This is a genomic window from Mycolicibacterium houstonense (assembly GCF_900078665.2).
In the GTDB taxonomy this organism is placed as follows: Bacteria; Actinomycetota; Actinomycetes; order Mycobacteriales; family Mycobacteriaceae; genus Mycobacterium; species Mycobacterium houstonense.
The window spans coordinates 2,951,494-2,996,936 of record NZ_LT546207.1; the positions used below are offsets into that span (position 1 = coordinate 2,951,494).

39 protein-coding genes and 6 pseudogenes are annotated in these 45,443 nt (G+C 66.9%); 25 read left to right on the plus strand and 20 right to left on the minus strand.

The genetic code is table 11. From position 1 onward, the window contains the following. A partial coding sequence (locus BN4332_RS14880) for a sigma 54-interacting transcriptional regulator (protein WP_066899258.1) occupies positions 1–1,120 on the minus strand: 1,120 nt, incomplete at its 3' end. Positions 1,121–1,268: 148 nt separating this feature from the next. Here BN4332_RS14880 and BN4332_RS14885 point away from each other — a divergent pair. The 3 genes from BN4332_RS14885 (at position 1,269) to BN4332_RS14895 (ending at position 5,384) form a co-directional block, all read left to right on the plus strand. Next, positions 1,269–3,152 (plus strand): LpqN/LpqT family lipoprotein, encoded by a 1,884-nt coding sequence (locus tag BN4332_RS14885; RefSeq protein WP_066899186.1) that lies wholly within the window; start codon positions 1,269–1,271, stop codon positions 3,150–3,152. 37 nt (positions 3,153–3,189) lie between these two features. Then, positions 3,190–4,203: an alpha/beta hydrolase gene (locus tag BN4332_RS14890; RefSeq protein WP_066899189.1), complete on the plus strand. Its 1,014-nt coding sequence runs from the start codon at positions 3,190–3,192 to the stop codon at positions 4,201–4,203. Between the two features lie 320 nt (positions 4,204–4,523). Next, positions 4,524–5,384 (plus strand): type IV toxin-antitoxin system AbiEi family antitoxin, encoded by an 861-nt coding sequence (locus BN4332_RS14895; RefSeq protein WP_066899191.1) that lies wholly within the window; start codon positions 4,524–4,526, stop codon positions 5,382–5,384. Between the two features lie 50 nt (positions 5,385–5,434). Here the strand turns inward: BN4332_RS14895 and purH are convergent, their stop codons facing one another. From purH to sfnG, 5 genes and pseudogenes are all read right to left on the minus strand, one after another. Then, the gene (gene purH, locus BN4332_RS14900; protein WP_066899193.1) at positions 5,435–6,997 is read right to left on the minus strand and encodes a bifunctional phosphoribosylaminoimidazolecarboxamide formyltransferase/IMP cyclohydrolase; all 1,563 of its coding nucleotides are present in this window, start codon (positions 6,995–6,997) and stop codon (positions 5,435–5,437) included. Next, complete coding sequence (gene purN, locus BN4332_RS14905; protein ID WP_066899195.1) at positions 6,994–7,623, minus strand: phosphoribosylglycinamide formyltransferase; 630 nt, start codon at positions 7,621–7,623, stop codon at positions 6,994–6,996. The genes purH and purN overlap by 4 nt, the downstream gene beginning before the upstream one ends. A gap of 10 nt (positions 7,624–7,633) precedes the next feature. After that, positions 7,634–8,808 (minus strand): annotated as a pseudogene (locus tag BN4332_RS14910) (cell division protein PerM). 60 nt (positions 8,809–8,868) lie between these two features. Further along, positions 8,869–9,726, minus strand: a complete 858-nt coding sequence (locus BN4332_RS14915) for a DUF5336 domain-containing protein (RefSeq protein ID WP_066899197.1) — start codon at positions 9,724–9,726, stop codon at positions 8,869–8,871. Between the two features lie 132 nt (positions 9,727–9,858). Then, positions 9,859–10,989, minus strand: a complete 1,131-nt coding sequence (gene sfnG / locus BN4332_RS14920) for a dimethylsulfone monooxygenase SfnG (protein WP_066899199.1) — start codon at positions 10,987–10,989, stop codon at positions 9,859–9,861. Positions 10,990–11,119: 130 nt separating this feature from the next. Between sfnG and BN4332_RS14925 the strand changes: the two genes are divergently transcribed. Further along, entirely contained in the window at positions 11,120–11,968 is an 849-nt protein-coding gene (locus BN4332_RS14925) for an LLM class F420-dependent oxidoreductase (RefSeq protein ID WP_066899201.1), read from the plus strand. 142 nt (positions 11,969–12,110) lie between these two features. Here BN4332_RS14925 and BN4332_RS14930 read toward each other — a convergent pair whose 3' ends face one another. Continuing rightward, positions 12,111–13,637, minus strand: a complete 1,527-nt coding sequence (locus BN4332_RS14930; protein ID WP_066899203.1) for an acetyl-CoA acetyltransferase — start codon at positions 13,635–13,637, stop codon at positions 12,111–12,113. Positions 13,638–13,890: 253 nt separating this feature from the next. Between BN4332_RS14930 and BN4332_RS14935 the strand changes: the two genes are divergently transcribed. Both BN4332_RS14935 and BN4332_RS14940 read left to right on the plus strand, forming a co-directional pair. Then, entirely contained in the window at positions 13,891–14,505 is a 615-nt protein-coding gene (locus BN4332_RS14935; RefSeq protein WP_066899205.1) for a TetR/AcrR family transcriptional regulator, read from the plus strand. Positions 14,506–14,547: 42 nt separating this feature from the next. Continuing rightward, positions 14,548–16,416 carry a S9 family peptidase gene (locus BN4332_RS14940; protein ID WP_066899207.1) on the plus strand — a complete coding sequence of 623 codons (1,869 nt, stop codon included), beginning with the start codon at positions 14,548–14,550 and terminating at the stop codon, positions 16,414–16,416. A 54-nt stretch (positions 16,417–16,470) separates the two neighbouring features. Here BN4332_RS14940 and sucD read toward each other — a convergent pair whose 3' ends face one another. Together sucD and sucC are read right to left on the minus strand one after the other, a co-directional pair. After that, positions 16,471–17,373, minus strand: a complete 903-nt coding sequence (gene sucD / locus BN4332_RS14945) for a succinate--CoA ligase subunit alpha (RefSeq protein ID WP_066899211.1) — start codon at positions 17,371–17,373, stop codon at positions 16,471–16,473. A gap of 14 nt (positions 17,374–17,387) precedes the next feature. Further along, positions 17,388–18,551 carry an ADP-forming succinate--CoA ligase subunit beta gene (gene sucC / locus BN4332_RS14950; RefSeq protein ID WP_066899213.1) on the minus strand — a complete coding sequence of 388 codons (1,164 nt, stop codon included), beginning with the start codon at positions 18,549–18,551 and terminating at the stop codon, positions 17,388–17,390. 282 nt (positions 18,552–18,833) lie between these two features. Between sucC and BN4332_RS14955 the strand changes: the two genes are divergently transcribed. Further along, positions 18,834–19,886 (plus strand): M23 family metallopeptidase, encoded by a 1,053-nt coding sequence (locus tag BN4332_RS14955; protein WP_066899215.1) that lies wholly within the window; start codon positions 18,834–18,836, stop codon positions 19,884–19,886. A 10-nt stretch (positions 19,887–19,896) separates the two neighbouring features. Continuing rightward, positions 19,897–20,580: a hypothetical protein gene (locus tag BN4332_RS14960; protein WP_066899217.1), complete on the plus strand. Its 684-nt coding sequence runs from the start codon at positions 19,897–19,899 to the stop codon at positions 20,578–20,580. A gap of 4 nt (positions 20,581–20,584) precedes the next feature. On the opposite strand, the pseudogene BN4332_RS14965 reads toward BN4332_RS14960, so the two are convergent. Beyond that, positions 20,585–20,779, minus strand: a pseudogene (locus tag BN4332_RS14965) (cytochrome P450); the annotation flags it as partial. A 204-nt stretch (positions 20,780–20,983) separates the two neighbouring features. Between BN4332_RS14965 and BN4332_RS14970 the strand changes: the two are divergent. From BN4332_RS14970 to BN4332_RS14990, 6 genes and pseudogenes are all read left to right on the plus strand, one after another. After that, complete coding sequence (locus tag BN4332_RS14970) at positions 20,984–21,943, plus strand: ABC transporter substrate-binding protein (protein ID WP_066899221.1); 960 nt, start codon at positions 20,984–20,986, stop codon at positions 21,941–21,943. Further along, the gene (locus BN4332_RS14975; RefSeq protein WP_096866910.1) at positions 21,922–22,806 is read left to right on the plus strand and encodes an ABC transporter permease; all 885 of its coding nucleotides are present in this window, start codon (positions 21,922–21,924) and stop codon (positions 22,804–22,806) included. Before BN4332_RS14970 ends, BN4332_RS14975 begins: the two co-directional genes overlap by 22 nt. Next, positions 22,803–23,531, plus strand: coding sequence for an ABC transporter ATP-binding protein (locus BN4332_RS14980; protein WP_066899223.1), 729 nt, complete (start codon positions 22,803–22,805; stop codon positions 23,529–23,531). The genes BN4332_RS14975 and BN4332_RS14980 overlap by 4 nt, the downstream gene beginning before the upstream one ends. Then, positions 23,524–24,653, plus strand: a pseudogene (locus BN4332_RS14985) (FAD-dependent oxidoreductase). The gene BN4332_RS14980 and the pseudogene BN4332_RS14985 overlap by 8 nt, the downstream one beginning before the upstream one ends. Positions 24,654–24,703: 50 nt before the next feature. Next, positions 24,704–24,754: pseudogene (locus BN4332_RS35075) on the plus strand (4Fe-4S dicluster domain-containing protein); the annotation flags it as partial. A gap of 30 nt (positions 24,755–24,784) precedes the next feature. Further along, on the plus strand, positions 24,785–25,057 hold the full coding sequence (locus BN4332_RS14990; RefSeq protein WP_338066803.1) for a hypothetical protein: 273 nt from the start codon (positions 24,785–24,787) through the stop codon (positions 25,055–25,057). Between the two features lie 28 nt (positions 25,058–25,085). Here BN4332_RS14990 and BN4332_RS14995 read toward each other — a convergent pair whose 3' ends face one another. Beyond that, positions 25,086–25,727 (minus strand): TetR/AcrR family transcriptional regulator, encoded by a 642-nt coding sequence (locus BN4332_RS14995; RefSeq protein ID WP_066899226.1) that lies wholly within the window; start codon positions 25,725–25,727, stop codon positions 25,086–25,088. 146 nt (positions 25,728–25,873) lie between these two features. On the opposite strand from BN4332_RS14995, the gene BN4332_RS15000 reads away from it, so the two are divergent. The 5 genes from BN4332_RS15000 to BN4332_RS15025 all read left to right on the plus strand — a co-directional run bounded on the left by BN4332_RS15000 (position 25,874) and on the right by BN4332_RS15025 (position 29,301). After that, positions 25,874–26,488 carry a hemerythrin domain-containing protein gene (locus tag BN4332_RS15000; protein ID WP_264077299.1) on the plus strand — a complete coding sequence of 205 codons (615 nt, stop codon included), beginning with the start codon at positions 25,874–25,876 and terminating at the stop codon, positions 26,486–26,488. Between the two features lie 9 nt (positions 26,489–26,497). Then, positions 26,498–26,983 (plus strand): hypothetical protein, encoded by a 486-nt coding sequence (locus BN4332_RS15005; RefSeq protein WP_200820304.1) that lies wholly within the window; start codon positions 26,498–26,500, stop codon positions 26,981–26,983. An 8-nt stretch (positions 26,984–26,991) separates the two neighbouring features. Then, a complete protein-coding gene (locus BN4332_RS15010; protein WP_066899228.1) occupies positions 26,992–28,227 on the plus strand; it encodes an LLM class flavin-dependent oxidoreductase in 1,236 nt (411 codons plus the stop codon). Between the two features lie 30 nt (positions 28,228–28,257). Next, positions 28,258–28,725: a pyridoxamine 5'-phosphate oxidase family protein gene (locus BN4332_RS15015; RefSeq protein ID WP_066899230.1), complete on the plus strand. Its 468-nt coding sequence runs from the start codon at positions 28,258–28,260 to the stop codon at positions 28,723–28,725. 225 nt (positions 28,726–28,950) lie between these two features. Further along, complete coding sequence (locus BN4332_RS15025; RefSeq protein WP_160110867.1) at positions 28,951–29,301, plus strand: hypothetical protein; 351 nt, start codon at positions 28,951–28,953, stop codon at positions 29,299–29,301. Here the strand turns inward: BN4332_RS15025 and pcrA are convergent. Then, complete coding sequence (gene pcrA, locus BN4332_RS15030; protein ID WP_066899237.1) at positions 29,298–31,625, minus strand: DNA helicase PcrA; 2,328 nt, start codon at positions 31,623–31,625, stop codon at positions 29,298–29,300. The genes BN4332_RS15025 and pcrA overlap by 4 nt on opposite strands. 185 nt (positions 31,626–31,810) lie before the next feature. Between pcrA and BN4332_RS15040 the strand changes: the two genes are divergently transcribed. The 3 genes and pseudogenes from BN4332_RS15040 to BN4332_RS15050 all read left to right on the plus strand — a co-directional run bounded on the left by BN4332_RS15040 (position 31,811) and on the right by BN4332_RS15050 (position 33,535). Next, positions 31,811–32,122 carry a chorismate mutase gene (locus BN4332_RS15040; protein WP_084459280.1) on the plus strand — a complete coding sequence of 104 codons (312 nt, stop codon included), beginning with the start codon at positions 31,811–31,813 and terminating at the stop codon, positions 32,120–32,122. A gap of 232 nt (positions 32,123–32,354) precedes the next feature. Further along, a pseudogene (locus BN4332_RS15045) lies at positions 32,355–32,621 on the plus strand (DUF6973 domain-containing protein); the annotation flags it as partial. Beyond that, on the plus strand, positions 32,618–33,535 hold the full coding sequence (locus BN4332_RS15050; protein WP_160110868.1) for a hypothetical protein: 918 nt from the start codon (positions 32,618–32,620) through the stop codon (positions 33,533–33,535). The pseudogene BN4332_RS15045 and the gene BN4332_RS15050, both read left to right, overlap by 4 nt. A 5-nt stretch (positions 33,536–33,540) precedes the next feature. Here BN4332_RS15050 and BN4332_RS15055 read toward each other — a convergent pair whose 3' ends face one another. Together BN4332_RS15055 and BN4332_RS15060 are read right to left on the minus strand one after the other, a co-directional pair. Further along, the gene (locus tag BN4332_RS15055; protein ID WP_066899243.1) at positions 33,541–34,701 is read right to left on the minus strand and encodes an SGNH/GDSL hydrolase family protein; all 1,161 of its coding nucleotides are present in this window, start codon (positions 34,699–34,701) and stop codon (positions 33,541–33,543) included. A gap of 80 nt (positions 34,702–34,781) precedes the next feature. Beyond that, positions 34,782–36,230, minus strand: coding sequence for an NAD-dependent succinate-semialdehyde dehydrogenase (locus BN4332_RS15060; protein ID WP_066899245.1), 1,449 nt, complete (start codon positions 36,228–36,230; stop codon positions 34,782–34,784). A gap of 50 nt (positions 36,231–36,280) precedes the next feature. Between BN4332_RS15060 and pgi the strand changes: the two genes are divergently transcribed. Then, positions 36,281–37,930, plus strand: coding sequence for a glucose-6-phosphate isomerase (gene pgi, locus BN4332_RS15065; RefSeq protein ID WP_066899247.1), 1,650 nt, complete (start codon positions 36,281–36,283; stop codon positions 37,928–37,930). Positions 37,931–37,933: 3 nt separating this feature from the next. On the opposite strand, the gene BN4332_RS34385 is transcribed toward pgi, so the two are convergent. The 3 genes from BN4332_RS34385 to BN4332_RS15080 form a co-directional block, all read right to left on the minus strand. Next, a complete protein-coding gene (locus tag BN4332_RS34385) occupies positions 37,934–38,323 on the minus strand; it encodes a hypothetical protein (protein WP_074133076.1) in 390 nt (129 codons plus the stop codon). 317 nt (positions 38,324–38,640) lie between these two features. Then, positions 38,641–39,390 (minus strand): SDR family oxidoreductase, encoded by a 750-nt coding sequence (locus tag BN4332_RS15075; protein WP_066899249.1) that lies wholly within the window; start codon positions 39,388–39,390, stop codon positions 38,641–38,643. Between the two features lie 47 nt (positions 39,391–39,437). After that, positions 39,438–40,292 carry an Fpg/Nei family DNA glycosylase gene (locus BN4332_RS15080; protein ID WP_066899251.1) on the minus strand — a complete coding sequence of 285 codons (855 nt, stop codon included), beginning with the start codon at positions 40,290–40,292 and terminating at the stop codon, positions 39,438–39,440. Positions 40,293–40,332: 40 nt separating this feature from the next. On the opposite strand from BN4332_RS15080, the pseudogene BN4332_RS15085 reads away from it, so the two are divergent. Further along, positions 40,333–42,099, plus strand: a pseudogene (locus tag BN4332_RS15085) (FUSC family protein); the annotation flags it as partial. Here BN4332_RS15085 and BN4332_RS15090 read toward each other — a convergent pair. Then, positions 42,073–42,456, minus strand: coding sequence for a phage holin family protein (locus BN4332_RS15090; RefSeq protein ID WP_074133077.1), 384 nt, complete (start codon positions 42,454–42,456; stop codon positions 42,073–42,075). The pseudogene BN4332_RS15085 and the gene BN4332_RS15090 overlap by 27 nt on opposite strands. A 6-nt stretch (positions 42,457–42,462) precedes the next feature. After that, the gene (gene cobF, locus BN4332_RS15095; RefSeq protein ID WP_066899253.1) at positions 42,463–43,221 is read right to left on the minus strand and encodes a precorrin-6A synthase (deacetylating); all 759 of its coding nucleotides are present in this window, start codon (positions 43,219–43,221) and stop codon (positions 42,463–42,465) included. A 121-nt stretch (positions 43,222–43,342) separates the two neighbouring features. On the opposite strand from cobF, the gene BN4332_RS15100 reads away from it, so the two are divergent. Then, positions 43,343–44,614, plus strand: a complete 1,272-nt coding sequence (locus tag BN4332_RS15100; protein ID WP_066899255.1) for a diiron oxygenase — start codon at positions 43,343–43,345, stop codon at positions 44,612–44,614. Here the strand turns inward: BN4332_RS15100 and BN4332_RS15105 are convergent. Next, the coding region (locus tag BN4332_RS15105) for an MFS transporter (RefSeq protein ID WP_066899256.1) at positions 44,598–45,443 on the minus strand (846 nt) is incomplete at its 5' end. The two genes, BN4332_RS15100 and BN4332_RS15105, sit on opposite strands and share 17 nt — an antisense overlap.

Sequence of the window (45,443 nt, forward strand, 5' to 3'; positions counted from 1 at the left end):
GCGCGGTGTCGGCGGTGGCGCGTCGCAGCAGGTGCTCCAGCACCGCCTGCTCCCGCCCTTCCTCGCCGGTCTCGAACTCCAACTTGCCGCGGAGCACGTCGATCACGGTGGCCAGGTCCACCACGCGAGCCACCGGATCGTCCTCGCCGAGGATCGCCGAGCGGTGCCGTGCCGAGGCGGCCACCGTCTCGGCCGCGGCGATCGCGAACCGTGCCGACACCCCGGAACGCTGGTCGATCGAACTCGACTCACGCAGATTGCGGGCGAACCGGGCCAGCACCGCGAGTAGGTAATCAGGCACCTCGGCGGCCAATTGGGCCTCCTGCCGGATCACGCCGACCTCGTCGTCGATCTCCAACGGGTAGTGGGTGCGGATCTCGGCGCCGAACCGGTCCTTGAGCGGCGTGATGATCCGGCCGCGGTTGGTGTAGTCCTCCGGGTTGGCGCTCGCGACGACGAGCACGTCCAACGGCAGCCGCAGGGTGTACCCGCGGACCTGAATGTCGCGCTCCTCCATCACATTGAGCATCGACACCTGAATGCGCTCGGCCAGATCGGGCAGCTCGTTGACCGCCACGATGCCGCGGTGCGCCCGCGGGATCAGCCCGTAGGCGATCGTTTCCGGGTCACCCAGGCTGCGCCCCTCGGCCACCTTGATCGGGTCGATGTCGCCGACGAGATCGGCCACGCTGGTGTCCGGTGTCGCCAGCTTCTCGGTGTAGCGCTCGCTGCGGTGGCGCCACTCGATCGGTAGGTCGTCCCCGGAATCGGCGGCCCGGCGGATCGACTCCGGCGTGATCGGGCTGTATGGGTGCTCGCCCAGTTCCGACCCGGCGATCACCGGCGTCCACTCGTCGAGCAGACCCGTCAGCGCGCGCAACAGCCGCGTCTTGCCCTGGCCACGCTCACCGAGCAGCACCACGTCGTGCCCGGCGATCAAGGCCCGTTCCAGCTGCGGGATCACCGTGTCGTCAAATCCCAGGATGCCCGGCCACACATCGCGACGGTCCGCGAGCGCGGCCAGCAGGTTCTCCCGAATTTCGGCTTTCACGCCCCGCTCACGATGGCCGGAGGCACGCAGCTCACCGACGGTGCGAGGCAGATCCTTGGGTTGGCTCACCACTCCACGCTACGACTGAACACGCGCACACACATCGCCACCCGCCAGACTCGAGTACTCGGGGCCGCTCGCGGCCGCGACCCGCCGCGCATGACCGCACCGCCCGACATAGTCGTTGTCCGAGCGCCGAGACCGGTAGTCTGCGCCCATGCCGTTGGCTAGCGGTCAGGAATTCGCAGGGTTCACCATCGTGAAGTTGGTGGGCACTGGTGGCATGGGCGAGGTCTATCTGGCGTCCCACCCACGGTTGCCCCGTGAGGACGCTCTCAAGGTGCTGCCCATCAGCGTCAGCTCGGACGACGAATTCCGGCAGCGGTTCATTCGCGAGGCCGACATGGCCGCCACGCTGTGGCACCCGCACATCGTCGGCGTGCACGACCGCGGCGAGTTCGAGGGCCGGTTGTGGATCTCGATGGATTACGTCGACGGGCATGACGCCGCGCGACTGCTCCACGACCAGTACCCGTCGGGCATGCCGGCCGAGGATGTCGTCGAGGTGGTCACCGCCGTCGGCGATGCGCTGGACTACGCGCATCAGCGCAAGCTGCTGCACCGCGACGTCAAACCGGCCAACATTCTGCTCACCAGCAAACAGGGCGCCAAGCGTCGCATCATGCTCACCGACTTCGGCATCGCGCGTCGCGCCGATGAGGTCAACGGGCTCACCTCGACCAACATCACCGTGGGCTCGATGTCGTACACGGCACCCGAGCAGTTGATGGGCCAGCCGCTCGACGGCCGCGCCGACCAGTACTCGCTGGCCGCCACCGCCTACCGTTTGTTCACCGGCGCCCCGCCGTTCGCGCACAGCAACCCGGCAGTGGTGATCAGCCACCATCTGAACTCCCCGCCACCGAAGCTCGCCGATACGAAACCCGAACTGGCCGTGTTCGATTCGGTGATGGCCAAGGCCCTGGCGAAGGACGCCAAGGACCGCTACGAAACCTGCCATGACTTCGCCGTCGCACTTGCCGAGGCGGCCACCAAGACGGTCCCGGTGGCACGCCCGCCCGCACCGGCCCACGAGCCGGCCCCGCCGACCACCCCGCTGATCATCCCGAAGACGGTGCCCCCGCCGCCGACGCCGCTGTCGCCGTCGAACCCGCGGCCCATGCCACCGTCGGAGCCGCCGGTGTTCACCTCGTCGTGGGCCGGCAACGAGACCTCATCCAGCAAACCTGTCGCGAGCCAAGGGCCGGTCGGCATGCAAGGCCTGAGCGGACCGCCTGCACCGGTGGGGCCGCCGGGGCCGGGCGGTCCGCCGCAGACGAACTTCCGGCCGCCTCCGCTGCCCCACACCCCGCTCCCCCAGAAGTCGAACAAGCGACGCAACCTCGTCATGGCCGCCGCCGCGCTGGGCGCGGTGATCTTGCTCGTCGGCGGCATCACCGTGGCCATGACCTCCGGCGGCGACGACAACGGCGGCGGCGGCGGCGGCGAGACCACGTCAGCGGTGGCCACCGACACCAGCCCCGCGTCGACGTCGGCCTCACCCAAGGCGGCCGGCACCCACGCCTTCACGATCGCCGACTACATCAAGCAGAACGGCATCGTCGAAACCCCGGTCCACCGTGGCGATCCGGGCTCTCCGACGTTCAACATGCCGACCCCGCCGGGCTGGATCGACGCCGGCACCCGCACCCCGGACTGGGCCTACTCGGCGATCGTCAACGATCCGGCGAACCCGACCGATCCACCGTCGGTCATCTCGCTGATCTCCAAGCTGGCCGGCAACGTCGACCCCAACAAGCTGCTCGAGTTCGCACCCAGCGAGCTGCAGAACCTGGCGGACTACAAGCCCGAGGGCGACGTGACGCGCGGAAACATCAGCGGGTTCCCCAGCGTGCATCTGGGCGGCACGTACGCCAAGGGCGATCAGCGTCGCGCGATCACCCAGACCACCGTGGTGATCCAGGCGCCGGGCAACGTCTACGTTTTGCAGATCAACGCCGACGCACCCGAACGCGACCGGGGCGCGCTGGCCGACGTCAACAAGGCAATCGAGGGCCAGGCCACCATCACGCTGCCCTGAGCGGGAGGTACTTCAGGTACCCAGTACCCTTGGTACCGTGAATTCGCTCGATTGGCGTAGCCAGCCGGCCACCGTGAACTTCGGCCCCGCATCTCTGCAGTCCAGGGCACTCGGCTGGACCACCGCGATCTTCGTCCGCCCCTTGCTGGGTCTGCTGACCCTGATCGGCCTGGGTATCAACCGCGTCTCCCCCGCGCTGCTGCAGCGGGCCCGCCTCGATGTCATCGACAAGCCGCTGCGGGTCATCAAGCCGCTGCCCGGCACCGAGGTGACACCCGTGGCGCTGGCCAACTGCCCGGCGGAATGGGTGATCGCCCCCGAGGCCCGCGACTCCGATCGGGTGATCGTGTACCTGCACGGGTCGGCACTCGTCACCCTCGGCCTCAACTCACATCGGCGCTTCGTGTCCAAGCTGTCGGCCACCACCGGCGCGCGCGTGCTCAACGTCGGCTACCGGCTGGCCCCGCAGGCCGACATCGACGATGCCGTCGCCGACGGCCTCGACGGGTACCGCCTGGCACTGTCGCTCGGATACGCCCCCGAAAAGATTGTCCTGGCCGGGGATTCGGCCGGTGGACTGTTCGCCGCCGACACCGCGCTGGCCGCCCGCGACGCCGGGCTACCGGTGCCCGCCGGGCAGGTCCTGCTGTCACCGCTGACCTCCTCCGACATGGACCTGAAATACCGTGCCCTGCAAGAGCATCGCGACGTGATGTTCCCGTTCATGACGGTGAAGTTCATCTACGACGTGTTCGCCACCGTCAACGGCACCCGGCCCACCCCGGTGATGCCGCCCGAGGCCGACCTGCACGGGTTGGGTCCGTTCCTGCTGCAGGTCGGCACCCACGAGATGCTGTTGAACGACACCTTTGCCCTGGCCGACAAGCTGCAGGCCGCCGGTGTGCCGGCCTGGGTTCAGGTGTGGGACAGGGCAATGCACATGTTCCAGCTCAGCTTCGACATCAACCCCGATGCGCGCCGCGCGGTCGAGGAGATCACCTCGTTCATCGCATATGCGACCACCGAGGCCGAGGACGAAGTCAGCGCGTAGGGCTGTTGGCGTTGCCCGCGAGTGCGCGCGCCGCGTGCATACGGCCTGTCTGCGCCTGCGCGTGCGCCGCTTTCTACATGTGGGCGGTAGATCGCGTGGCTCAGCGACCCCTAGGTAAAAACCGGTGAGCGGCCGCGTCGACCGACCCCGCCGCTTTCTACCTGCGGGCTGTCACGCCTGCGCGATCACGCCCCCTAGGTAGAAACCGGTGGGCGGCCGCGCCGACCGTTGATCCACAGCACGCGGTTCATCCCCAACGCCAACCGATGAACGTCGGAGCACCGTTGATCCGTCGGGCGCGCTGTCGACCATCGGTAGCCATGAACCTGCCATTCATCGGACCCGAAGCGCTCGCGGCAGGGGTCCTCACCCGGGGTCAGCTGCGATGGCGTTACGCCGCGGCACATCCGCGCGTGTATCTGCCGAAGGACACCGTCCGAACACTGCACGCCAACACCATGGCCGCATGGCTGTGGACCGGCCGCCGCGGAATCGTCGCCGGGCGCGCGGCCGCGGCACTACACGGTGCGCAATGGGTCCACGACGACGCCCCGGTCGAACTGATCACCGAGCACGGGCGTCGCCGACCCGGCGTCATCGTGCGCGAGGAACGCATCCGGCCCGACGAAAACTGCCGGATCGGCGAATTCAGCGTCACCACACCGCTACACACGGCGCTAGACCTCGCGCGCTTTCTTCCGCGGGACCCGGCAGTTGCTCACCTCGACGCGCTGGCCATCGCGACCGGCGTCGAAGCCGAGCACGTGCTGGAACTCGCCGCGCGGTATCGCGGACTACGTGGAATTCGAAGCGCCCGAACGGCACTCGACCTGATGGACGCCGGTGGGCAGTCACCGCGGGAGACCTGGCTGCGGCTACTGCTCATCGACGCGGGTTTCCGCCGGCCACGCACGCAGATCCGGGTCAGCGACAGTTTCAGCGAGGCGTTCATCGACATGGGGTATGACGACGTCAAGGTGGGCCTGGATTACGAAGGTAAGCACCATGCCGCGGATCGACCGCGGTACGTGCACGACATCGGCCGCGGTGAACTCATCGAACGCGAAGGCTGGATCGACATCCGCGTCGTCGCCGAGCACAGCAAGACGTTCATCCTGCACCGCGTTCGAGAGGCGTTTGCCCGGCGTGGCGCTTCACCGTTTCCCACACCCGGGTCGTGACGCCACGACGGTCACAGCCCGAGCGTAGGAAACGGCGCAAAGCCCAGCGGTTAATGCGCGAAATGCCTTGCCCCGGTGAGGTACAGCGTGATGCCCGCAGCCTCGGCGGCCGCGGTCACCTCGGCGTCACGCACCGATCCACCCGGGTGCACGACGGCCTTCACGCCGGCGTTCGTCAGCGTCTCCAGGCCGTCGGGGAACGGGAAGAACGCATCGGAGGCCGCGACCGCACCGGCCACCCGATCCCCGGCGCGCTGCACTGCCAGTCCGGCCGCGTCGACGCGATTGACCTGCCCCATACCGACACCCACGGTGGCGCCGTCCTTGACGACCACGATCGCGTTGGACTTCACCGCGCGGCAGGAGCGCCAGGCGAACACCAGATCGCTCAGCGTCTCCGGGTCGGCCGGCTCGCCGGTGGCCAGCGTCCAGTTGGCCGGGTCGTCACCCTCGGCGTCCAGTGCATCGCGCTCCTGCAGCAGCACCCCGCCACTGATCTGGCGCATCTCGATGCCACCGACCAGCGGCTCGGAGGCCACCAGGATCCGGATGTTCTTCTTGCGGGCCAACACTTCCACCGCACCGGGCTCGTACGCCGGGGCGATGATCACCTCGGTGAAGATGTCGGCGACGGTCTCGGCCATCTCGACGCTGACCTCGGTGTTGGCGGCGATCACGCCACCGAACGCGCTCAGCGGGTCACACTCGTGGGCCTTGCGGTGGGCATCGGCCACCGACTTCGAGGAGATCGCGATGCCACACGGGTTGGCGTGCTTGATGATCGCCACGCAGATCTCTTCGTGGTCGAACGCGGCCCGCCACGCCGCATCGGCGTCGGTGTAGTTGTTGTAGGACATCTCCTTGCCGTGCAACTGCTCGGCCTGGGCCAGTCCGGGCCACGCGGAGTCGTCGCGGTAGACGGCGGCCTGCTGATGCGGGTTCTCGCCGTAGCGCAGCACCGCGCTGCGGTGCCAGGTGCCGCCGTACCACTGCGGCAGCTTCTGGGCGGGCTCTTCCGGCGCCAGCGTCGACCCCATCCAGCTGGCCACCGCCACGTCGTACTCGGCGGTGTGCCGAAATGCCAAGGACGCCAAGATCTTCCGCTCAGCAAGAGTGAAGCCTCCGGCCCGCACGGCGGCCAGCACCCCGTCGTAACCCAGCGGATCGACGACCACGGCCACACTCGGATGATTCTTGGCGGCCGCCCGGACCATCGACGGCCCGCCGATGTCGATCTGCTCGACGCACTCGTCCACCGACGCCCCGGATTCCACGGTCTCGGAGAACGGATACAGGTTCACGACCACCAGCTCGAACGCCTCGACCTCGAGCTCGGCCAGGGCCGCAACGTGCTCGGGCTTGCGGGTATCGGCCAGCAGACCGGCGTGCACGCGCGGGTGCAGGGTCTTGACGCGGCCGTCGAGCACCTCGGGAAAGCCCGTCACGTCCTCGACCGGGGTGACCGGAACACCTGCGGCGGCAATGGTTTTCGCAGTCGACCCGGTGGAGACGATGGCCACGCCCGCCTCGTGCAGGCCGCGGGCCAGATCGGCCAGGCCGGTCTTGTCATAGACACTGATCAGCGCTCGCCGGATCGGTTTCTTCTCGCTCACCCTATGGTCGCCTTTCGTCCAGTCCAGGTCACGCCGCGGGTTGCCAGCGCGGCCAACACATCAACCAGCAGTCGCCGTTCGACCACCTTGATGCGCTCGTGCAAAGTCTCTTCGGTGTCATCATCGAGCACCTCGATGGGCTGCTGGGCCAGAATCGGCCCGGTATCCATACCTGCGTCCACGAGATGCACCGTGCAGCCCGTCACCCGCACCCCATAAGCCAATGCTTCGGGCACCGCATGCGCCCCCGGGAAAGCCGGCAGCAGTGCGGGATGGGTGTTGACCACCCGGCCCGGAAAACGGGAGAGGAATTGACCACCGAGAATCTTCATGAACCCGGCCGAGACCACCAAATCGGGCTCGTGTTCGGCCGTGGCGGCGGTGAGCGCGGCATCCCAGGCGCCGCGGTCGGGGTAATCCCCCAGCCGGACGGTGTAGGACGGCACCCCGGCCGCCGATGCGATGTCCAGGGCAGCACATTTGCGGTCGGTTCCGACGGCGACGACGCGCGCCGGGTAGTCGTCGACGGCGGCAGCCAGTAGCGAGGCGAGCAACGACCCTGTCCCCGAAGCCAGCACTACCAGCCGTGCCGGAGCACTCGGAGGTACTCGTAGCGGTTGCTGCACGCGCAGCAGCCTAGTCGCCCGCGCGACGCGGCTGATCGCCGGTCACTGGGTCGTCGGGCAGGTCGTCGACGATGAAGTGGTCCTCGGGATCGTCACCGAGGTCCTCGTAGGTGCGGGGACGGCGCTCGTAGACGGTTTCCGGCTCATACTCGGCGTCATATTCGGCCTCGGACTGCGGCTCGTACTCCGGCTCTTCAGCAGGCGGCTCCTCGGCCGACCACGACACCAGGGGTTCGCCGGGTTCGAGGTCCGGCTCGGGGTCTGCCTCGAGGTAGACGTCCTCGGCTTGTTCGGGCGCAGGCTCGGGCGTGTCGTCGGCTTCGGGTTCCGGTTCGGGCTCGGGCTGGGGCGCCGCCACAGGGCGGGGCTTGCGGGTCAGGCCACCGGACATGGCCACCGTCAACCCGCCGATCNACTGAAAGTGGCCAGCCCGATGTGGGCACTGGAGCCAACGGCGATCGCCGAGGTCCCCACGATCACGTTGGGGATGTAGAGGATCGACAGCAGGGTCAGGCTGAGCTGGCCGAACAGGCTGTCGGTGATGGCGAACAGGTCGTGCATGGTGCCCCAATGCACCACCAGTGAGACCGCGGTGACCGCGCCGGACAGCCCGAATAGCGCCAGCACCCCGGCCACTGCGGCGCGAAGGGCGTCGGGCAGCCAGCCGGGCAGCGGTGAAGCGGCCAGGGTGCGCCGGCCCACCTTCGAACCGACGCCGATGACGGCGCCGATCGCGTGGACCACCAGCACGCTGGTGAAAGCGCGCAGCGCACTCGGGGTCTGCAGTTCGCCGATCACCGAGGCGGCGTCATGGATGACGGCCAACAGGATGGCCGCGATGAGAATGGGCCCGCCGAGGGCGGAGGCCACCACCCAGCGGGTGACGAACCAGGAGGTGTTGGGCGCGGTGGCGGCGGCCGTGGTGCGGGCGGTGCCCCAGATCATGGCCAGCACCGGCAGCAGCGGCATCACTCCGAGTTCGCTGCCGCCGATCGAAACCGGCACCTGGTGCACGCCCAGCCACATGCTGGCGATCGCACCGAATGCGCCCGTCATGTCACTGTTGGCGATCAGCAGCTGCAGCAGCACAACCGCTGCGATGATCACCAGCGCGACGACCGAGGGCCCGAACGCGACCCGGAGCAACTCGCGTGCCTGACGGGTGCCGACTGGCCGGTTACTCACTAGCTGGGCTGCTCCTCGCAATGATCGGCGCGTGCGCGGGCAGCGCACGCGCCGATCAGCTTACGACGGCGCGGGGCCGGATTGCTGTGAGGACGACTGCTGTGCCTGCTGTTCTGCCGGGAAGGCAGTGGTGGGCGCCGAGGAGCCCCCCTGCTGCGGCTGGCCGTAGGTCGGGTAGCCCGTCGGAGGGGTCGGCGGGCCGCTCGGCTGCTGCCCCTGCTGGCCCTGCGGCGCCTGGATCGGGAATCCTCCGGTGTTCTGGCCGGAGTAGCCGCCGTACTGCGACGGGTAGCCGGGGCGCTGCGGCTGAGCCTGCTGGTAGGGCTGGCCGCCGACCTGCGGCTGGTGCTGCTGCCCGTAGTACTGCGACGGACCGCCGTACTGGCCGTACTGTGCCTGCTGGTCGAACTGCGGCTTGGGCGCCGGAGGCGTGAGGACGCCGGCGTCGAACAGCAACGCCGTGATCGCGGCTGCGGCCTGGATCAGGGTGAGCGCGAGGATCGTCCACAGCGCTCCGCCGACCTCGCCGTCGATGGAGAACACGACGTAGACCGACACCAGGAGCGCGGCGACGCCGAGTACCGCAGAGACCGCGGTGTAGTTGTTCTGCTTCGGCAGCAGCCCGACGCCGGCCAGCAGACCGCCGAACAGGGCGATCAGGAGCAGCGCGGGCACGAGGGTGGTGAGGTACACCGCCTTGGCGTCGATGCCGAAGCCCACCAGGAAGGCGATGATGCCGGCGCCGGCCGCGACGCCGAGCAGGATCGCGGAGAGGTTGTTCTCCCGAGGCGCGGCCGCGGGAGCCTGGGCGGCGGGCACCGACGCAGGGGCGGCCTTGGCGAACTGCTGAGTCGCGTCGAATTGGGAACCCGACTGTGGCGCTGGCGGGTATCCGGGGTTACTGGGCGGGTAGGTCATGACCTCTCCTGTGCTATCGAGCTTCGCGACGTGTTCACGCAGGCATGAATACCGACCACGTGAGCGATTCGAGCTTCCACGCTAGCGCACCCGACGGAGTGCTGGTCGGGCCTGCTGTGTGTCAGAGCGGTCTCAAGCTGATACCAGTACGGGTGCGTCGGCGGAATCCGTTTCGGCGGCCTCGATTTCGCGGACGAGCGGCAACACCTTGGCGCCGAAATATTCGATTTCCTCTTGGAAGTGTAGGAATCCGCCGAGGATCAGGTCGACGCCACGTTTGCGGTATGCGGCAATCCTTTCGGCGATCTGCTCAGGGGTTCCGATCAATTGGGTGCGGAAGCCGTCGTTGTACTGCACCAGGTCCTCGAAGCTGGAATCGGCCCACATACCTTTCTTGTCGCCCGTGGAGTTGCCGGCTTGTTGCACGGCATTGTGGAAACCCTCGACGGCGGGTTTGTTGGCCTTGGCGATGATCTCTTTGAGGACTTCTTTTGCCTCTCTCTCCGAGTCCCTCGCGATGATGAACCCGTTGAGGCCGAACTTGACTTCCCGGTCGGCATTGCGAGCATGGTCACGTACCTCGACGACCTGCTCGGTGATGCCGTCGAAGCCTTTGCCGTTGGAGAAGTACCAGTCGGCGTAGTACCCGCCGTTGCGGCGCGCTGCCGTCGAGTTGCCACCCTGGAACAACTCCGGGTTGGGTCGCTCAGGGGTATTGAGCGGCTTGGGCTTGAGGGTGAAGTCGTGGATGCGGTAGAAGTCGCCGCGGAAATCCACATCGTCCTCGGTCCAGATCTTTCGCAGCACCTGGAGGAACTCCGCGCTGCGGCGGTACCGCTCGTCGTGTTCGAGCCAGGGCTCACCCAGGTGGGTGAACTCGTCCTTGAACCAGCCGGAGACGACGTTGACGGCGAAGCGGCCGTTGCTGAGGTGATCGGCGGTCGCGCCCAGCTTGGCCAGCACCGCGGGCTGCCACAACCCGGGATGGACGGCCGCGATGACCTTGAGTTTCTGAGTGGCAAGGAGCAGCGCAAGGCTGAAGCTGGTGGACTCGTGCTGGTACTCGGCACCGTAGCTGGCCTCGTAGCGAACCTGGCTCAGCGCGTACTCGAAGCCGTTGTTCTCGGCGGTCTGCGCGAGCTTCTTGTTGTATTCGTAGTTCCAGTCGGTGCGCTGCTCGATGTCGCTGGTGACCAGGCCGCCACTGACGTTGGGCACCCAGTAGGCGAACTTGACGTGGTCGGCGATGCGTTCGGTCGTCATGCCGGTGATCCCAGCAAACGGTTCCGCGCACGTCGCGGGTATCGCTCGCGGTGAAGTTTTCTCCTTCCGCCGGAGACTAACGAGACGGACCGTCTTGCTACTGGGACTGAAACACGTTCTAATTCTGGATATGGACTATGGGCTCGTTCTCTTCACCAGCGACCGCGGCATCGCCCCGGCCAAGGCCGCCAAACTCGCCGACGATCACGGTTTCACGACGTTCTACGTGCCCGAGCACACCCACATCCCGATCAAGCGGCAGGCCGCCCACCCCACCACGGGTGACGAGACCCTGCCCGACGATCGCTACATGCGCACCCTGGATCCGTGGGTGTCGCTGGGTACCGCGTGCGCGGTGACCGAGCGGGTGCGGTTGTCGACGGCCGTCGCGCTGCCTGTCGAGCACGACCCGATCACGCTGGCGAAATCGATCGCCACCCTGGACCACCTGTCCGGCGGGCGCGTGTCGCTGGGCGTCGGATTCGGTTGGAACACCGACGAACTCGCCGACCACAACGTTCCCCCGGGCCGCCGCCGCACCATGCTGCGCGAGTATCTGGAAGCCATGCGCGCGCTGTGGACCGAGGAAGAAGCCTCCTATGAAGGCGAATTCGTGAACTTCGGGCCGTCCTGGGCGTGGCCCAAGCCCGTGCAGTCGCACATCCCGGTGCTGGTCGGGGCCGCCGGCACCGAGAAGAACTTCAAGTGGATCGCGAAGTCGGCCGACGGCTGGATCACCACGCCGCGCGATTTCAACATCGACGAGCCGGTCAAGCTGCTGCAGGACACGTGGGCCGCGGCCGGGCGCTCCGGCGCCCCGCAGATCGTGGCGCTGGACTTCAAGCCCGACCCCGAGAAGCTGGCCCACTGGCGCGAGCTGGGTGTCACCGAGGTGTTGTTCGGCCTGCCGGACAAGTCCGAGGCCGAGGTGTCGGCGTACGTGGAACGGCTCGCGGGCAAGCTCGCCTCGCTGGTCTAGTTCTGGATTTGCCGCATTAGCCGGCTCGCGCCGAGATCAACGCCATGGTCGTAAGAGTTCGAGGGGAACGACCATGGCGTTGATTTCGTGGGTGGTCGGCGTGATATCAGGTTTCCAGCCCTAGCACCTCTACCCCCGACGGCTACGCCAACGTCGCGGTGTTCCGCTTCTCCCCAGATGTCACGATGATCGACGCGCCGAGTGGCTCGCCGTCCGAGAGCAGTTCCACCAGCGCCTCGTCGGTCGTCGTCGCCAGGAATCGGCTGCCGTCGGAATCCAGGCGTCCGATGATGATGCCCGTCCGCGGCGTCCAGTCATAACGCACGGTGTACGTCTCGATAGTGGCTGGGCCGTCGGCCTTTTCGGTGATGGCAATCCGATCCTGAGCGTTGAACTTCTCCTGCAGAGCGGCGCTGTCATCGGCCGCCCAATCGGCGGGCTCGGTGGAGTAGATACCGACGGAGTACTTGCTGGCGATACCGCCATTTCCCCCGACAAGCGCGAACTGTCCCGGCTTCTCTCGCATTTCGCTGACGGCCTCGGCGATGCCGTGCATCGAGTAGTTGTTGCCCGGGCCGCCGAAGAAGGGCAGGCCGCCGGTAAGGGTCAGACCGCGTTCATCGTCGGTGGCCAGGCCGGTGCCGTCGCAGATGTTGAACACCGGGAACGGGAAGCAGCTGTAGAGGTCGAAGGCCGCGATGTCGTCGAGCCCGATGCCGGCGACGCGCAGTGCCTCCTTCACCGCGATGATCGCGGCCTCGCTGTAGCCGAGGTCGGCGCGCTCGAGAAGTTTGATCTCCTTCATGTCGGCGTGCCCGCGCAGGTATACCCACTTTTCTTCGGGCACACCGAGTTTCCGGGCCGACTCGACGGACATCAGCAGTACGGCCGCACCCTGGTTGACCTGGTCGCGCGCCACCATCATGCGGGGGTACGGGTCGCAGATCATCCGGTTGCTCTCAGTGACGGTGGCCAGCTCTTCTGCCGAGCGCTCCACCGGGGCAGATGAGTACGGGTTCTTGGCCGCGACTTTGGAGAACGGTGCGAACAGCTCGGCCATCGCCTGCCGGTAGTCCGCCACGGACACGCCCAACCGGGCCCGGCGGGCATTCTCCAGCAGGCCGTATTGCACCGGGGCGCCGATCAGTCCGTGCTTGACGGTGTACTCGTCGAAAATGCCGTCATAGCCGTAGCCGCGGTCCTCCAGCTGACCGTCGATGGTCTCGGAGTGATCGGGCTTGTCGTCGCGCTTGGAGAAGTGGCGCAGCGTCGAGGTGTTCTCGGAACCGAACAGCAGCACCACCTCGGCCTCGCCTGCCGCGATGGCTGCCGAGAACTCGGTGACGAGATGCTGGGGGCTCTGGCCGCCGATCACCTCGAGGATGGCGCGGGCCGGCTCGGCGCCAACATGGCGCGCCACCGAGCGCGGGTAGTTGTTGGACACGCCCAGGGTCACCGATTGCGGACCGGAGATCTCGAACTGGCGCGTGCCCGCCACCGTGTCGATGGCTTGGGCCACGGCGGCGGTGTCCGCCCCGCAGTCATGGAGCGCGGCCCGGGCCGCTTCGGTGGCCAACTCGACCGAGGACATCCCGCGGTAGCCATCGAGATCGATGCGTTCGGTGAACTGCCCGACGCCGACGATGACAGGGGTGCGCGGATCGACCATGACAATCTCCTTGACAGGTGTTAATTCGTGAGGCTAACGGACTGCTGCCAGCAGAGTGAAATCGGTGCCACGAAGACCGAAGCGGAGCAACCAGCGTCGTCGATTTCCACGCCTTAGTCGTTCTCCGCAGCGAGTACAGCCCAGGCGCAGAAATCGGCGGGACGGCATGGCCACCTACCAGCGCACCTTGACGAGGCTGTCACTTAGTGACACATTGGTGCTGTCACTAAGTGACAAGTTCTGGAGGTGAGCGATGGGCGACAAGCAGGACCAGGCCCGTCTCGCGGTGTCTCGGCACGCTTGCGCGTTGTTCTGGGAGCGCGGCGTCGCAGGCACCAGCGGTGACGACATCGCCGCGGCCGCAGGGCTTTCCACCCGAACGATCTGGCGCTACTTCCGCGCCAAGGAAAGTTGTGTCGAACCAGTCCTGGCCAAATCGGCCGACCGCTTCATCGCCATCTTGAACCGCTGGCCACATGAGCTGTCTTTGTCCGAACACCTTGCGGCCGACGGTGTTTCACACCCGCTGACCCCTCAGGATGTCGAGGACGAGGTCAGCGCGATGCGGATCGCCACCATGACCAGCTCAGAACCGGCCCTGCGTACGTCGTACCTGATGGTCCATGACCGGATGGAGCAGGGTTTCATCCCGGTGATCGCCGACCGGCTCGGTCTGCCCGAAGCGGATCTCACCGTGCGACTCTGCGCGGCCGCTGTCACCGGCGCGTTCCGCGTCGTCGACGAGGACGTCAGCGTGGCGGTGATCGTCGAAGGCAAACAGGTGACTCAGGAGCAGGCCCTGGCCTTGATCGACCGCGCCATCCGGGAAGCCACCAACGGGCGCCTCGGCGGGCCCGTGGCGTCCTGAGCACAGCCGAAAGAGCTTGTCCGCACCCGCGAAAGGAGCGTCATGGCGTTGCCCGAACTCATCTCGGTAGAGGAATTCTTCAGCCCGCCCGAGCGCACCGGCGCCAGAATCTCGCCCGACGGAACCAAGATCGCCTATCTGGCGCCGTGGAAGAACCGCCTCAACGTGTGGGTTCAGGACCTCGACGGTGACGCGCCACCGCGGTGCGTCACCGCGGACGAGACCCGCAGCGTGTACATCTACCACTGGACCGACGATCCGCGGTGGCTGCTCTACCTGCAGGACACCGGCGGTGACGAGAACTGGCACGTCTACCGAGTCGACCTGGAAGATCCGGACTCTGCCGCCGTCGACCTCACGCCGTTCCCCGGCTCTCGGGCAGAGCTCGAGCTACCCAAGGGCCGGCCCGGCAAGGCCGTCGTCCAGATCAACAACCGCAACCCGGAACTGCTCGACGTGTACGAGCTCGACGTGGCCACCGGTGAACTCACGCTGCTCGCCGAGAATCCGGGCAACGTGTTCAGCTGGCTGTCCAGCCGCACCGGCGAGCTGTTCAGTTCGACGCTGACGGCCGACGGCGATGTCGAACTGTCGCAATGGGTTCCGGAGACCGGCTCGCTGCGGACGATCACCACCTTCGACGGGACCGACTACCCGCTGGGCATCTACCCCATCACCATCACCCCGGACGGCACCGGAATCTGGTTGGGCGCCAACACCGGCACGGACCGCACTCGGTTGGTCCGTATCGACGTAGCCACCGGTACCGAGACCGAGGTGGACAGCCACCCGACCTACGATCTGGCCGCGCAGATGATGCTGCCGTCACCGGTGATCATCAGCGAGCGCACGGGTGAGCTGATCGGCGCCCGGTATTACGGGGAACGCCAGGTGATCCATGCGCTCGACCCGAATTTCGCTGCGGTACTGGAGAATCTGACCAAACTGTCCGACGGCGATCTCGGTGGACTCTCCTCCGACGACAGCGGACAGCGATGGGTCGTCAACTTCACCCATGACCGCGACCCCTGGGTCACCTACCTCTACGACCACACCACCGGCGAGAACAGGCTGCTGTTCCGACCGTATCCGAATCTGAATTCAGATTCGTTAGCACCGATGACGCCGGTGACGATCACCGCACGCGACGGGCTGGAACTGCATGCGTATCTGACCCTGCCCGCCGGAATCGAGCCGACCGACCTACCCATGGTGCTGCTGGTGCACGGCGGCCCGTGGTCCCGCGACTGCTGGGGCTTTCAGCCCGACGTGCAGATGCTGGCCAACCGCGGATATGCGGTGCTGCAGGTCAACTTTCGCGGCTCGACCGGCTACGGAAAGGCCTTCACCAAGGCCGCGATCGGTGAGTTCGCGGGCAAGATGCACGACGACCTGATCGACGCGGTGGACTGGGCCGTCAAACAGGGTTACGCCGACCGCGACAAGGTGGCGATCTTCGGCGGCTCCTACGGCGGCTATGCCTCGCTGGTCGGGGTCACGTTCACCCCGGATGTCTTCGCCGCGGCCATCGATTACGTCGGCATCTCCAGCCTGGCAAACTTCATGCGCACGCTGCCGACGGTGGCCCGGCCGTTCCTCGCCACCAACTGGCACCTCTACGTGGGTGACCCGAATGACCCGGCCCAGGAAGCCGACATGCTGGCCCGCTCCCCCATCACCAAGGTCGATCAGATACGCACGCCGCTGCTGGTCGTCCAGGGCGCCAACGACTCTCGCGTCGTCCAAGCCGAATCCGACAACCTGGTCGAGGCATTACGCCAGCGCGGCGTCGACGTCGAGTACATGGTCAAGGACGACGAGGGCCACGGCTTCCTCAACCCGGACAACCAGATCGACATGTACCACGCCGTCGAGCGATTCCTGGCCGAGCACCTGGGCGGCCGCGTCTGACCAGCTCCACAAGAAAGGCCCCCGCCGTGGCGGGGGCCTTTCCGTTGTAACGACTTACAGGCTTTCGAAGAGCTCGCGAGCCAGCTTGGCGGTCTCGGACGGCGTCTTGCCGACCTTCACACCGGCGGCCTCCAGGGCCTCCTTCTTGGCCGCGGCGGTGCCCGACGAGCCCGACACGATGGCGCCGGCGTGGCCCATGGTCTTGCCCTCCGGCGCGGTGAAGCCCGCGACGTAGCCGACGACCGGCTTGGTGACGTTGGCCTTGATGTAGTCGGCGGCACGCTCTTCGGCGTCGCCACCGATCTCACCGATCATCACGATGATCTTGGTCTCGGGATCCTTCTCGAACGCCTCGATCGCGTCGATGTGGGTGGTGCCGATGACCGGGTCGCCGCCGATGCCGATGGCGGTCGAGAAACCGAGATCGCGCAGCTCGTACATCATCTGGTAGGTCAGGGTGCCCGACTTCGACACCAGACCGATCGGGCCCTTGCCGGTGATGTTGTTCGGCGTGATGCCGACCAGCGACTCGCCGGGGGTGATGATGCCCGGGCAGTTGGGGCCGATGATGCGGGTCTTCTGCCCCTTCTCGACGTTGTAGGCCCAGGCATAAGCGCTGTCCTGCACCGGGATTCCCTCGGTGATGACCACCAGCAGCGGGATCTCGGCGTCGATGGCCTCGATGATGGCGTCCTTCGAGAAGGCCGGCGGCACGAAGGCGATCGACACGTCGGCGCCGGTCTCCTTCATGGCCTCGGCGACCGATGCGAACACCGGCAGCTCGATGTCGTTGCCGTCCTTGTCCTTGTGGCTGACCTTGGTGCCGGCCTTGCGCGCGTTCACGCCACCGACGACCTGGGTGCCGGCCTTGAGCATCAGCGCGGTGTGCTTGGTGCCCTCACCGCCGGTGATGCCCTGGACGATGACCTTGGAATCCTTGTTCAGGAAGATAGACATTCTGGTTGGCTCCCTTACTTATTCGCCAGCTCGGCGGCCTTGTCGGCACCGGCGTCCATGGTGTCGGCCTGGATCACCAGCGGGTGGTTGGCCTCGGCCAGGATGCGGCGGCCCTCTTCGACGTTGTTGCCGTCCAGGCGGACGACGAGCGGCTTGTTGGCCTCGTCACCGAGGATCTGCAGCGCCTTGACGATGCCGTTGGCGACCGCGTCACACGCGGTGATGCCGCCGAACACGTTGACGAACACGCTCTTGACCTGGCTGTCGTTCAGGATGACGTCCAGACCGTTGGCCATCACCTCGGCCGAAGCGCCACCGCCGATGTCGAGGAAGTTGGCCGGCTTCACACCGCCGTGCTTCTCACCGGCGTAGGCGACGACGTCCAGCGTCGACATGACCAGGCCGGCACCGTTACCGATGATGCCGACGGCGCCGTCGAGCTTGACGTAGTTGAGGTCGTTCTCCTTGGCCTTGAGCTCCAGCGGATCGGTCGCATCCTTGTCCTCGAACTCGGCGTGGCCGGGCTGCCGGAAGTCGGCGTTGGCGTCGAGGGTGACCTTGCCGTCCAGGGCCAGGATCTGATCGTCGGGCGTGCGCACCAGCGGGTTGACCTCGACCAGGGTGGCGTCCTCCTTGACGAACACCTCCCACAGCTTCTGGATGGTCACCGCGGCGGCGTCGAGCACCTCGGCGGGCAGGTGGCCCTTCTCGGCGATCTCGCGCGCGAACGCCAAGTCGACACCCTTGACCGCGTCGACGGGCACCTTGGCCAGCCGCTCGGGCTTGGTGGCGGCGACTTCCTCGATCTCCATGCCGCCCTCAACCGAGCACATGGCGAGGTAGGTGCGGTTGGCGCGATCGAGCAGGAAGGAGATGTAGTACTCCTCGGCGATGTCGCTCGCCTCGGCCACCAGCAACTTTTTGACGACGTGACCCTTGATGTCGAGACCGAGGATGTTCTGCGCGTGGGTGAGCGCGTCCTCGGGGGTGGCTGCGTACTTCACACCGCCGGCCTTGCCGCGGCCGCCGACCTTCACCTGCGCCTTGATCATCACGGGCTTGCCGATTTCGGTGGCGATCGCCTTGGCGTCCTCTGCCGAGTCGGTCACGCGGCCCGGAGTCGTGGGGACGTTGTGCTTGGCGAACAGCTCTTTCGCCTGATATTCGAAGAGATCCATGTGCTTCCTAGATAGGCGTTGTCTGTCTGCTTGGCTTCTAGCGCGCTTCGAAGCTGCCCGGTCCGCATACCTGTGACGGGCCCGCAGGAACTTTATCCATCGCCGCGTGATGCATTGGCATCGCCTCCGGCTCATGTGGTAGATCTCACCGCCCACGCGAGGTGATACGGATCACATTCTGACGCGGAATAGACCCATAAGTTGCCACCATCATTGGGATTTGGTTAACGTGCCTCTGGTCCAGATAACGTTCAGGTCACGACGAAGAAGGATTCTCGAGTCTTGCCGCAGCATCGTTCGTCCGCAGCTCCGCGAGGGGTGCCGACGGACGCACGTCGGCGCAGGCCCCTCTCCCCGGACGAACTGGACGCCGCGGAAATCACCGACATCATCCCGTTCAGCGCCTTTGACGACCTCGAAGAAGACCGCTCTGACCGGGAAACCAGCGTTATCTATGCCCCCGAACTCGATGATCTAAACGACACCGACGATCTGGTGCCCGTCCGGCTGGCCGTGCCCTCGCGATTCCGCCCCGACGCCGGCACCGAGCGCAGCTCGCGTTACGCCTACCGCGACAGCCACACCGATGTGAGTGACGGCGTCGCCGCCACCGACGTGATCAACCTGTCCGGTCGGCGCGGTGCACACCGCAAGGAGCCCGCCGGGGCCGTCAAGAGCCGTCTGATGATCGCCGCCATGGCTGCGGGCGCCACCGCCGCCGGCGCCTACTCGTTGGGCAACGGCCCCGAGACCCAGGCCGACGACACCATCCTGGCGTCGGAGGGCACCCGGATCGAAGGCGCATCCGTCACCGGTTCGGTGGACGGCATGCAGATCGTCTCGGTCTCCTCGACCGCCGACTCCGCGGTGCACGCCGAGGAGATCACCAAGGCCGCCGCCTTCGCCCAGGAGCGCGCCGAGCGCGAGGCCCGGCTGTCGCGCCCGCTGTTCGTGATGCCGACCAAGGGCGTGTGGACGTCGAGCTACGGCTACCGCTGGGGCGTGCTGCACGCGGGCATCGACATCGCCAACTCGATCGGCACCCCGATCCTGGCCGCCTCCGACGGCGTTGTCATCGACGTCGGCCCGACCGCCGGCTACGGCGCCTGGGTCAAGATTCGTCACTCGGACGGCACCGTCACGCTGTATGGCCACATCAACACCTGGCTGGTCAGTGTCGGCGAGCGGGTGATGGCAGGCGATCAGATCGCCACGATGGGCAACCGAGGCAATTCCACCGGCCCCCACCTGCATTTCGAGGTGCTGGTGAACGGCTCCAGCCGCATCGATCCGTCCGGCTGGCTGGCAAAGCGAGGCCTCACCCCCGGCGACTAGTGTTGGCTGAGTGAGCGACGACGGTCAGTTGGCACCCGATCATCCCGACGCTGACGATCCCAAGACCAGCATCATCCGGCGCCAACCGCAGGACCCGATTTCCCGTCCCGTAGCGGCCGCCGACGATCCGAAGACCAGCATCATCCGGCGTCATCCCACCGGCGCCATCCCCACCGCAGGCAGTGCGGAACCACAGACCAGCCTGATCTCGGGATTGACCGGCAGCGAGGCACAGACCGGCCTAATCGGCCGCGTCGGCGACGAAGCAGCCACCGGCTATGTCCCCCGCGCCCGGCCCGTGGTCATCCCGCGTTCCTCGGCCGGTACCGATCCCCGCACCGCGATCGTGGCCGCCACGCTGGCCATCCTCAGCGGCTGGGCCACCGGCGTCATCGCCACCGACCTGATCGCCGGCTGGTGGCGCACCGACCGATTGTTCTGTGTGGCCATCGGATTCCTGGCCGCGATCTCGGCCGCAGCAACCATCGGCGGGCTCATCGCGATGTTGCTGCGCAAGCGGATGGGCCGGCTGCTGGTGGTCGTCGGCGCGGTCATCGGCGTGCTGATCTTCGGCAGTCTGTTCATCGCCGGGGCCCGGCTGCATCCTGTCGTCTACGCGATGCCGGCACTACCGTTGGCGGCGATCGTGTTCACCGTGCTGCCGTCGACCGGCCGCTGGACCGCGCGTCAATAGCGCCCTAGAACTTGACCGGCAGGCGCGCCCAGCCACGCACGCTGGAGGTGTGGGCACGGAAGGCGTTGTCGTAGTCCACTTCCCAGTCCGTCCAGCGCTTGAGCACCTCCTCGAACGCGACCCGGGCCTCCAACCGGGCCAGCGCCGAGCCCAGGCAGAAGTGCAGCCCCTGCCCGAAACTGAGGTGTCCGCGGCCTTCGATCCACTTCCCCATCCGCGGTATCAAATAGTTGTTCCACGTATTGGGCGGCTCGTTCGCCGGTCAATTACCCGTTCGCTTGCCGTGAATACCCGTGGGCTTGCAGTCAGCCTGATCCAAACCGTCGCCCGGCATCGGGGGCGGGAGTCTACTTGGGCGGATTCGCGTGTGTTCACGCCCTGACCCCGCCCGGAGGCCGCTCCAATGCTCAACCGCCTATTGCGTACCGCGTTCGCGCTCACCCTGATCACGACGGCAATCTCCTGCGGCAGCAACGACACCGACGCCGACGGTTACACGCTGCGCATCGGCGCGACCTCGGTGACCGGGACCCCCGCCGGTTCGCTCGGCTGGGGCGACCGCCAGGGCATCCTCGCCGAACAGCTGAAATCGGCCGGGGTCGGCAAGATCGAGTACTCGTTCTTCCAGTCCGGCAGCGATGTTGCCTCGGCATTGTTCGCCGGCGCGATCGACGTCGCGGCCATCGGTGACAACCCAGCGCTACGGGCACGCAGCCGCGACCCGAAAGTCGTTCTGTTGTCCCTTGATTCAGTCAACGGTGACGCGTGGCTGGTCGGCGCCAAGGGTGGCCCGAGCGAGATCAGGGGTTTGGTCGGCAAGGACATCACCGCCCCACAGGGCACCATCCGCGACCGCGCGGCGCGGCAGCTAATCGACGCCGCCGGACTCAACGGGCAGATCCACGTGCGCGACGTGCCGACTCCCGAATCGATTGCCGGGCTGAGTTCCGGCAAGATCGACGCGGCCATCGTGACCGGTGCCAGTGCGGCCGAACTGGAGGCCAAGGGCTTCCCGATCATCGACAGCCTGTCGCGTCACGGATTCGGTAGCACCGGAACCAACATCGCCCTCACCTCGTTCACCGACGCACACCCGGAATTCGCGCCCGCCTGGCAGCAAGCGGTCACCGCCGTCAACCGCGACATCACCGAGCACTTCGGCGACTACCTGTCCTGGGTGGCCCAGACCGATGACACCGAGCTGCAGTTCGTCGAAAAGTCGACGCGGAAAGACGAATTCAACACCGAGCCGTTCCCCCAGGTCGGGGTGGACCAGCTGGAGGCGGCCTACAAGTTCCTCAACGCCGATGGATCGTTCGACCACGAGTACTCGGTGCGGGAATGGGCCGGAGCCAAGTCATGACCGCGGCAACCGTTGTCCGACCGGCGGCCGCGGGCCCCGAACTCATCGACGTCGCCGCCGGGCTCGGCGGGCGAAAAGGGCTGTGGGCACGCGTTCCCCGGGCCGTGCGGCGGTTGATGAGTCCCGCCCTGATCCTGGTGGCCTGGACCATCGGCTCGTCCACCGGGCTGCTCAACACCGACCTGTTTCCGCCGCCGGCCCAGGTCGCGGCCACGGCGTGGCGACTGCTGGGCGACGGTCAACTCGCCACGCACGTCGGCGCCTCGGCGGTGCGGGTGCTGACCGGCACCGTACTCGGCATCGTGATCGGCGTGCTGCTCGCAGTCGTGGCCGGGCTCACCCGCACCGGTGAGGATCTGCTCGACTGGACGATGCAGATCCTCAAGGCGGTACCGAATTTCGCCCTGACCCCACTGCTGATCATCTGGATGGGTATCGGCGAAGGCCCCAAGATCGTGTTGATCACCACCGGCGTGGCGATCGCGATCTACATCAACACCTATTCGGGCATCCGCGGTGTCGATCGCCAACTCATCGAGATGGCACAGACTTTGGAGGCGCGACGATCAACCCTGATCGCCCAGGTGATCCTGCCCGGGGCGATGCCGAACTTCCTCGTCGGTCTGCGGCTCGGGCTGTCCAGCGCCTGGCTGAGCCTGATCTTCGCCGAGATGATCAACACCACCGAGGGCATCGGCTACCTGATGTCACGTGCCCAGACCAACCTGCAGTTCGACGTCTCGCTGCTGGTCATCGTCATCTACGCGGTCGCGGGGCTGCTGTCCTACACACTGGTGCGGGTGCTGGAGCGCTGGCTGCTGTCATGGCGCAACGGCTTCGACGGCCTCGGAGCACCGGCATGAGTTCCGGTGTCGTGGCGGTGCACGGCCTTCACCGCGCCTTCGGCGAGCAGCGCGTGCTCGACGATCTCGAGTTGCAGATCGGCGCCGGTGAATTCGTCGCGATGCTGGGTCGGTCCGGTTCCGGTAAGAGCACCCTGCTGCGAATACTGGCCGGCCTCGACGGTCAGGTCACCGGATCGGTCGTCGTCCCCCGGTCGCGTGCGGTGGTGTTCCAGAACCCGCGGCTGCTGCCCTGGCGTCGCGCCCTGGCCAACGTGACCTTCGCCCTGCCCGACGCCGGGCCCGACTCGCCCACCCGGGCCGCGCGCGGGCGTGCCGTGCTGGAGGAGGTCGGCCTGTCCGACAAGGCGAAGGCCTGGCCGTTGTCGTTGTCCGGCGGAGAGGCCCAACGTGTTTCGTTGGCCCGCGCGCTGGTGCGCGAACCAGACCTGTTGCTGCTCGATGAACCTTTCGGCGCACTCGATGCGCTGACCCGGCTGAAGATGTACGGGCTCCTGCACAATCTGTGGTCACGTAGGCACATGGCGGTACTGCACGTGACTCACGACGTCGACGAGGCGATCCTGCTCGCCGATCGCGTCGTGGTGCTCTCCGACGGGCGCGTGTCACTGGACCGGCGGGTCGAGCTGCCGTTCCCCCGGACGCGCAGCGCCGACGGCTTCGACGACCTGCGCCGTGCCCTGCTGTCCGCACTCGGCGTCCGCGAAGAGGTGGGCCATGACTGACACGCTGAGCACCGACGTCCTGGTGATCGGCGGCGGCCCCGCGGCCACCTGGGCGGCGATCTCGGCTGCCGAATCCGGTGCCCGGGTCATCCTGGTGGACAAGGGGTACTGCGGCACCAGCGGAGCGACCGCTGCCGGCGGCAACAACCTGTGGGCGATCGGTCCCGGCCCGCGACGCGTGGAGTCGGTGCGTGAACGCGAGCTGTCCGCGGGCCGGATCACCGACTCCGAGTGGATGTTTCGCGTCCTGGCGACGTCATGGGACCGCCTCGAGCAGCTCTCCGAGTGGGGTTACCCCTTCCCGGTCGGCACCGACGGCCGGGAGATGCGCAGCAGTCTGCAGGGCCCCGAGTACATGCGCCGAATGCGGCGCAAGGCCCATCGCAGTGGGGTACGCATCCTCGATCACCACCCGGCGCTGGACATGACCGCCGATGCCGACGGTGTCATCAGCGGTGCCTGCGGTATCGCCCGCCAGGACGGCGGCCGGCCGTGGCAGGTCAGCGCGGGTGCCGTCGTGCTGGCCACCGGCGGAACCGCGTTCCTGTCGGGAACTTTCGGCACCAACGTCGACACCGGTGAGGGTCTGCTGATGGCCGCCGAACACGGTGCCCACCTGTCGGGAATGGAATTCTGCACCGCCTATGCGCTGGCTCCCGAGTGGGGCGTGCACACCAAGGGCCGAATGCTGCAGTGGGGCAGCTTCTATGACGAGCACGGGCGACCGTTCAGCACACAGCGCGGATTGAGTGGGCGTCAGGATGCGCAGCGCGCGCTGACTCGTGGTCAGCGGGTCTTCGCCCGGCTCGACCGGGCACCCGAACACCTCCGGCAGACCATGCGCGACGCGCAGCCGAACTATTTTCTCCCGCTCGACAAGGCCGGCATCGATCCGTTCACCACGGCCTACCCGGTGCGGATGGTCTACGAGGGATCGGTGCGTGGCACCGGTGGCCTACGCCTGGNGCCCGGCCCGAGACCCGCGGCCTGCACCGGCGCGAGGATCTGCCCGATCCCGACCGCCGCTTCGAGCACCGCATCCTCGTCGGCGGCCTCGACGAGGTCTGGACGTCGCCCGATCCCGTCGCGCCGCAACTCATCTCGTCGGAGGCAGTGGCGTGATCGAGATCGTCAGCCCGACCGCCTGCGTCAAGTGCGACGTCTGCATCAAAGTGTGCCCCACCGACGTATTCGACCGTGGCTCCGACGGCATTCCCGTCATCGCGCGCCAGTCCGACTGCCAGACTTGTTTCATGTGTGAGGCGTACTGCCCCACCGATGCGCTCTACGTCGCGCCGGTATCCACGCCCGTCGGCGTCGACAGCCCGCATGCGTCGGAAGAAGCGGTGCGCAGTTCGGGTCTGCTCGGCGGTTACCGGGAGATGGTCGGGTGGGGCCGGGGTCGCACGCCGGGATCCCGGCGGGACCAGAACCCGGTGTTGACGTCGGTGCCGCCGTTGCCCGAGCCGCGGTTGGGTTCCCCCGCGGTGCTGGCTGACGGACCCTGGAACCACCCGGAGCTCTGACCGGCGCCGGTTCGTGAAGCCGCGGCCCTCAGCCTTTGCGGCGACGACCGCGACGCGGCGCGGCCACCGCGCCATGGACCTGCAGGACGCTGTCGACGACCGTCTGCACGTACTCTTCGTCGATGTCGCGCCCGGCGAACAGTCGCCGATACACGAGCGGACCAGCCAACTGGTCGATGACCAGGTCGATATCGGTGTCGGGTCGGAGATCACCATCGGACGCGGCGGTCTCCAAAATCGTTCGGAACCCGGCAGATCCAGAGTGATAGAGCGTGTTCCGGAGTGACGCGAACACCGGATCGAACGGTGACCGCTCCAGCACTGCTCGCATGGTGTGGGCGGCCGCCGGGTCGTGGAGCAGCCGTCGCAGGCCGTTCACCTCGCTGAGCAGATCCGTGCGGAGCTGACCCGTTCTCGCCGTCCGTGCCTCACCGATCCGCTCGACGATCGCATCGTGGATGAGAGACCCGACGTCCGGCCAGTGCCGATAGAGCGTGGTGCGTCCGACGCCGCTGCGGGCAGCGACGGCTACGTGGGTGACGCCGGTCCAGCCCTCCTCGGCGAGCAGTTCCCGAACGGCAGACAGCGCGGCCTGGCGGCTCCGCATCACCCTGGGGTCGGGGCCGCGCTCCAGCGCGGCCTCACCGGACGGTGGCCGAACATCCGTCATGGGCCTCCTTCCCTCGCCATGGCGATCACCTCTTTCGGAACATCTTGCACCAAAGGCATTTGTGGTACACACTGTTCCATAGTTATGGCACAGTTTGTTTCGAAGATGAGGAAGGAACTTCTATGGACCGGCCGGACACCACGATGATGCTTGTCGTTCACGACGCGTTCCGACGCGACCTTGCCCGAATGAAATTCGCTGCAGCACAGATAGGTAACGCCGACATACGATCGGCGCTACGAAGCGGATGGCAGACATTCAGCCGGTACTTGACCGTTCACCACACGGCCGAGGACGAGGTTCTGTGGCCGTCGATGCAGGCGAAACTCGGCGACCACACCACAGCGCGCAATCTCTTACACGAGATGACCGACGAGCATGCCCGGCTCGACCCGGTGCTGCGCGAGGTCGACGACAACCTGGCCCAGGGATCGGCCGACAACCTGGAGGCGCTGTTCGACCGGCTCGCCGCGGTGTTGACCGACCATCTCGAGCACGAAGAATCCACGGTTCTGCCACTCGTACAAGAAATCCTCACCGCAGAGGAATGGCAGGCGTTCGGCGATGACCAGCGCCGTCGCATCGGCTTCGACGAGGCCGGCTGGTTCTTTCCGTGGCTACTCGACGACGCATCCGCAGAAGTACACGCCAAGGTGCTCGGCCTGGTCCCGCGACCACTCCGCCTGCTCCACCGGGCGCTGTGGGAACCCCGTTATCGCATGCGGTCGCCATGGAACCGTCATCCGGCGGCACGACACTGAGGAGACGTCATGACATCGCACCCGTCCGAGCGCACGTACACGCGCTATGCGGCAACAGTTTTCGCCCGCGCGGCAGTGGGCGCCGGGTTCCTGTCGGCGGTAGCCGACCGATTCGGCCTGTGGGGTCCGGCCGGGACGAACGACGTGGCCTGGGGATCCTTCGACGCCTTCACCGAGTATGTCGGGGTCCTGGCGCCGTACCTGCCCGACGCCCTGCTCGGCGCGACCGCCTGGGGCGCGACCCTGGCCGAACTCGCCCTCGGGATCGCCCTGCTGGCGGGAATTGCACTGAGGTGGACGGCGTTCGCCAGCACGGTCACCCTGCTCGTCTTCGGTGTTTCGATGTTTCTCTTCTCCGGATTCGAGACACCGTTCAGCGCATCTGTTTTCAGCGCCGCCGCCGCGTCACTGCTGCTCGCCGCGGCGCCCGATGACAGCCACATCCTTCGACTGGACCGACTCGTCACACCCCAACCCACACCACGCACCGTCTAGGAGGAAGCATGAAAACCCTGTTGATGAGCACCGCGGCCGTACCGGTGACGCCGGAGGAACGCCGTTCGGCGCGGCCGGTGGCCCGCGACGTCGACCTGTACCAGCGCATGCTCGGCAAGTACGAGGCGACCGTCCGCCTCGCCGACGAACTCGGCTTCGACGGATTCGGTAGCACCGAACACCACCTGCAGACCGAGGGTGGCGAGTCGATGCCGAACCCACTTCTCGCATATGCCAAATTGGCGGCAGTAACCTCGCGGATCCAGTTCATGCCCATGTCGGTCGTGGTGACATCGCACGACCCCATTCGAGTGGCCGAGGACATCGCCCTGTTCACCCACCTGTTCCCCGGACGGTTGGCCGGCGTCCAGTTCGCTCGCGGCTACCAGACCCGGTGGATGCAGACACTGACCCAGTCGGACAACATCGCCGCGTTGAATCCGGTGTCCGACCAACGGAATCGGGCCAGGTTCGACGAGTACGTCTCGATCGTCGAGAAAGCGTGGGCACAGGATGCGTTCCACCACCACGGCGAGTCGTACCAGGTGCCGTTTCCCGCCGACGGCATCCGCGATTGGGCACTGGCGGATTGGACCCGGACCTACGGCAGTGCCGACGAGGTCGATGCCGACGGCACGATCCGGAATATCGGCGTCATCCCCAAACCGTTGCACCGCCCGACCGTCTTCGTCCCGAACACGTTCTCACCACAGACCGCGATCGACTCCGCCCGAAACGGTCGTAATGTCGTGGTGGCCGCGGGGAGCCGCGAGCAGGCCCGCAAGACGGCCGCGCTCTACCGCGACACCGCGCGTGATTCCGGACGAGACCTGCGCGTGGGCGAGAACTTCGGCATCGTCGTCAAGATCGCCTTCGGCGATACGTACGCGGAGGCCTTCGACTACGCGGCCCGGACGTTCGGTTACTGGTACCAGAACTACTTCCAGCACTTCCATTTCAACGAGGTGTTCCGTACCGCCGACGACGCATCCGACCGGCCGCTGGACCTCGGCGATGCACGAGCCCTGACCCAACGAATGATCGAATGCGGCCACTTGCTCTGCGGCACAGCTGAACAAGTTCGCCAGCAGGTGGCGGAGGTGGCGACGGTGTACGGCGACGGCGAGTTGGATTGGCTGGTCTATGAGACCTGGGGCCAGGCGCTGCCCGACGACGAGCACAACGACGTCCACCGCCACCAGCTGTCCACCTACGCCGACGCCATCATGCCGCACTTCCGGTGAACCGCACATTGCCCTGAAAGGACCTGATCCATGCCCCATATCGACACCGACATGCGTCGCATCGTCGACAGCGCCAAGTTGGCGTTCGTCGCCACGGTCAGCCCGGACGGGTCGCCGAACGTCTCACCGAAGGGATCTGTTCGGGTCTTCGGCGACGAACACCTCGTGTTCATGGACATCGATTCCCCACGCACCGTGGCCAATCTGATTGCCAACCCTCGGGTGGAGATTGCCGTCGTCGATTTTCTGCGCCGCAGAGGTTATCGATTCTCCGGCACGGCCGAGATCCACGAGGCCGGCAGCGCAGCGTACAACTGGCTGAACGAATGGCTGCTCGAGCGGAACGGGCCGGGGTATCCGGCCAACCGAGCCGTTCTCGTGCACGTCGAACGCGCGCTGCCGATGCGATCACCGGCCTACACGTTCGGCCACGCCGAAGAGGATGAGCTCACCGCGCAGTGGCTGGCCGGCTACAGCCGCTCGGAGCCGCCGGGTTGACGGCCGGCCCTGGCATGATCACGCGGGCGCGGCGGTCGGAAAATCTGGTGCATCGGCTACCTCCCGAGCGCTGTTACGTTCGCTGTACCGGTCAGGAGGAACGCCATGACGAGCACGACGCCAGAGGAAACGGGCCGAGGCGCGGCGATGAACCCGCCGGCTTCGGCGCGCGTACAACCGAGCGGTGTCCTCGCCATCGCGACGGCCCTCCTGAGCCTGCCCTGCATGTTGAACTGTCTGGGGGCGATGGCTCTGTCGTTGTTGGCCACCTGGGTGTTCGCGCCGATGGGCACCGCGATGTTCTACCCGCCCCTGGTGGTCCAGCCTGCGACCGTTGTCGGGATGTTCATCGCTGCGGCGATGTTCCTCGGTGGCGCAATCATGTTGTTGCGCCGCAAGATGTCCGGAGTGGTACTGATCGTGGCGGCCTCGGCCACCAGCCTCACGTTGTCGGCTGCCAACCTCGCCGTGTTCAACGACACGGCTGGCGAATCCGACGTACAAACCTTCGGTCTGCCCGCCGTCACCCTGATCTGTGCGCTGTTGTCTGGCGTCTGTCGTCGATTGGGGCGCTAGAGCTTCTGCACCGGCGCGTGGTTGTGCATGAGCTTGACCCGGCCCGCACTGCCGAAGTCGATCAGTGACATCGCTGATTCGCCGACACCCGAAACTTCCTCGACGCGACCCAGCCCGTACTTGTCGTGCGTGACCCGATCGCCGGGTTGCAGCGTGATGACCGGGCGGTTGCGCGCGGGTGCCGGCCGTGACGGCGACGGACGCGGAGTGCCGTAGCGACCGGCGTTACCGACCGGGGCGCTCAGCGATGACGACGGCTGTTCGACGCGTCGCCAGTTGATCAGGTCCTCCGGAATCTCGCGCAGGAACCGCGATTCCGGGTTGAGCATGGGCTGACCCCACGACGAGCGCACCTTGGCCCGCGACAGGTACAGCCGTTTGCGGGCGCGGGTGATGCCGACATACGCCAGCCGGCGTTCCTCGGACAGCTCGTTGGGGTCGCCCAGTGCCCGCATGTGCGGGAACATGCCGTCCTCCCAGCCGGTGACGAACACCGCCGGGAACTCCAGGCCCTTGGCGGTGTGCAGCGTCATCATCGTGACGACGCCCGCACCGTCTTCAGGGATCTCGTCGGCATCGGCGACCAGCGACACCCGCTCCAGGAACTGGGCCAGCACCCCGGTGTCCGGGATGTCCTCGTCGACCGGCTCATCCTCGCCTTGTTCGGCCAGAGCCCGGGCATTGGCCAGGTCGGTACTGAATTCGTGTGCGACGCTGACCAGTTCGTTGAGGTTGTCCAATCGGGCCAGATCCTGCGGATCGCTGGAGGCTTCCAGTTCGCGGCGGTAGCCGGTGCGTTCCAGCACGGCCTCGACCAGATCCCCCAGCTCGTCATCGAGCTTGGCCCGCAACTGGTCCAGCATCTCCACGAAGCTCGCGATGGCCTTCTCCGAGCGGGTGTTGAGCATCGGCACCCGGCCCTCGGCCGCGGCCTGCAACGCGTCGTTGAAGCTGGCCCCGGTGTTCTCGGCGTACACCGCGACACAGGCCTCGGCCCGGTCGCCGATACCGCGGCGCGGGGTATTGAGGATGCGGCGCATGCTCACCGAGTCACCCGGGTTGTCCAGCACCCGCAGGTAAGCCACGACGTCGCGAATTTCGCGGCGCTCGTAGAAGCGCACGCCGCCGACGACCTTGTACGGGATGCCGGCGCGGATGAACACCTCTTCCAGCGCGCGCGAGGAGTTGTTGGTGCGGTAGAACACCGCGACGTCACCGTATTTCAGGCCTTCGCTGTCGGCCAGCGCGTCGATCTCCTCGGCGACGAACCGGGCTTCGTCGTGTTCGTTGTCGGCCACGTAGCCGACGATCAGCTCGCCCTCGCCCTCCTCGGTCCACAGCCGCTTCTCGCGGCGGCCCGTGTTGCGGGCGATCACCGAATTGGCCGCGTTCAGGATGGTCTGGGTGGAGCGGTAGTTCTGCTCCAGCAGGATCGTGGTCGCGTCCGGATAGTCGCGCTCGAAGTCCTCGATGTTGCGGATCGTCGCCCCGCGGAACGCGTAGATGGACTGATCGGCGTCACCCACCACGCACAGTTCCGACGGGCCCACCCCCTCGTTCTCGTCGAGGTGGTGCCCCACCAGTTCGCGCACCAACACGTACTGCGCGTGGTTGGTGTCCTGGTACTCGTCGACCAGGATGTGCCGGAACCGGCGCCGATAGTACTGGGCGATCTGCGGGAAGGCCTGCAGGATCCCGACGGTCTCCCCGATCAGATCGTCGAAGTCGAGCGCATTGGCCGCGCGCAGCCGGCGCTGGTACTCGCCGTAGACCTGGGCGATGATGCCGGCCATCTCTTCGGCCGCCTCCGACGCCTCGGCGGCCGCCTGCTCGGGGCCGATCAGCTCGTTCTTCAGGTTCGAGATGCCGTTGGCCAGCAACCGCGGCGAGTACCGCTTGGTGTCCAACCCCATGTCCTTGCCGATCATCATCAGCAGACGCCGCGAATCGTCGGAGTCGTAGATCGAGAAGTTGGAGTTCAGGCCCGGCAGCAGCGAGGCCTGGTTGCGCAGGATGCGCACGCACGTCGAGTGGAACGTCGACACCCACATGTTGCGGGCCCGTGGGCCCACCAACTGGACCACGCGCTCCCGCATCTCGGCGGCGGCCTTGTTGGTGAACGTGATGGCCAGGATCTGGCCCACCCCGACCTCGCGTGCGGCCAGCAGATAGGCGATGCGCCGGGTCAGCACGGCCGTCTTGCCCGAGCCGGCACCGGCCACGATCAGCAGTGGCGAACCCTCGTGGAGCACCGCCTGGCGTTGTTGCGGATTGAGCCCCTCGAGGAGTTGGTCGATTTCGGTGGCCGGAGAAACGGAGGTCATATTGCTTCAAACTTACCGCTGCCCCACGACAACTTTGCGCTGGCACTACGCCTGGTGGCACACTCATTTGCATGCTCACCGAGCAGCAGCGATTTTTCTACGGGTACCGGTTCGCGGTGCCCGTGGTTTAGCTGTATTCCTGCCAGCCCCGCGGTCCGCATCCGGATCCGGGGCTATTTTCATGAGTGAGGCCCGGAACCGGCGAGGACACCCCGCACAACGAGGAGCCCACCATGACTGAGACCATCGTGAACGTGCCTGAGATCGATGACCTGCGTCGAGAGATCGACGAACTCGATGCCACCATCCTGGCCGCCATCCAGCGGCGAACCGAGGTCTCGAAAGAGATCGGCAAAGCCCGCATGGCCTCCGGCGGCACCCGCCTGGTGCACAGCCGCGAGATGAAGGTCATCGAGCGCTACAGCGTGCTCGGCCCCGAGGGCAAAGACCTCGCCATGCTGTTGCTGCGCCTGGGTCGTGGCCGTTTGGGCCACTGAGAGTTCCCGGGCGCAGAGCTTCGCCCCGGGATGTCCACCGACTCTCCCGAAAAATTGCCGCGTAAGCCCATCACCGACCGCCCCAATAATGAGTGGGTGACAAGACTCAGGTGGCGCCGGTGAGCGTGCTCGACGCTTTCCTGACGACATCCCGAGTCGCGCGGGCGAGCTTCGGTAGCGGCACGCCGCAGCCCGGCGCCCCTTTGTTCGAGAGCAGCACGATCCCGCACCCCGCGAAGCGATGGATCTGTACAACAACGAGATCGGCCGCCAGATCGGAATGGCCAATCCCGACGCGTCGCCCCAGGAACTCGCCGATCTAGTGGAATCGGCGGTGAGGGGCGGCGACACCGTGATTGTGACCAAGGATGGCGCCGGTGTGACTTGGAGCGATGACCCGGCATTGACGCCAGGCCTGCCCGGGGGCGACCCCAAGGATGTTCCGCCCGGCGACCCGACCCCCTACCCCACTGAGGGTCGAACCCCAGGAGCGGCGTGACAAAAGTGACCGCGATTGCCTTGCTGGTGGCCGGCCTGCTCGGTGGGTGCTTCTACGGCAAAGACAATGGCGCTGAGAAACTGAAAGACACCGTCGCCGCCATGCCCGGAGTGACCCGCGCCGGGTTTTCGACGAACGAAGAGGGGTTGGCAACCGTCACGCTGCCAAATCTCTGGGTGATGATGATGACGGCGACGCCCCAGCAGATCCGCACGGTCCTCGAAACGCTCAAGAACAACCCGAACGAGGATCTGGAAACCGTCGACATCCGCGTCTCCGAAAAGCCACTGATTTCAGTCCGCGGAACGGTCGCCGACATTGATGCCGATCAGTTGATCGACGATGTCGAGCGCCTGCGTCAACTCACCCCCGCACTGGGTCCGGAGTCGGTGATCAAGTGGACCCGTGACGATATGCCGAACGGCGACCTCTACGTATCGGTCGAATCGCCAGTGGACGCCACACTCGCCACGATCCGGGAGGGCCTGGGCAGAATTGGCAAAGCCGAGATATGGCCCGGAAGGTCGAGCCGCGTGTCTCGCTGGAGAGTCTATTTTCCGTTCTCACCCGATCAAGAACGACACGTCGACACTCAACTCGAGTCGCTCTCCGTTCAGGTCGGTGGGGTGACGGTCAGTTCCGGCGTCATCACCGAGCTCGACATCGCGGTCACCGACAGCCAGGCTGCGGAATCCGAACTGAACGATGTCATCGCGGCGCTCGGTGCCGGACCCGACTCACCGCTGATGTTGACCTGGTACGTCGATCAGATCTTCCTCCCCGCGGCACCGGACGGGACAGTGCATGTAGGCGCTTGTGGATACCCGACCACACCCCAAGGGGACAACCTGTCGCCCGCGGAAAAGGCGCTGCAGGAACGCCTGCGCCAGCAGTTCGACACCTGCCCCCGATGAGGCCGCTACGGCTTCGGTGTCTTCAGCGAGTCGAGCAGCCACGGCGTCAACCACTGCACGGCCTCTGAGGTCGGGTGCACGCCGTCGCTGCGCATCCGCACCCCGTTGATCTTCGCGGTGTACTCGCCGTCCGGATTGAGCTTGGCGTTGAAGTCCAGCACCGACACGTTGGGTCGTCGCGCGGCCTCCTCGCGCAACATGGTGTTCCACTCCTGAACCCGGCCCGGCTGATCCTCTGGATACAGCGTCCCGTCGGACCGCTCGCCGCGCCGGTTGTAGGGCGCCGTGGTCACCACCACGCGCGCTCCGGTCGAGCTGAGAATGTCCAGCGCGCGCTTCAGTTCACTCTTGAGATACGCGTCGTAGGCGTCGTTGCCGATGTGTGTCCATCGCCCGCGCCAGGTGCGGTCGACGGCCTCCCAGCGCCCGATCATCAACAGCACGGTTTCCGGGCGGTCATGGGCGATCCGTTGTGCCCACCGTTCCGGCCACGAGTCGCACTCGGGTTTCTGATTGAGCGTCTCCCCGGCCGAGCGGTACGGGCCGCCGCGGGCGATGCCGCANACCGCCGAGGCGGTGACGCCGAGCACCGCGATCACGAACACCGCGGCACGCACCGCGGCGGGGCGGCGCCGACGCAACAGCAGGATCGCGCCGAGCACCAGCAGCGGCCACAGGACGTAGTACTGCTCCTCGACCGCCAGCGACCAGGTGTGCTGCAGCGGTGACGGGGTGGCGCCCTGGCTGAAGTAGTCGGTGTCGGCGGCGACGAAGACCCAGTTGGCCATCCAGAAGAACGCCGCGACGGCGTCCTCACGGAGCGTGGCCACCGCCTCGGGTGGGAACAGGTCCCGCGCGATCACCACGGCCAGCGCCATCAGCACCATTGCGGGCAGCAGCCGCTTGGCCCGCCGGATCCAGAACCCCTTGAGGTCGATGTGTTCGGTGCGGCGGTACTCGTCGAGCAGCAGCGAGGTGATCAGGAATCCGCTGAGCACGAAGAAGATGTCGACGCCGATGAACCCCCCGGCCACCCCGGGCACTCCGCCGTGGCCGGCCAGCACCAGGGCCACCGCGATGGCGCGGATGCCGTCGAGTGCGGGGATGTCACGCCGAATGGAGGCACGCCGACGCCGACCGGCAGCACGGACTGGCGCCGCAGTCACGTCATGCCCTCCTGTCTTGGCGTCCGAGCCCCAGAGTTTAGGGGGCCGCGGGCGCCGAACCGGGAAGGCGCGACGGAGCGCTAACGCGTTAGCGCAATATATTTGGTGTCGAGGTACTCCTCGATACCTTCTGAGCCGCCCTCACGGCCGAAGCCGGACTCCTTGATGCCGCCGAACGGCGCGGCCGCATCCGAGATGACGCCACGGTTGATGCCGACCATGCCGGACTCGATGCCCTCGGCCACCCGCAGGGCGCGATCCAACGACCGGGTGTAAACGTATGCCGCCAAGCCGTATTCGGTGTCGTTCGCGGCGGCCACACCGTCGTCCTCGGTGTCGAAACCGGTGATCGGGGCAACCGGCCCGAAGACCTCCTCCTTGAGGATGCGGGCGTCGGCGGGCACGTCCGTCAGGACGGTGGCCGGATAGAAATTGCCCGGACCGCCGGGGGCGACGCCGCCGACGGCGACCGTCGCGCCACGCGAGACCGCGTCGGAGACGAGTTCGGTCACGGTGGAAACCTGCTTGGAATTGATCAGTGGGCCCAACGTGGAGGCCGGGTCGATGCCCTTGCCGAGGTTGAACTCGCTCATCCGCTTGACGAGCTTCTCGGTGAACTCCTCACGCACCGCGTTGGCCACGTGAAAGCGGTTGGCCGCGGTGCAGGCCTCGCCGCCGTTGCGCATCTTGGCCAGGATGGCGCCGTCGACGGCCGCGTCCACATCGGCGTCGTCGAACACGATGAACGGAGCATTGCCGCCCAGCTCCATCGACGTGCGCAGCAGCTTGTCCGCGGACTGCTTGACCAACGACTTGCCCACACCGGTGGAGCCTGTGAAGGTGAGCTTGCGCAGCCGTCCGTCGTCGATCAGCGCCGTGGTCACCTCCCCCGGGCTGGTCGTCGGCAGCACCGAGAGCACGCCCTTGGGCAGGCCCGCCTCATCCATCAGCTTGGCCAGCAGCAGCATGGTCAGCGGGGTTTCCTGGGCGGGTTTGACGATCATCGTGCAGCCCGCCGCGAAGGCCGGGCCCATCTTGCGAGTGCCCATGGCCAGCGGGAAGTTCCAGGGCGTGATCGCGTAACACGGGCCGACGGCCTGCTTGGTGACGAGAATGCGGCCGGCGCCCGCCGGCGCCGGGGTGTAGCGCCCGGCGATGCGCACCGCCTCCTCGGAGAACCAGCGGAAGAACTCGGCGCCGTAGGTGACCTCGCCCTTGCTCTCCGCGAGCACCTTGCCCATCTCCAGGGTCATCAGCGCGGCGATGTCGTCGGCGTTCTCGGTGATCTTCTCGAACACCGATCGCAGGATCTCGCCCCGCTTGCGCGGCGCGGTCGCGGCCCATTCGGCCTGCACCGCACATGCGGCGTCCAACGCCGCGACGGCATCGGCGGCGGTCGCGTCGGCCACGGTGGCCAACACCTGATCGTCGCTCGGATCGAGCACATTGAATGTCGAAGCGGCCTGGCGTTCCTCACCACCGATCCACAGCCCGGTGGGCACGGATGAAATCAAGTCTTCAATGGCCATACATCCATCATGTACACCCTTCAACCGACCGCCGCACTAAGGTCAGCGGAATGAGTGCTGACATCACCGCAACCCCCGCATGGCAGGCCTTGACGAAGCACTACGAGGAGATCCGCGACACCCATCTGACGGAGTTGTTCGATCAGGATCCGGCCCGTGGAACCGAGCTCGTGCTGACCGTCGGCGACCTCTACATCGACTACAGCAAGCACCGCGTCACCCGTCGCACGCTGGAGTTGCTGACCGATCTGGCCGGCGCTGCCGGGCTGGAGGCCCGCCGTGACGCGATGTTCGCCGGGGAGCACATCAACACCTCCGAGGACCGCGCGGTGTTGCACACCGCCCTGCGGTTGCCCGCCGATGCGACGTTGACGGTCGACGGCCAAGACGTGGTGGCCGACGTACACGAGGTGCTCGACCGGATGGGCGCGTTCACCGATCGGCTGCGCAGTGGCGAGTGGACCGGCGCCACCGGCGAGCGCATCACCACCGTGGTCAACATCGGCATCGGTGGTTCGGATCTGGGCCCGGTCATGGTGTACGACGCGCTACGCCACTACGCCGACGCCGGCATCAGCGCCCGCTTCGTGTCCAACGTCGACCCGGCCGACATGGTCGCCACCCTGGCCGATCTCGAGCCCGCCACAACACTTTTCATCGTCGCCTCCAAGACGTTCTCCACGCTGGAGACCCTGACCAACGCGGCGGCCGCGCGCCGCTGGTTGGTGGACGCGCTGGGCGAGGCGGCGGTGTCCAAGCACTTCGTGGCCGTGTCCACCAACGCCAAGCTGGTGAGTGAGTTCGGCATCGACACCGACAACATGTTCGGTTTCTGGGACTGGGTCGGTGGCCGGTATTCGGTGGACTCGGCGATCGGGTTGTCGGTGATGGCCGTGATCGGTCGTGAGCGGTTCGCCGAGTTCCTGGCCGGTTTCCATCTGGTCGACGAGCACTTCCGCACCGCACCGCTCTCGGAGAACGCTCCGGCGCTGTTGGGGCTGATCGGCCTGTGGTATTCGAATTTCTTTGGCGCGCAATCGCGTGCGGTGCTGCCCTACTCCAACGATCTGTCCCGGTTCGCGGCGTATCTGCAGCAGCTGACCATGGAGTCCAACGGAAAGTCCGTGCGGGCCGATGGTTCGGCGGTCACCACGCAGACCGGTGAGATCTTCTGGGGCGAGCCGGGAACCAACGGCCAGCATGCCTTCTACCAGCTGCTGCACCAGGGGACCCGGCTGGTTCCGGCCGATTTCATCGGCTTCTCCCAACCCACCGACGACCTGCCGACGGCCGACGGCACCGGCAGCATGCACGACCTGCTGATGAGCAACTTCTTCGCCCAGACCCAGGTGCTGGCGTTCGGCAAGACTGCCGAAGCGATTGCCGCCGAAGGCACTTCGGCGGCGGTGGTACCGCACAAGGTGATGCCCGGGAACCGACCGACGACGTCAATCCTGGCAACCAGGTTGACGCCGTCGGTGGTGGGCCAGCTCATCGCCCTCTACGAACACCAGGTGTTCACCGAGGGAGTGGTGTGGGGGATCGACTCCTTCGATCAATGGGGCGTCGAGCTGGGCAAGACGCAAGCCAAGGCATTGCTGCCGGTGATCACCGAATCCGGGTCGCCGGGCCAGCAGTCCGACTCGTCGACCGACGCGCTGGTGCGCCGGTATCGAGCGGAGCGCGGACGGTCCGCCTAGGGCTTACGGTGCCGGGATCGAAGCGCAGCCGACGTTCGGGATGCAACCCTCGGCACCGCCGGGACCGGCTGTACCGCCAGGACCACCGGGGATCGAGCCTGTCGCACCCTCAGGTCCGGCGGTGCCGCCCGGGCCACCGGGGATGACGCCCGTCGCACCCTCAGGTCCGGCCGCTCCACCGGGGCCGCCGGGGATCGCGCCACTGGCGCCACCCGGGCCTGCCGTGCCGCCAGGTCCACCGGGAATCTGACCGGTGGCGCCGCCGGGACCGGCCGTGCCCAGGTCAGCGCACGGGGTGCCGTCGGCGTTCACGCACGGAGGCGGCGGAGCGGGCTCAGCCATGGCGACCGGGCCGAATGCGACGGCCCCCGCCGCAGCGCCTGCAAAGAACATTGAGGCAATCAATTTTGAGGTCATGACCGAGGTCTACCCAGGGGCACCCGGTGCCGAAACCCGGCGCTGAAATCCGGGCGGGTTTCGGTCAGGTGACCTTGAGCGGCGACTGTTTGGCGGCCCAGACGACGTTTCCCCCGCCGTAGCGTTGCAAACGCGGGCCAGATTTCGCGTCGCCGCCGGATCAAGCGTTCGACGCGGATGTCTACTGCTCAATACTGACCGCAATCCGCGGCGTTAACGCCTGTCTGTGCTGGTGCCAGGCGAAGCCGCGACTGGTGTGACTGTGTGACGCCGTGACGCCGTGACGCCTGCGGCTAAGCGAATCGCTTGGTGTACTTCGGCGGCAGCAACCGCATCACCTGAGTCAACGGCGCCCACGGCCAGCGCGGCACCACGGCGCGGCCCTTCTCCTTCTCGATGGCGTCGACCATCGCGCGGACGCCGGTCTCGTTGTCGACCATCAGCATCGTGCTCGCCGCCTTGGCCGTCATCTCGGACTCGATGTATCCCGGCTCGATGACCGTCACCCGGATCGGGCCCTTGTCGTACTCGGCGCGCAGCGACTCACCCAAGGAGGTCATACCGGCCTTCGATGCGCAGTAGGCCGCCTTGCCGCCGGGGACACCGGTGTTGCCGAGGACCGATGAGATCAGCACCAGATGACCGCTGCCGGACTTCTTGAACATCTCCAGCGCGGTCTCGATCTGCACCAGGCCGGCGATCAGGTTGGTCTCGATGGTGGCCTTGTTCGCCCACGGCTTGCCCTCCCCCAGCGGCCAGCCCTTGCCGATGCCGGCGTTGACGATCACCCGGTCGATACCGCCGAGCTCCTCGGACAGTTCGCCGAACACCCGCGGCACGGCCTCGTGGTCGTTGACGTCCAATGCGGCGACCGCCACCTTGATGTAGGGATGCCGGTCGGCCAATTCGGCTTTCAGCTCATCGAGCCGCTCGGTGCGGCGAGCGCACAACGCGAGGTCACGGCCCTTGGCCGCGAACTGACGGGCCATGCCGGCGCCCAGTCCAGAGCTGGCACCGGTGATCAGGATCTTCTGACGGGTCATCGCTGCAGGATAACCGAGTTAGACAACTGTCAAGAAACGGAGACTGCCTACTTGAGCAGACGCGACATCCGCCGGTCGGCCAGCACCTTGCCCCCGGTCTGACACGTCGGGCAGTACTGGAACGACTTGTCGGCGAACGACACCTCCCGCACGGTGTCACCGCACACGGGGCACGGCAGGCCGGTGCGCGCATGCACCCGCAGACCAGACCGCTTCTCCCCCTTGAGCGTTGCGGCTTGCTGGCCCGCCGATCTGGTGACCGCATCGGTGAGCACCGTGATCATTGCGTCGTGCAGCGCGGCGAGCTGGGCATCGGTCAGCTTGCCCGCGGTCGCGAACGGCGACAGCTTGGCCACGTGCAGGATCTCGTCGCTGTAGGCATTGCCGATCCCCGCGATCACCTTCTGGTCGGTGATCACGGTCTTGATCCGTCCCGAATTTCCGGACAGCACACCGGCCAGCGCGGCGGCATCGAGCGACATTGCGTCCGGCCCGAGTGAGGCGATCTGAGGCACCGCCATCGGATCATCGACCACCCAGACCGCCAACCGCTTCTGCGTGCCGGCCTCGGTCAGGTCGAAACCCAACCCGTCTCCGAGGTGCACCCGCAGCGCGATCGGCCCCTTGCCCGGCCGCAGCGGCGTCGGCGCCAGCTTGTCCGACCAGCGCAACCAACCCGCCCGGGACAGGTGCGTGATCAGGTGCCAGGGGCCCACTTCCAGACCCAGGTACTTGCCCCAGCGGTTCGCCCCGGTGACGGTCTGGCCGTGCAACGCGGTGGTCGGCGGATCGAAGGTCTTCAACACCGACAACGCGGACACGTCGATCCGGGTGACCTCCCGGCCGGTCGCATGCCGGCGCAGGTGATCGGCCAGCGCCTCGACCTCGGGCAGTTCGGGCATGGCTCCAGTGTGTCAGCGAAACGCCGCGCATGCTGTAGACATGTCCGATCGGCCTGCTCCACGGGCGCCCACTCACCCACTGCGCACGATCTTCGTGATCAACAGCGTGCCGCGTCGCTGGCCGTTCGCGCTGCGTGCCGGAATCTGTATGGCAGTGCCGGTTCTGGTGGGCTGGCTGGCCGGAGATGTCGCGGCCGGGTTGATCGCCACCATCGGCGGATTCACCTCGCTGTACGGCAGCGGCCGCCCCTACCTGAATCGCGGCGGGTTTCTTGCGGTGGTCGCGGTCTGCTTCGCCGCCGCGGTGGCGCTCGGAGACTGGGCGTCGTCGGCGCCGTGGCTGGGCGTGCTGACCGTGACGATGATCGCGGTCGTGGCCACGCTGGTCTGCCACGCCCTGTCGGTCGGACCGCCCGGGGCCTACCTGGTGGTGCTGGCCTGCGCCGCCGGTACGGGCACCCCGGCGACGCTGCACCTCAGCCCGAGCCATCACGCCACACTCGTCCTGGCCGGCGGCGCGTTCGCCTGGCTGGTGCACATGTCGGGCGCGCTGATCCGTCCTCGCGGGCCGGAGAAGGCGGCCGTGGCCGCCGCGGCCGCCGCCGTCGCCGCTTACATCGACACCATCGGATCCGAGGATGACTCCGCCCAGGCCGCGGCTCGCCACCGGGCCGCCCTGCTGCTGCACACCGCATGGGTCACCCTGGTCACCTATCAACCGGTGCAGCCCAAACCCGACCAGGCGCTGTACCGGCTGCGGGTCGTCAACCGTCGGCTGCACGCCTTGTTCGCCGAGGCGATGCGGGCGGCCGATGCCGGCGAGCCCGCGCCACCCGAGGGCGCCGCACTGGCGCGACATCTGGCCACCGTGCCGGCCGACGCGATCACCGATGATCATGGCGCCGAAGGAGTTCCGCTGGGCCGGCCCAGTGCGCGCCGCCTGCTGCGTCGGGCACTGACACCCGGATCGGTGTCACTGCAGCTGGCGGTGCGGGTGGGTATCGCGGTGCTGATCTCCGGCGTCATCGCCGTGTGGATCTCGCAGGCTCTCACGATGACCCACGCCTATTGGGCGATGGCCGCCGCGGTGCTCATGCTGCATCAGGGGTTCGCCTGGCACCGCACCGTGGCGCGCGGCGTCGAGCGCACGCTGGGCACCTGGCTCGGGCTCGGGGTGGCCGGGTTGATCCTCGCGCTGCACCCGCACGGGCTGTGGCTGGCCCTGGTGATCGGGACGCTGCAGTTCGTCATCGAGATGTACGTGCTGCGCAACTACACCCTGGCCGTCGTGTTCATCACGCCCGCCGCGCTGACCATCGCCTCCGGCGGTGCACCCGTCGACGATCTCGGCGAACTGCTGCTCACCCGCGGCAGCGACACGTTGATCGGCTGCGCGGTGGCACTGGCGGTGTACTGGGCCACGCAGCGGCTGCGCCACCCGACCGGCCTGCGCCGGGCCGTCACCGACACCATCGACGCGGTCACCGCCACCTTGCCGCACCTGGCCGTCGGCGATGCCACCTCGCCGGCGGCCCGCACCGAGCGGCGCGATCTGCAACTGCGGGCCACGGAACTGCTACCCGCCTATGACGCGAGTGTCGGCGGATCGGCCACGCAACGGCTTGCGGCCGAACGCATGTGGCCGACGATCGTGGCCGCCGAACAACTCGCCTACCGCACGCTGGCGGCGTGCTGGAGCGCCGAGCGGGACAGCGACACCGAAGCCGGCGCCGAGGCGGCGGCGGACACCGCGGCCGCGCTCACCGAACAGGCGGCAGCCCTACGCGAGGGCCTTGACGAACGACAACAGCCAGCTCACCAACGACAGCACGATGGCCGCCCAGATGGCAGTCCACCAGAACTGGTCGATATGCAGACCCCAACCGGTGGTGTTGTCGGTGATCCACGACGTGATCCACAACATCAGCGCGTTGATCACGATGTGGATCAGGCCGAGCGTCAGGATGTAGAGCGGGATCGACAGGATCTGCACGATGGGCTTGATGAACGCGTTGACCAGACCGAAGATCACCGCGACGACGAAGATGATGCCGACCCGGGCGAGGGTCGTGTCGCCCCCGATGAAGTAGATCCCCGGCACGATGAGAGTGACCACCCAGAGCGCGAATCCGGTAATCGCGGCGCGCAGGAGAAATGAGCTCATGGCGGTCTAGTCTGCCGAGCGCAGCAGGTACGTGTCCATGATCCAGCCGTGACGGGCTCTGGCTTCGGCACGCGCAGCAACGATTTCGTCGCCGACCGCGCCGACCGTTCCCGCATAGAGCAACTCGTCGGGGGTGCCGAGATACGCCCCCCACCAGATCCGGGTCTGCGGCGGGCACTGCTGGAATGAGCAATCGGCATCGAGCATCACCACAGCGCTGCCGGTCAGCCCGTGCTCGCGCAACTGGCGTCCGGTCGTGATGAGCACCGGTTCGCCGACGTCGTTGAGCGGGATACGGTGGCGCGCGGTCAACACCTGGATCGCGGTGATGCCGGGGATGACGTCGTATTGGATGTCGAGGTGGTCGGCCACTTTTTCCAGGATCCGCAGCGTGCTGTCGTACAGCGATGGATCGCCCCACGCCAGAAAGGCCCCGGTGCCGTCGGGCCCGAGTTCGGTCTCGATCGCTTTCGCCCAGATCCGGGCGCGCTCGGCATGCCAGTCCGCGACGACCTGGCGGTAGCCCGGTACGTCGCCGGCGGCGGCGCGCGGCGGATCGACCAGCTCGACGAACCGGTAGCCCGGCTCGGTGATGAACCGGTCGCAGATGAGCTTGCGCACGGCCACCAGATCATCCGACGAGCCCCGGCGCTGGCCCTTGTCCATCGCGAAGAAAACCTGGGTGTCGTTGAGCGCGGAAACGGCCTGGGCCGTGACGAAGTCCGGATCACCGGCCCCGATTCCGATGACATGGATGCGACGCACAGACGAAGGTTAACCGACCCGGAACCGGGTACCCGAAGTATCCGGTACCCGGGGTATTGACATCACGCATTGTCGGTACCTAACGTCGAATCAGGGCAACCTCAACGAAGGGACGTCAACGGTGACAGCTTCGGTCAGCTCCGGTGCCACATCGGCCAATGTCGCGGCGCGGGACGCGTTTTCCGCACGCCTGCTCAAGGGGTCGGTGCGCAAGTCCTATGCGCCCGTCGTCGACATCGACTGGGATGCGCCGCTGGATCCGGACAAGTTCTTCCTGCCCCCGCGAATCGTGTCGCTGTATGGAACCCCGTTGTGGGACAAGATGTCCCGCGCGGAGCAGATCGAGCTGTCGCGTCAGGAGTTGGCCAACACCCTGTCGGCCGGGATCTGGTTCGAGAACATCCTCAACCAGTCGCTGCTGCGCAAGATGATGCATCAGGACCCGACGTCGCATTCCACGCATTACGAGCTCACCGAACTGGGTGACGAGACCCGGCACATGGTGATGTTCGGCAAGGCCATCGACAAGATCGGCGCCAAGCCGGTGCGGCCGCGGCTGTATCAGCGCATCATCATCAACTCGCTGCCGTTCGTGTTCCGCGGTTCGGTGCTGTGGGTGGCCGCGCTGGTCGGCGAGGAGATCTTCGACTCGCTGCAACGGCAGATGATGGATGACCCCGAGCTGCAGCCGATGGTGCAGCGCCTCATGCGCATTCACGTCACCGAGGAGGCCCGGCACATCCAGTTCGCCCGCGACGGCCTGCGCAAGCGCACCCCGTCCATGCCCTGGTACAAGCGGGCCTGGGTGGCCAATCTCAACGGTGCGGGCGGGCCGTTCTTCCGCTACCTGTTCACCAACAAGGTGCAGTACGCACGCGTCGGCCTGGATCCGCGCGCCGCACGCCGCATGGCCCGGACCAGCGCGCACCGCCGCGAGGTGCAGATCTCCGGCTTCGCCCCGCTGGCCGCCTTCCTCGAAGAGGTCGGGTTGATGGGCCGGATCGGCCGCCGGATGTGGCGGCGGGCCGGCTTCCTCCCGGCTCGCACCCCGGAGGGTCCCACCGCGCTGTCGGCCGGTCCCATCGGTTCCGACGAGGCCGTGACCGAGGAGGTTTACGACGGGTTCGCGGTGCTCGACACCGGTGACGCCGATCGTCGCGTCCACGTGCGGCTGGCCGGCCATCTGGATCCGATCGACGGCAAATTCCACTGGCGCGGAACCATTCTCGACGCGCCAAAGTCGGTCGCGCCCGGGCCCGTGCGGATCAGCATCGGTACGCGCACCGTGGACGCCCGCATCACCGAGCGCACCTCGCAGGGCACGCACTCCGTCGCCGGCGTGGGCGAACCGCCCTTCGAACTCGAAGGCGCAGACGTCACGGTCGCCGGATAACTACCGAGCGTCCGAGCAACCCGACCGCGAACACCCCACCGCAGATCCCGGAGATCAGCAGGGGCAATTGGCCGGGCTGACCTGGAACCACGGTCCAGAGCAGCCCGGCCCAGATTCCCGCGCCCAGCACGGCGAATCCGCTGAGACCCTGAAACACCCCTTGGGCGCTGCCTTGCAGGTCAGATCCGACCAGTGACGACACCCAGGCCTTGCTGACCCCGTCGGTACAGCCCGTGAACAAGCCGTAGGACCCGATCAGCAGCCAGGCCAGCAGCGGGTCGGTGGTCAGTCCCAGCCCGGCGTAGCCGACCGCGAAGAACACCAGGCCGATACCGAACACCGGTAGCCGCCCGATCCGGTCGGCCAGCAGCCCGGCGGGAAAGCTTGAGACGGCGTACACGGCGTTGTAGGTGACGTAGGCCAGGATCACCTCGACCACCGAGAAGCCGATCTCGTTGAGCCGCAACAAGAGCAGCGCGTCGGGGAAATTCACCAGGCCGAACGCCACCAGCACGGCCGTCACCCGCCAGTACCGCCCGGGCAGGTCGCGCACGCGGGCGAAGATCGGTTGACGCTCCTTGGCCGGCCGGGTGCGGCGTTGCTCGGCCACCAGGAACACCAGCAGCACGCTGAGGCCCGCGGGCACCACTGCCACCCACAGCAGCGGGGCGATCTGATGGTCGAGCAGTTCATAGCCGACCAGGCCGAGCAGCGGACCGAGCACCGCGCCGAAAGTGTCCATCGCGCGGTGGAATCCGAACACCCGGCCGCGCGCGGCGTCGTCGATCCCGGTCACCAGCAGCGCGTCGCGGGGCGCGCCGCGGACGCC

What these genes read in the sequence shown, in the direction of transcription:
- BN4332_RS14885 (WP_066899186.1), top strand. Translation starts at nt 1,269, where the DNA reads ATGCCGTTGGCTAGCGGTCAGGAATTCGCAGGGTTCACCATCGTGAAG.
- BN4332_RS14895 (WP_066899191.1), top strand. Translation starts at nt 4,524, where the DNA reads ATGAACCTGCCATTCATCGGACCCGAAGCGCTCGCGGCAGGGGTCCTC.
- BN4332_RS14915 (WP_066899197.1), bottom strand. Translation starts at nt 9,726, where the DNA reads ATGACCTACCCGCCCAGTAACCCCGGATACCCGCCAGCGCCACAGTCG.
- sfnG (WP_066899199.1), bottom strand. Translation starts at nt 10,989, where the DNA reads ATGACGACCGAACGCATCGCCGACCACGTCAAGTTCGCCTACTGGGTG.
- BN4332_RS14925 (WP_066899201.1), top strand. Translation starts at nt 11,120, where the DNA reads ATGGACTATGGGCTCGTTCTCTTCACCAGCGACCGCGGCATCGCCCCG.
- BN4332_RS14930 (WP_066899203.1), bottom strand. Translation starts at nt 13,637, where the DNA reads ATGGTCGATCCGCGCACCCCTGTCATCGTCGGCGTCGGGCAGTTCACC.
- BN4332_RS14935 (WP_066899205.1), top strand. Translation starts at nt 13,891, where the DNA reads ATGGGCGACAAGCAGGACCAGGCCCGTCTCGCGGTGTCTCGGCACGCT.
- BN4332_RS14940 (WP_066899207.1), top strand. Translation starts at nt 14,548, where the DNA reads ATGGCGTTGCCCGAACTCATCTCGGTAGAGGAATTCTTCAGCCCGCCC.
- sucD (WP_066899211.1), bottom strand. Translation starts at nt 17,373, where the DNA reads ATGTCTATCTTCCTGAACAAGGATTCCAAGGTCATCGTCCAGGGCATC.
- sucC (WP_066899213.1), bottom strand. Translation starts at nt 18,551, where the DNA reads ATGGATCTCTTCGAATATCAGGCGAAAGAGCTGTTCGCCAAGCACAAC.
- BN4332_RS14970 (WP_066899221.1), top strand. Translation starts at nt 20,984, where the DNA reads ATGCTCAACCGCCTATTGCGTACCGCGTTCGCGCTCACCCTGATCACG.
- BN4332_RS14975 (WP_096866910.1), top strand. Translation starts at nt 21,922, where the DNA reads ATGGGCCGGAGCCAAGTCATGACCGCGGCAACCGTTGTCCGACCGGCG.
- BN4332_RS14980 (WP_066899223.1), top strand. Translation starts at nt 22,803, where the DNA reads ATGAGTTCCGGTGTCGTGGCGGTGCACGGCCTTCACCGCGCCTTCGGC.
- BN4332_RS14990 (WP_338066803.1), top strand. Translation starts at nt 24,785, where the DNA reads ATGTGTGAGGCGTACTGCCCCACCGATGCGCTCTACGTCGCGCCGGTA.
- BN4332_RS14995 (WP_066899226.1), bottom strand. Translation starts at nt 25,727, where the DNA reads ATGACGGATGTTCGGCCACCGTCCGGTGAGGCCGCGCTGGAGCGCGGC.
- BN4332_RS15000 (WP_264077299.1), top strand. Translation starts at nt 25,874, where the DNA reads ATGCTTGTCGTTCACGACGCGTTCCGACGCGACCTTGCCCGAATGAAA.
- BN4332_RS15005 (WP_200820304.1), top strand. Translation starts at nt 26,498, where the DNA reads ATGACATCGCACCCGTCCGAGCGCACGTACACGCGCTATGCGGCAACA.
- BN4332_RS15010 (WP_066899228.1), top strand. Translation starts at nt 26,992, where the DNA reads ATGAAAACCCTGTTGATGAGCACCGCGGCCGTACCGGTGACGCCGGAG.
- BN4332_RS15015 (WP_066899230.1), top strand. Translation starts at nt 28,258, where the DNA reads ATGCCCCATATCGACACCGACATGCGTCGCATCGTCGACAGCGCCAAG.
- BN4332_RS15025 (WP_160110867.1), top strand. Translation starts at nt 28,951, where the DNA reads ATGTTGAACTGTCTGGGGGCGATGGCTCTGTCGTTGTTGGCCACCTGG.
- pcrA (WP_066899237.1), bottom strand. Translation starts at nt 31,625, where the DNA reads ATGACCTCCGTTTCTCCGGCCACCGAAATCGACCAACTCCTCGAGGGG.
- BN4332_RS15060 (WP_066899245.1), bottom strand. Translation starts at nt 36,230, where the DNA reads ATGGCCATTGAAGACTTGATTTCATCCGTGCCCACCGGGCTGTGGATC.
- pgi (WP_066899247.1), top strand. Translation starts at nt 36,281, where the DNA reads ATGAGTGCTGACATCACCGCAACCCCCGCATGGCAGGCCTTGACGAAG.
- BN4332_RS34385 (WP_074133076.1), bottom strand. Translation starts at nt 38,323, where the DNA reads ATGTTCTTTGCAGGCGCTGCGGCGGGGGCCGTCGCATTCGGCCCGGTC.
- BN4332_RS15075 (WP_066899249.1), bottom strand. Translation starts at nt 39,390, where the DNA reads ATGACCCGTCAGAAGATCCTGATCACCGGTGCCAGCTCTGGACTGGGC.
- BN4332_RS15080 (WP_066899251.1), bottom strand. Translation starts at nt 40,292, where the DNA reads ATGCCCGAACTGCCCGAGGTCGAGGCGCTGGCCGATCACCTGCGCCGG.
- BN4332_RS15090 (WP_074133077.1), bottom strand. Translation starts at nt 42,456, where the DNA reads ATGAGCTCATTTCTCCTGCGCGCCGCGATTACCGGATTCGCGCTCTGG.